48 protein-coding genes and 1 tRNA gene (1 of these 49 cut by a window edge) are annotated in these 57,671 nt (G+C 40.4%); 26 read left to right on the forward strand and 23 right to left on the reverse strand.

What is annotated here, in order from left to right:
- Window positions 1–1,553: the 5' portion of a hypothetical protein gene (locus tag V7K40_RS27220; protein ID WP_334965280.1), read on the reverse strand. 997 nt of this gene lie to the left of the window's left edge; only the first 1,553 of its 2,550 coding nucleotides appear in the window; it begins with the start codon at window positions 1,551–1,553; its stop codon lies beyond the left edge, outside the window.
- 803 nt (window positions 1,554–2,356) lie between these two features.
- Here V7K40_RS27220 and thrC (V7K40_RS27225) point away from each other — a divergent pair.
- Window positions 2,357–3,661, forward strand: coding sequence for a threonine synthase (gene thrC, locus V7K40_RS27225; protein ID WP_334965282.1), 1,305 nt, complete (start codon window positions 2,357–2,359; stop codon window positions 3,659–3,661).
- Window positions 3,662–3,749: 88 nt separating this feature from the next.
- Window positions 3,750–4,025 carry a ubiquitin-like small modifier protein 1 gene (locus V7K40_RS27230; protein ID WP_298916355.1) on the forward strand — a complete coding sequence of 92 codons (276 nt, stop codon included), beginning with the start codon at window positions 3,750–3,752 and terminating at the stop codon, window positions 4,023–4,025.
- Window positions 4,026–4,178: 153 nt separating this feature from the next.
- On the opposite strand, the gene V7K40_RS27235 is transcribed toward V7K40_RS27230, so the two are convergent.
- Both V7K40_RS27235 and V7K40_RS27240 read right to left on the reverse strand, forming a co-directional pair.
- Window positions 4,179–4,322, reverse strand: coding sequence for a hypothetical protein (locus tag V7K40_RS27235; protein WP_334965286.1), 144 nt, complete (start codon window positions 4,320–4,322; stop codon window positions 4,179–4,181).
- A gap of 1,107 nt (window positions 4,323–5,429) precedes the next feature.
- Window positions 5,430–7,085, reverse strand: coding sequence for an iron uptake porin (locus tag V7K40_RS27240; RefSeq protein WP_334965288.1), 1,656 nt, complete (start codon window positions 7,083–7,085; stop codon window positions 5,430–5,432).
- 374 nt (window positions 7,086–7,459) lie between these two features.
- Between V7K40_RS27240 and V7K40_RS27245 the strand changes: the two genes are divergently transcribed.
- A complete protein-coding gene (locus V7K40_RS27245) occupies window positions 7,460–9,817 on the forward strand; it encodes a hypothetical protein (RefSeq protein ID WP_334965290.1) in 2,358 nt (785 codons plus the stop codon).
- A 79-nt stretch (window positions 9,818–9,896) separates the two neighbouring features.
- Here V7K40_RS27245 and V7K40_RS27250 read toward each other — a convergent pair whose 3' ends face one another.
- Complete coding sequence (locus V7K40_RS27250) at window positions 9,897–10,088, reverse strand: hypothetical protein (protein WP_298907794.1); 192 nt, start codon at window positions 10,086–10,088, stop codon at window positions 9,897–9,899.
- A gap of 850 nt (window positions 10,089–10,938) precedes the next feature.
- Between V7K40_RS27250 and thrC (V7K40_RS27255) the strand changes: the two genes are divergently transcribed.
- From thrC (V7K40_RS27255) to V7K40_RS27270, 4 genes are all read left to right on the forward strand, one after another.
- Window positions 10,939–12,030, forward strand: coding sequence for a threonine synthase (gene thrC / locus V7K40_RS27255; protein ID WP_334965292.1), 1,092 nt, complete (start codon window positions 10,939–10,941; stop codon window positions 12,028–12,030).
- Between the two features lie 34 nt (window positions 12,031–12,064).
- Window positions 12,065–12,232 (forward strand): hypothetical protein, encoded by a 168-nt coding sequence (locus V7K40_RS27260; protein ID WP_334965294.1) that lies wholly within the window; start codon window positions 12,065–12,067, stop codon window positions 12,230–12,232.
- 29 nt (window positions 12,233–12,261) lie between these two features.
- On the forward strand, window positions 12,262–12,852 hold the full coding sequence (locus V7K40_RS27265; RefSeq protein ID WP_334965296.1) for a chromophore lyase CpcT/CpeT: 591 nt from the start codon (window positions 12,262–12,264) through the stop codon (window positions 12,850–12,852).
- A gap of 575 nt (window positions 12,853–13,427) precedes the next feature.
- Window positions 13,428–13,499 (forward strand) — tRNA-Cys (locus tag V7K40_RS27270).
- Between the two features lie 632 nt (window positions 13,500–14,131).
- Here V7K40_RS27270 and V7K40_RS27275 read toward each other — a convergent pair.
- Window positions 14,132–14,614 (reverse strand): ASCH domain-containing protein, encoded by a 483-nt coding sequence (locus tag V7K40_RS27275; RefSeq protein WP_334965298.1) that lies wholly within the window; start codon window positions 14,612–14,614, stop codon window positions 14,132–14,134.
- Window positions 14,615–14,619: 5 nt separating this feature from the next.
- Entirely contained in the window at window positions 14,620–16,731 is a 2,112-nt protein-coding gene (locus V7K40_RS27280; protein WP_334965300.1) for a GNAT family N-acetyltransferase, read from the reverse strand.
- A gap of 447 nt (window positions 16,732–17,178) precedes the next feature.
- Here V7K40_RS27280 and V7K40_RS27285 point away from each other — a divergent pair, with 447 nt between their 5' ends.
- The 6 genes from V7K40_RS27285 (at window position 17,179) to V7K40_RS27310 (ending at window position 24,105) form a co-directional block, all read left to right on the forward strand.
- Window positions 17,179–18,048: an inositol monophosphatase family protein gene (locus V7K40_RS27285; RefSeq protein ID WP_334965302.1), complete on the forward strand. Its 870-nt coding sequence runs from the start codon at window positions 17,179–17,181 to the stop codon at window positions 18,046–18,048.
- 44 nt (window positions 18,049–18,092) lie between these two features.
- Complete coding sequence (locus V7K40_RS27290) at window positions 18,093–19,070, forward strand: 2-dehydropantoate 2-reductase (RefSeq protein ID WP_334965304.1); 978 nt, start codon at window positions 18,093–18,095, stop codon at window positions 19,068–19,070.
- A 553-nt stretch (window positions 19,071–19,623) separates the two neighbouring features.
- Complete coding sequence (locus V7K40_RS27295; RefSeq protein ID WP_334965306.1) at window positions 19,624–21,114, forward strand: ABC transporter permease subunit; 1,491 nt, start codon at window positions 19,624–19,626, stop codon at window positions 21,112–21,114.
- The gene (locus V7K40_RS27300; RefSeq protein WP_334965308.1) at window positions 21,107–21,841 is read left to right on the forward strand and encodes an amino acid ABC transporter ATP-binding protein; all 735 of its coding nucleotides are present in this window, start codon (window positions 21,107–21,109) and stop codon (window positions 21,839–21,841) included. The genes V7K40_RS27295 and V7K40_RS27300 overlap by 8 nt, the downstream gene beginning before the upstream one ends.
- Before the next feature lie 252 nt (window positions 21,842–22,093).
- Window positions 22,094–23,233 (forward strand): hypothetical protein, encoded by a 1,140-nt coding sequence (locus V7K40_RS27305; RefSeq protein WP_334965310.1) that lies wholly within the window; start codon window positions 22,094–22,096, stop codon window positions 23,231–23,233.
- 287 nt (window positions 23,234–23,520) lie between these two features.
- Complete coding sequence (locus V7K40_RS27310) at window positions 23,521–24,105, forward strand: NAD(P)H-dependent oxidoreductase (RefSeq protein WP_334965312.1); 585 nt, start codon at window positions 23,521–23,523, stop codon at window positions 24,103–24,105.
- 5 nt (window positions 24,106–24,110) lie between these two features.
- On the opposite strand, the gene V7K40_RS27315 is transcribed toward V7K40_RS27310, so the two are convergent.
- The 3 genes from V7K40_RS27315 to V7K40_RS27325 all read right to left on the reverse strand — a co-directional run bounded on the left by V7K40_RS27315 (window position 24,111) and on the right by V7K40_RS27325 (window position 26,309).
- Window positions 24,111–24,482, reverse strand: a complete 372-nt coding sequence (locus tag V7K40_RS27315; protein WP_334965314.1) for a TSUP family transporter — start codon at window positions 24,480–24,482, stop codon at window positions 24,111–24,113.
- A gap of 24 nt (window positions 24,483–24,506) precedes the next feature.
- Window positions 24,507–25,472, reverse strand: coding sequence for an acetamidase/formamidase family protein (locus tag V7K40_RS27320; RefSeq protein ID WP_334965316.1), 966 nt, complete (start codon window positions 25,470–25,472; stop codon window positions 24,507–24,509).
- 216 nt (window positions 25,473–25,688) lie between these two features.
- Window positions 25,689–26,309 carry a hypothetical protein gene (locus tag V7K40_RS27325; protein WP_334965318.1) on the reverse strand — a complete coding sequence of 207 codons (621 nt, stop codon included), beginning with the start codon at window positions 26,307–26,309 and terminating at the stop codon, window positions 25,689–25,691.
- Between the two features lie 271 nt (window positions 26,310–26,580).
- On the opposite strand from V7K40_RS27325, the gene V7K40_RS27330 reads away from it, so the two are divergent.
- Both V7K40_RS27330 and V7K40_RS27335 read left to right on the forward strand, forming a co-directional pair.
- Window positions 26,581–27,813, forward strand: coding sequence for a DUF4336 domain-containing protein (locus V7K40_RS27330; RefSeq protein WP_334965320.1), 1,233 nt, complete (start codon window positions 26,581–26,583; stop codon window positions 27,811–27,813).
- A gap of 463 nt (window positions 27,814–28,276) precedes the next feature.
- Window positions 28,277–29,353, forward strand: a complete 1,077-nt coding sequence (locus V7K40_RS27335) for an AI-2E family transporter (RefSeq protein ID WP_334965322.1) — start codon at window positions 28,277–28,279, stop codon at window positions 29,351–29,353.
- Window positions 29,354–29,447: 94 nt separating this feature from the next.
- Here the strand turns inward: V7K40_RS27335 and V7K40_RS27340 are convergent, their stop codons facing one another.
- Window positions 29,448–30,782 (reverse strand): GTPase, encoded by a 1,335-nt coding sequence (locus V7K40_RS27340; RefSeq protein WP_334965324.1) that lies wholly within the window; start codon window positions 30,780–30,782, stop codon window positions 29,448–29,450.
- A gap of 253 nt (window positions 30,783–31,035) precedes the next feature.
- Here V7K40_RS27340 and V7K40_RS27345 point away from each other — a divergent pair, with 253 nt between their 5' ends.
- Window positions 31,036–32,001, forward strand: a complete 966-nt coding sequence (locus tag V7K40_RS27345; protein ID WP_334965326.1) for an SDR family NAD(P)-dependent oxidoreductase — start codon at window positions 31,036–31,038, stop codon at window positions 31,999–32,001.
- 147 nt (window positions 32,002–32,148) lie between these two features.
- Here V7K40_RS27345 and V7K40_RS27350 read toward each other — a convergent pair whose 3' ends face one another.
- The 3 genes from V7K40_RS27350 to V7K40_RS27360 all read right to left on the reverse strand — a co-directional run bounded on the left by V7K40_RS27350 (window position 32,149) and on the right by V7K40_RS27360 (window position 36,000).
- Complete coding sequence (locus V7K40_RS27350) at window positions 32,149–32,358, reverse strand: addiction module protein (protein ID WP_334965328.1); 210 nt, start codon at window positions 32,356–32,358, stop codon at window positions 32,149–32,151.
- Between the two features lie 97 nt (window positions 32,359–32,455).
- Window positions 32,456–35,104 (reverse strand): PAS domain S-box protein, encoded by a 2,649-nt coding sequence (locus tag V7K40_RS27355; RefSeq protein ID WP_334965330.1) that lies wholly within the window; start codon window positions 35,102–35,104, stop codon window positions 32,456–32,458.
- A gap of 197 nt (window positions 35,105–35,301) precedes the next feature.
- Window positions 35,302–36,000, reverse strand: a complete 699-nt coding sequence (locus V7K40_RS27360) for a rhomboid family intramembrane serine protease (RefSeq protein WP_334965332.1) — start codon at window positions 35,998–36,000, stop codon at window positions 35,302–35,304.
- 181 nt (window positions 36,001–36,181) lie between these two features.
- Between V7K40_RS27360 and V7K40_RS27365 the strand changes: the two genes are divergently transcribed.
- The 3 genes from V7K40_RS27365 (at window position 36,182) to V7K40_RS27375 (ending at window position 42,551) form a co-directional block, all read left to right on the forward strand.
- Entirely contained in the window at window positions 36,182–38,311 is a 2,130-nt protein-coding gene (locus tag V7K40_RS27365; RefSeq protein WP_334965334.1) for a tetratricopeptide repeat protein, read from the forward strand.
- Between the two features lie 512 nt (window positions 38,312–38,823).
- The gene (locus tag V7K40_RS27370; protein WP_334965336.1) at window positions 38,824–41,259 is read left to right on the forward strand and encodes an ATP-binding protein; all 2,436 of its coding nucleotides are present in this window, start codon (window positions 38,824–38,826) and stop codon (window positions 41,257–41,259) included.
- The gene (locus tag V7K40_RS27375; protein WP_334965338.1) at window positions 41,256–42,551 is read left to right on the forward strand and encodes a response regulator; all 1,296 of its coding nucleotides are present in this window, start codon (window positions 41,256–41,258) and stop codon (window positions 42,549–42,551) included. Before V7K40_RS27370 ends, V7K40_RS27375 begins: the two co-directional genes overlap by 4 nt.
- Window positions 42,552–42,762: 211 nt before the next feature.
- Here V7K40_RS27375 and V7K40_RS27380 read toward each other — a convergent pair whose 3' ends face one another.
- Window positions 42,763–44,529: a serine/threonine-protein kinase gene (locus V7K40_RS27380; RefSeq protein ID WP_334965340.1), complete on the reverse strand. Its 1,767-nt coding sequence runs from the start codon at window positions 44,527–44,529 to the stop codon at window positions 42,763–42,765.
- 546 nt (window positions 44,530–45,075) lie between these two features.
- Between V7K40_RS27380 and V7K40_RS27385 the strand changes: the two genes are divergently transcribed.
- Together V7K40_RS27385 and V7K40_RS27390 are read left to right on the forward strand one after the other, a co-directional pair.
- Window positions 45,076–45,795 (forward strand): PEP-CTERM sorting domain-containing protein, encoded by a 720-nt coding sequence (locus tag V7K40_RS27385; protein ID WP_334965342.1) that lies wholly within the window; start codon window positions 45,076–45,078, stop codon window positions 45,793–45,795.
- Between the two features lie 481 nt (window positions 45,796–46,276).
- Window positions 46,277–47,359 carry a class I fructose-bisphosphate aldolase gene (locus V7K40_RS27390; RefSeq protein WP_334965344.1) on the forward strand — a complete coding sequence of 361 codons (1,083 nt, stop codon included), beginning with the start codon at window positions 46,277–46,279 and terminating at the stop codon, window positions 47,357–47,359.
- A 109-nt stretch (window positions 47,360–47,468) separates the two neighbouring features.
- Here V7K40_RS27390 and V7K40_RS27395 read toward each other — a convergent pair whose 3' ends face one another.
- A complete protein-coding gene (locus tag V7K40_RS27395) occupies window positions 47,469–47,882 on the reverse strand; it encodes a hypothetical protein (RefSeq protein WP_334965346.1) in 414 nt (137 codons plus the stop codon).
- 92 nt (window positions 47,883–47,974) lie between these two features.
- On the opposite strand from V7K40_RS27395, the gene V7K40_RS27400 reads away from it, so the two are divergent.
- Window positions 47,975–48,130 carry a hypothetical protein gene (locus tag V7K40_RS27400; RefSeq protein WP_334965347.1) on the forward strand — a complete coding sequence of 52 codons (156 nt, stop codon included), beginning with the start codon at window positions 47,975–47,977 and terminating at the stop codon, window positions 48,128–48,130.
- 78 nt (window positions 48,131–48,208) lie between these two features.
- On the opposite strand, the gene V7K40_RS27405 is transcribed toward V7K40_RS27400, so the two are convergent.
- The 4 genes from V7K40_RS27405 to V7K40_RS27420 all read right to left on the reverse strand — a co-directional run bounded on the left by V7K40_RS27405 (window position 48,209) and on the right by V7K40_RS27420 (window position 51,390).
- Window positions 48,209–48,874 (reverse strand): metalloregulator ArsR/SmtB family transcription factor, encoded by a 666-nt coding sequence (locus V7K40_RS27405; protein WP_334965349.1) that lies wholly within the window; start codon window positions 48,872–48,874, stop codon window positions 48,209–48,211.
- Between the two features lie 58 nt (window positions 48,875–48,932).
- Entirely contained in the window at window positions 48,933–49,409 is a 477-nt protein-coding gene (locus tag V7K40_RS27410) for a hypothetical protein (RefSeq protein ID WP_334965351.1), read from the reverse strand.
- 475 nt (window positions 49,410–49,884) lie between these two features.
- Window positions 49,885–50,382, reverse strand: coding sequence for a hypothetical protein (locus tag V7K40_RS27415; RefSeq protein ID WP_334965353.1), 498 nt, complete (start codon window positions 50,380–50,382; stop codon window positions 49,885–49,887).
- A gap of 390 nt (window positions 50,383–50,772) precedes the next feature.
- Window positions 50,773–51,390 (reverse strand): superoxide dismutase, encoded by a 618-nt coding sequence (locus V7K40_RS27420; protein ID WP_334965355.1) that lies wholly within the window; start codon window positions 51,388–51,390, stop codon window positions 50,773–50,775.
- A gap of 499 nt (window positions 51,391–51,889) precedes the next feature.
- On the opposite strand from V7K40_RS27420, the gene V7K40_RS27425 reads away from it, so the two are divergent.
- A complete protein-coding gene (locus V7K40_RS27425) occupies window positions 51,890–52,297 on the forward strand; it encodes an ester cyclase (RefSeq protein ID WP_334965357.1) in 408 nt (135 codons plus the stop codon).
- Between the two features lie 298 nt (window positions 52,298–52,595).
- On the opposite strand, the gene V7K40_RS27430 is transcribed toward V7K40_RS27425, so the two are convergent.
- Window positions 52,596–54,149, reverse strand: a complete 1,554-nt coding sequence (locus tag V7K40_RS27430) for a GTP-binding protein (protein WP_334965359.1) — start codon at window positions 54,147–54,149, stop codon at window positions 52,596–52,598.
- A gap of 426 nt (window positions 54,150–54,575) precedes the next feature.
- On the opposite strand from V7K40_RS27430, the gene V7K40_RS27435 reads away from it, so the two are divergent.
- Window positions 54,576–55,100, forward strand: a complete 525-nt coding sequence (locus V7K40_RS27435; RefSeq protein ID WP_334965361.1) for a DUF937 domain-containing protein — start codon at window positions 54,576–54,578, stop codon at window positions 55,098–55,100.
- Window positions 55,101–55,381: 281 nt separating this feature from the next.
- Window positions 55,382–55,936 carry a pyridoxamine 5'-phosphate oxidase family protein gene (locus tag V7K40_RS27440; protein ID WP_334965363.1) on the forward strand — a complete coding sequence of 185 codons (555 nt, stop codon included), beginning with the start codon at window positions 55,382–55,384 and terminating at the stop codon, window positions 55,934–55,936.
- A gap of 143 nt (window positions 55,937–56,079) precedes the next feature.
- On the opposite strand, the gene V7K40_RS27445 is transcribed toward V7K40_RS27440, so the two are convergent.
- The 3 genes from V7K40_RS27445 to V7K40_RS27455 form a co-directional block, all read right to left on the reverse strand.
- Window positions 56,080–56,256 carry a hypothetical protein gene (locus V7K40_RS27445; protein WP_334797095.1) on the reverse strand — a complete coding sequence of 59 codons (177 nt, stop codon included), beginning with the start codon at window positions 56,254–56,256 and terminating at the stop codon, window positions 56,080–56,082.
- Between the two features lie 139 nt (window positions 56,257–56,395).
- Complete coding sequence (gene arfB / locus V7K40_RS27450) at window positions 56,396–56,812, reverse strand: alternative ribosome rescue aminoacyl-tRNA hydrolase ArfB (protein ID WP_334722360.1); 417 nt, start codon at window positions 56,810–56,812, stop codon at window positions 56,396–56,398.
- 47 nt (window positions 56,813–56,859) lie between these two features.
- Window positions 56,860–57,114 (reverse strand): RNA-binding S4 domain-containing protein, encoded by a 255-nt coding sequence (locus V7K40_RS27455; RefSeq protein WP_334965365.1) that lies wholly within the window; start codon window positions 57,112–57,114, stop codon window positions 56,860–56,862.
- A gap of 250 nt (window positions 57,115–57,364) precedes the next feature.
- Here V7K40_RS27455 and V7K40_RS27460 point away from each other — a divergent pair, with 250 nt between their 5' ends.
- Entirely contained in the window at window positions 57,365–57,613 is a 249-nt protein-coding gene (locus V7K40_RS27460) for a hypothetical protein (RefSeq protein ID WP_334965367.1), read from the forward strand.
- The last annotated feature ends 58 nt before the right edge of the window (window positions 57,614–57,671 follow it).

The raw sequence follows: 57,671 nt of genomic DNA on the forward strand, positions 1-57,671 counted from the left end.
TTGGTTAAACCTGATGGGCCAGTAGCATCAGGGGCACCATTCGGCCCATTCAAAACTGAGTTCGCTGTGGCGGTTGAAATGGTATAGACGTTGACATTCCCAGTAGTAGAATTAGCACCTTGGTTGTTATTACCTGTGTCAGTATTGGCGGGAGTAGTGGGATAGTAGCCAGAATCAGGTGTAGTAGGAAAGGCTCCAGTAGTGGGGTTGATGTTATCTGGGTTTTGGTCACCTGAATCGTCGAAGAGTAGGGGGCTAGCTGGATCACCAGCAGTTTTACCAAACACTTGAGCGATGTTGTTAACATTTGTTGCTGTCGTTCCTGTGATTCCAGTGGTCGTTACTTGTACTGTAAAGCCTGTAACGGTTGTCCCAGTGGCAACTGTAGAGATAGAGCTAGGATTGTTAATAAAACCAACCCGTCTAACTACACCGCCTGTTACTTGAGTTTTGTCAGTTTTCCACTGAGCCTGATCAGCAGTTGTAGTTGTAGGATCTTCGCCAGCGTAAACCACTATCCACCCTGGAGGAGCAGTTGGAATCCCATTAAGAGTTGTGGATGCTGGAAGTGCATCAGAAACTAAGATACGAGTAACTGCACTACCATCTACATTGATACTTGTACCAGCTAAAGCTGCGGGTGTTAGCCCCCGATTGGTTACGTCATTGCTCTCAACTCGCAAGCTTAAACCATAAGTCAGCACATCATCATTGAGTACGGAAGCATTACCAGGGTTGTAGGCTGTCCGAGTTTTGAGTATTGTGGCTAGAGCAACGGTTTTAACACTATTGCCCACTTGAATTTGCTGGGTAATACTAGCTTCTCGTGTACCGTTAACTGGTGTGCCAGCAACTTCCCCACCACCTGCGTTATCAGGATTATCTACAGTATAAACGTCACCACCATCGGGACTCCGCAGTTGGTTTTGAGCATCACCAGGAGTGTTACCAAGGGTAACTTTGATTACGTCACCCGATTGAGCGCCAGTTTGTACAGTCACTGGCACACGCACCAACACAGTACCGCTAACCGGGATTGAGGGTGTATCTACACCACCTGCTGTTACGTTTGTCCAAGTTGCACCACCATCAGTACTGTATTGCAGTGTGCCACTAGCTGGTGTTGCCCCATTTTTATCATTAGGAAGTACACCAGAAACTGTACCAGGCCCGGTTGTTGTTGCTTGGTTGGGAATATGGAATTTGGTGGGGTCGTTACCTACGTTCGTTAGGGTGTAGGTGTAGGTTAGTAAATCGGAAACTGCAACAGAGCCACCATTGTTATCTGTAACACCAGACGCAGTAACGGTGATACCAGCAACTTCTGCCACAGTTACAGTTACAGTGTTAGAAGTGGCATTTATAGTTGTCCCTGGCGCGTTAGGATCTTCGTAGGTCGCTGTCGCTGTGTTACTTATAGCTTGACCACCAGCTGTACCGTCAGCTAGTACAGGTGCAATAAATTGGAAAAGGCTACCAGTTAATAATGCTGTTGCTACTAGAGATTGGTAAGGCTGACGCTGCTTGTTGACAGATTTCTTTCGGTTTACCATAGAAGTAGTTTGTTTATTTGCTGAACTTGTATCTTGGGTTTTGAGACAGGATAAAGTTCGGCAATTCCTTAAAGAATTACCGACTAGACCTGCCCAAAACCTTAATATTTCGGGGAGTGCGTATTTGAGGAGTTAACTTATTGACACACCTGAAAAACTAGATTGAGGCAATACGCAGAAAATTTATTGCCTACTTGTTTTACGCTTACCATTGATTATCAAGGCTGGCAACTACAAATAGGAGTAACTTACTGTGAATTGTCTATGCAAGTAGAAATGTAACTTTTACAGCTAAAAAATTCCTCCGTATAAATAAGTAACTTCTCCAGCTGTGAATGAGTGCATCAAAGCTGAAAAATTAACTTTATCTTGGCAAGACACATAGCAATTTTAGTGATTTAATCAGACGCTAAAAACACTACAACTTATATATGTAAATGCTTTTGAGTTTTTGCTGTTATATATGCATACTACCCTGTGGAGTCATTTAGACAAAAAATAAAAATAGAAGCTTAACTAAGTGATTCAGATCACTTAAATGGGATAGTGATTGAAATAAATGCAAATTCATCATAACTAGAATGCAATTTAATCATATTGCTCCTCAGTGTTAAAACTGAGTTTTTATTAGATGGAAAATTAAAATCTAAATACTAAGTAAAGCAAATAATTACTGACATGAAAGTTTACAATAACAATTTACTTCAATACCAAACATACCCGACAATTTTTGTCGGGTATGTTTGACTGGTATTTTTGCTCGTGTTACTATCAGGTGACAGATAAACAGGGAAAGCTAGTTTATGACTCAGGCAATCAAAACCCAAACGCAAACCAGTACTGCCTACTTTCAAGCCTTAAAGTGTAAAGAATGTGGTGCAGAATATGAACTCAAAGCCAGTAATGTTTGTGAGTTATGTTTTGGACCGTTAGAAGTCAAGTATGACTACAGCGCCCTACGTCTAACTGTTACTCGTGAAACAATTCAAGCTGGGCCCAATTCAATTTGGCGCTACCGTCCCTTTTTGCCTGTCGCAACTGACAATGTTATAGATGTGGGAACGGGTATGACTCCCTTGGTTCGTTCCCACCGTCTTGCCCGTCGCCTGGGTCTAAATAAGCTTTATATAAAAAATGATGCCGTAAATATGCCCACCCTTAGTTTTAAGGATCGGGTGGTGTCAGTTGCCCTCTCCAGAGCGCGGGAGTTGGGTTTCACTACTGTTTCTTGCGCTAGCACTGGTAATTTGGCAAATTCTACAGCTGCGATCGCAGCTCACGCCGGTTTAGACTGTTGTGTGTTTATCCCCGCAGATTTAGAAGCCGGGAAAATTCTGGGTAGTCTGATTTATAGTCCTACCTTGATGGCCGTCAAGGGCAACTACGATCAAGTAAATCGTCTCTGTTCGGAAGTTGCTAATACACATGGGTGGGGTTTTGTCAATATTAATCTGCGCCCTTATTACTCTGAAGGTTCCAAGACGCTAGGCTTTGAAGTTGCAGAACAACTGGGTTGGGAACTACCTGACCATGTTGTTGCTCCCCTAGCTTCTGGTTCACTATTTACAAAAATTTATAAAGGGTTCCAAGAATTTGTAAAAGTTGGTTTAGTAGAAGGTAAGAATGTTCGTTTCAGTGGCGCTCAAGCTGAAGGTTGTTCACCCATCGCCCAAGCCTTCAAAGAAGGATGCGACTTTATTAAGCCAGTGAAACCGAACACAATTGCTAAATCGCTGGCGATCGGCAATCCAGCAGATGGCATTTATGCTGTGGAGTTAGCCCAGAAAACTGGTGGTAACATTGAATCAGTCAATGATGCAGAAATTATTGATGGCATCAAGTTGCTGGCAGAAACCGAAGGCATCTTCACAGAAACTGCTGGTGGTACAACCGTGGCTGTGCTGAAAAAACTAGTAGAAGCTGGCAAAATTGATCCAGATGAAACTACCGTGCTTTACATCACTGGTAATGGTCTGAAAACCCAAGAAGCATTACAAGGCTACGTTGGCGAACCCTTGACTATTGATGCCAAACTCGATAGTTTTGAACGGGCCCTAGAGCGATCGCGTACTCTGGATCGCTTGGAATGGCAACAAGTCCTCGTTTAGTTAGGATTTAGGAGTTATAAATTTTTTTATTCATGACTCCTAACTCTTAACTATATTCCTCACTCTTCACTCTTAACTTTGTACTTGTATGGCTGTAACAGTTTTAGTTCCTACTACTCTTCAGAATTTGACTAATAATCAAGCTAGTCTAGAATCCAGCGGTAGCACCATTGCTGAATTGTTGGACTCCTTAGAACAAAGCTTTCCTGGTATTAAATCCCGGTTGTGCGATGAAGAAGGCAAGCTACGTCGGTTTGTAAATTTTTACGTCGATAGCGAAGATATCCGTCATTTAGAAGGGATAAATACACCCCTGAAAGATGGGGATGAAGTAAGTATTGTCCCTGCTGTCGCTGGTGGTTAATACAGAGAACACCAAATAAAGTAGAAGGCTAGACTAGACAAACCTTTGAGAGATTGCCTCGTTCCCAGTCTCAGACTGGGAATGCTGATTAAAATAATTCGTAATTCGTAATGACGCTCAAGGTCTAAAGCTACCAGGGGGACACAATTCTCGCTAATTACTTTCGGATTCGGCTGTTGTAACTTGTTTAATATGAGCTAGTGATATTTGCCAAAGTTTATTCAAGCGAACAGCTAGTAGTTGCTCTTTAAACGTAAATTCTATCTGCAATTTATCATCAACTATACTTAGGTTCATGAGCAACTTTGTCGTCAGTAATTTTTTCTCTAGTATTACCTACAAAAGTTCTATCATAATCAGTATTTGCTGGAGCTTGGCAAGTGGCAAAATGATTCACTAGTATTATAAAAATATTTTTGAAAAACTAAAATATTATTCAATATAGAGAAACCGTAAGTATATCCAATTTATGGTGCGATGTCTACGATGGGCTACGCCTACACAGGCTTTTTTGATGTTCCAAAGTGGCACACCTTATGCAATATTAATTAACGACAATATAAAACTAAATTTTTTTGCTGCAATTGATATCTAAACCTTTTGAGTAACGATTAATTTGTGCTGATAGTAAAATTTATAGCTGATAAAAATATTAAATTACAGATAAATTAATATTCGCGTCTTATTGGTAAGTATTTGGCAATTTGGCAGATTGTGATTAGAGTCTTTTGATATATTGCAGAAATTACCAAGATGTTTTTACTTATTATACAGAGGACGGGCTAACCCCCGTCTTTTTTGCTGCTGATTATTTGGCATTTTGTCATTATATTACAACTAAATTATCATATAATTAATTTTCTATTTTAGGTATTTCGGGATACTGAGATAATATGATATCAGGTTTCAGGATATTTGCACACATCCTATAGGAAGATGCCTTATGAATATAATAATGAGTAAATTAATTTGGGATGTTGTTATGTACCAATACGGTTGGGTTAAAACTTGATCCTCCCTAACCCTCCTTAAAAAAGAGGAAATTAGAACAAGTCTTTTTGAGGGGAGCCACTCGCTCAGAGGGGTCTCCCAAGTAGAGGAGCCAGTTGCGTGGGCGGGTTTCACACGCCACGACTTGAGCGGACTGGCATTAAGCGATGTCGGTTGGGGGGATCTACCGGGGCAAAATATCACTAACCCAAGCGTATTGTGTTATGCATTGGATTTATATAGAGGTTTGGCGGTGAGCCAAACTTTTTTTATATCTTTTGAAAATCAGGCATGGGGGATTGGAAAAGAGATTTTCATTGTTTGTTGCGCTCAATTGGGTATAAGCGCCTGTCAACATAATTAATAATTATTGAGTCAATACTTAAGTTTTATAATATTTATGTGCAAGCAGAATTAAAAACTAAAAGTACTCCGCAGAATGCCGATAGTAACTGAGCCACTATCTGGTGTGTGACCAGGCTCCAAGATATGAATTATTCCTGGTGTAATGCTGATATTTTCTGTTAGCTGGAAACGATAAAATGCCTCAATTTGGGTGGTTGTCCCTGGTTGTCCACCTGCACGTCCTAAACCAGTATTGACAAAATCAGGGACATTATTCCCTACAGGTAAGTCGCTACTGGTGATTTTAGGAGGTTGACCGACATAAACTCCGCCTAAATTTCCTTTAGCAAATAAATCAGGGAAATTTAGAAACACCATATAATTCGTCGTTTCTACATTTCCCGATCGCCCAGGAATGTAAGATTTAGTATAACCACCCCATGCACCTGCGCTAATGTGGGAGGAAATCTGCCAAGTTACAGTCGCACCCACAGCGTTAGTTTGTAGGGGTGCTGATTTTCCGGTAGCGGTATTGACTGTAGTTAAGCATTCATCGCCAACAAAGGTTAGTAAACAACCATCCGAAGAGTAATTATTAACATAATACAAACTTAAATCTAGAGTATCGGTTGGTGTCAGCAGCAATTGCACACCTGTTGTCGTGTTGCCATCAAATAAACCGCTAGCTTTACCGGGATTTCCTGGTTGATAACTAGTATAAATTGCCTGCAAACTAGCGCGTTTAGCAAATTGCCAATCAATAGCTATACCGCCGTGACCGTATCCTATATTTAAAATTGGGTTTCTTTGGGCAAAATAAGACAACGGCCCTGTTGCAGCACTTTCTACTCGATTGGGGCCTCGGAAAGCAGCTGGCATACTTACACCTTCTGTTCCCACCATTACTGCCAATTTATCTGTCACCAGCCAATGAAAATTGAGGTCACTTACAATCAAGCTATCTGTAGGAAATTCGTAGCCAAGTAAAACATCATTCCGAGAAACACTATTAGTAAATCTCGGACTAGAAGTACCTCTACCAGCTAAAAGACCCGTAAACAAGTAACTACGGGGAGTGATTTGACTAGTTAAATATAGTTGCGCCAGGGATATAACATTAATATTTGTCCCTGTATCATTTGTATCTTTTTGTCCATCTCTAGGATTAACATCACCACGATTGTTAGTCCGTCCTTGAATGCCAACTATCAGTAATCCACTGAGTTTAGTTGTTGTTGAGAATTGGTTGGCTTCGATTTCGGCGGTTCTGGCTTCTAAAGTATCGACACGACCCCGCAAAGTTGCTAATTCAGGGGCAAATTCTGACTGCAATTTTTGTAATATTGCTAAATCTTCGCGGGTGACTAAATCGCTGGCGGCTGTAGTGATTAATTCGTTGACTCTATCTAAACAAGCATTCACACCCGCAGCAAATTCATACCGACTTAAAACACGATTACCGCGATAGCTGCTATCTGGATAGCCAGCTATACAACCATAGCGTTCTACCAAAGACTGTAATGCTTGGAATGCCCAATCGTTGGGTTGTACGTCCTTGAGTTGAGAAACCGATGTAACTTGCGCCATCGAATCTTCTGGGGAGAGGAGAGGAGAATTTAAATCTATACTCTCCTGCGCCTGAGTAGTTTCTGTGTCTGTATACTCTTGTGCTAACGCTTTTTGTGCAACTCCATTTACTCCCGCAATTAGTAACCATGCAAGCATCCAAGTTTTGCGATGACTGCGGTTAATAAGTCTACATTTCAACTTTTTACACTCTGCTCACATACTTAAGTGAAGAGTGTATTCGCGATCATCTAGCGTTCACATGGGGAGATTTACGGATTTTGGACAAAATTAGACTTAATCCTTCTGGGCAACTTCTTAAAGGACGAGTATAACAGGGTATTAAGTACTGGGGACTTTTAAGAGGCAGAGGGGGGCAGGGGAGAGAGGGGATAGCGGGAGAAATAACTAATACCCAATACAACTCTTGGAGAGGCTGCGCCCTAAGCGTAGCTATGCCGCAGGCTTTACGGCTTCGCTCACTACAAGTGCCCAATGCCCAAAAATATCCACTGGATTGATTGAAAACTAATATGGCAAACCGCTCACGCAAGCTGACGCCAAAAGCCTCTAAACTAAATAAACCTCATGCAGGTGCGATGAAACGCATCGCCAAAAAACCCCAGAAAAAGCTCAAACGGGGAAGTTGGTTGTCGTCAATGCTAGCGATCGCAATTCTGTTGAGTAGTGCTAGTCTAATTATGGCTTTTGCCTGGATTAGCGTTCTCTTCATCTTCAATCCAGACCAGGTAAGCTGGCTAAATAAAATTTTACCCGCATGGGCACAAATCCCCCTTAGTAAGCACGAACACCCTCAAACTCTCAAACAAATTCAACTCAATTTGAGTAAAGAAAACAAAATATTTGGGGAAACTCTGCCTTTACATCAGGATGCGAAAAACTCATTTTTACTGGCAGTCTTTCAACAGCGTGCTAATTGTCAATCTGATTGTAAACAACTTGTGGAACTCAGGGTTTACGAGCGCTCAGAAGAGTTAGAGTTTAAATCTCAGTCAGAAAATTACTACTATTTAGCAACTCAATTACCTGTAACTGGGCCAGAAGAATCCTTTGTGATTTCTCCCTTACTTGATGGGACATCAGAACACCAAGATATCAGCATTCCCCTACCTTTAACTAAAGTGCAGCGCTTTGACGGTGGGACACCATTATCAGGGGTTTGGTTTAATTTGCGGGGTCAACGCCAACAAGGGACTGATACGTTCGCCTACGGTGACATCGTATACTACAATCCAGAACGCACGAATTTACTACAAATGTTGTCTTGGACTAGTCCTAACGGACAATTCCCCAAATGGCAGCAGGTAACTGGTGATGGTACAAAAGAGTTAGTTGTCGATCAAACTATAAGTTTAGAACCGTACTTACAGGTCTACCAAGTCAAGCCTCTGAAGTTATTTCTTAAACCAATTCAATTGGAGGCAATTACTCTCCAATCACCAGCCCTCAAGGATTCTGCATACCAAAATGCCTTGTCAATTGCCCGTAGTGGACTATGGACACCAGCCTTTGAATGGTTGAAATTCATCAAAAAACAACGCAAAGGAGTTTTGCCAGAAGTGGCGCAAGCGCAAATGGATTTGATTCGCTTGCATTCCCAACTTACTAAAACCCAAGCTGATAAAAATTGGGCAAGTCCTAGTCAAGAAGTGCTAGCAGATTTGATTGATGGTCGTTGGGGGAAAGCTTTACAGGTGTTTGAAGCGTCGCCACATAATGCCCAAGAAATTGCTACCTTACTCAAAGCTGATAAAAAACGGTTGTGGAATCGCACAGCGGTGGCGTTGCGGGTAAACCCGAATAGACTAGAGGTGCAAGCTTGGTTCGCTTTGATTTTAGCAGTTCAGCAGGGAGAGGAACATGCTAATTCCTGGTTAAAGGCGCAACCAAAAATTACAAAAGATAATTTTGCTTATATTCAAGGTCTGTTAGCAAGACTAAATAATGAGGGTACATCGCAAATATCCTCTACTCACCCTAGTCAAATTGTCGGTACAGTGCAACCAATTACTCAAGTTACCAGCACTGAATGGCTGCAACCAAATTCCCCAACGAACCTGAAACTCACAGATAACCAAGTTTGGTATCAGGTGGAGGTGAGTGCTTTTCATGATGGGAAACGCTGGCTAAATTCCCCCTTTGAGAATTTGAACCCACCCAAAACTGACGCCGCCAAATTTTTCTGGAAAACTTTGGGAATCACTTCTGACCCTGAAATCCAGATTGTGGTCTGGTTGCCAAATGGAGAACAACAAATTACTATAGCCGCTATCAAAGCGGTGCAACTACAGGGTAAAGTTTTGCGCCTATTAGCTGCTGGTCCAAAAACTCCAGAGAATCAAAACGGTGTTCTTCAACCCAAACCTTTAGCCTTAACAAATGCAGCACTGGAATGGGTGCAACCATCTCCAATAACTTTACAAGAACTGCATCAACAAAATCCCCAAGGGGTCAAGGTAATGTTGTCAAGTCTGTGGCAATCTTTACAAAAATCTGGTGAAGTTCCGGCTGGTGCTATTCCTAGCTTTGAACAGATGCAGGAAAAGTTGGGTGATTGGCCCGTTCAAGTGATTGATTTAACAAATAACGCTCAACCAGAAATAATACTGACTATCTCAGCAGCGGCAATCGCATCCTTGAATCAGCCTACATCTGGAATTCAGGGGGAAAACATAGAACAACACCGTGACCGGACTATAATTTTGTCTGATCGCAATGAAGTCATTTACACTGATTTTACAGGAAATTACTTCCAAAGGCTCTCTGCGATCGCCAAGCTTTCAAGGGTGCAATCCTTAGCTTTATTAATAGAAAATGCTCATAACTACAGTTTGAGACGCTGGTCAGAGAAAAATCAGCGCTTTGAATAGCACACCTTTTACTCAAATTTACCCTTTCTCAAATTTAAATTAGAGAGGGGAAAAGCGATCGCTTTTCTACTAGACTGATTTATTCTTTTTGGTTATTGTCGGCTAGACGTTGGTGCTTCAGGTTTTCCAACTGCTGCAACAGGGAGTCTACCTCTGCTTGTAAATGCATAAACTTAGCTTGCTGATCGTCTTGATAATAAGACTTGGTTAACTTACTGACCCAGTTAGTCTGAGACTCGCGATCGGAAACACTAGATAAACAAGTAGACATCGCTAATTAAATCCACAACTTAACTCACACCATTAGAAATATTATAATAATCCTCTTTTAAGCTTTATTACAATATTGTATATTTTCAATCAATTACTCTAATGGATTTTAGGTTCAATCATAAGAGACGGTGATCATAATGGCTGTGTTCCAAAGAAAACATTGCCCCAAGTATGCAAAGCTTCCGTCTACTCGACGTTACTTAGCAATACTTAATTCATAACCTGTCAATTCAATTATGGTTGTATGAATTATTATCGCCGTTTTCTAGTAGTTTACGTAAGAAATTACATGTAGACTATATCAAGAATTAGACCAAATTATGAAAAGATGTAAGGTGCAGCACTTGCCATACCACTTCTTTTAAAGGTTGCTTGGCGCAGCATCCCCGTAGAGAAGCTAAAAAGAAGGCTACTGCAAAGGAAAGGTAGCTTGTTATGTATTTTCCCCGACAATTGGAGCGAATAGCATGGGAAAATACACATAGACATGTTCGCGGAGCATCTCGCACAAAGCTGGCTTTTTGCAAGGTAGGAATAAGAATTTCAGAGACTTCTAACGTAAGTCTCATACATTTGCCGATCATTTTTCACCCCGTCAGCATCCACAGGCTAATTCGTTAAACCGAAGGTCGCCGTGGCGGTCTATGATAAACTGACATTCAAAATAAAATAAAAATGGCAAGTCAAATGCCTGCACCACAAAAAATAATATTTTTACATGTTCTTTTGGAATTAGGGGACTCTTAACTGGCAACGAAAAATTCACTTTCTTCCTCTTCCCCATTCTGCCGTTCCCTATGCCATTCTCTCTAAATATCCAATCCTTACATTAAGAAATATTAAATCCTGTGACTTTGAGCCTGTCTGTTGCTAAATCTCATCGCCAACCCTGGCCCGGACTGATAGAAGCCTATCGCGAATACTTGCCTGTCAGCGAAAAAACACCGATTGTGACTCTGTTGGAGGGAAACACACCCCTAATACCAGTGCCAGCGATCGCAGAACGTATTGGCAAACAAGTGCGGGTTTTTGTAAAATATGACGGTCTCAATCCTACTGGCAGCTTTAAAGACCGGGGGATGACTATGGCAATTTCCAAAGCCAAAGAAGCAGGGGCAAAAGCAGTAATTTGTGCCAGCACGGGCAATACCTCAGCCGCCGCCGCCGCTTACGCAAGGCGTGGGGGCATGAATACCTTCGTACTAATTCCCGACGGTTATGTGGCGTTGGGCAAGTTAGCCCAAGCATTAGTGTACGGTGCAGAAGTATTGGCAATTAAAGGTAATTTTGACCAAGCCCTAGAAATTGTCCGCGAGATGGCCGAAAGCTATCCGGTCACTTTGGTAAATTCGGTCAATCCCTACCGTCTAGAAGGGCAGAAAACAGCAGCCTTTGAAATTGTCGATGTGCTAGGTGATGCGCCAGACTGGCTGTGTATCCCCGTGGGCAATGCAGGGAATATAGCAGCATATTGGATGGGATTTTGTCAATATCATCAAGGTGGGAAGTGCGATCGCCTACCCCGGATGATGGGATTCCAAGCCGCAGGTGCAGCCCCCTTAGTACACGGTCAGCCAGTGGCAGATCCTGAAACCATAGCCACAGCAATTCGCATTGGCAACCCTGCTAGTTGGGAGTTAGCTGTTGCAGCGCAAACCGCAAGTCAGGGAAATTTTCACGCCGTTACCGATGCAGAAATTCTCGACGCTTATCGACTTTTGGCAGGATCAGAAGGTATCTTCTGCGAACCTGCTAGCGCCGCTTCTGTAGCTGGGTTGTTGCAGGTGAAAGACCAAATTCCTACAGGGGCGACAGTGGTTTGTGTCCTCACAGGCAATGGTCTAAAAGACCCAGATACAGCTATTAAACACAATCACAGTCAATTTAAACAGGGTATTGCAGCAAAACTGGGCGCAGTAGCGGAGGCAATGGGATTTTAACCACTCTGGAATCTAAGAGTGATCGTAATTCTAATTGAAAAATTGCGTAGGTATTCGCACAGCGTCTCTAAGAGTTGCCCACCGTACCCTTCCCTACGGTACACTAGGGGCGAACGGGATCTTGCTAGGCATAGCAGACGCACCAGAAGGGATTGCAGCCAGGATTTTTCAGTCTGGTAAGTGTCAAAATAATCTTAGATAATTTTTAAGCAACTACTTAATCATCTTGTAATGACTCATTCTACTGATATCGTCACCTTAGCCCGCTTGATGGCAGCTGACTTTAGCAATCAAGAACAAGCTTTTGAAAATCCGCCTTTTTATGCCCACATTCGCGTGTGTATCCGTCCTCTTCCCTTGGAATTGTTCTCAGGGATAAGTTTGTTTCTCGAACAAGCTTACGATTTTATGCTCAATCAACCCTACCGGATGCGGGTAATGAAGTTGATTCCGGCAGAAAACCACATTGTTATTGAACACTACACGGTTAAAGAAGAACAAAAATTTTATGGCGCATCTCGTGACCCCGAACGTTTAAAAGTTTTATCCCTTGACCAATTGGAAAAAATGTCAGGTTGCAACATGGTTGTAGAGTGGACAGGTCATAGCTTCAAAGGCAGGGTTGAACCTGGTAAAGGCTGCATTGTAGTTCGTGACGGGAAAAATACTTATCTGGATAATGAATTTGAGATTGACGCTAAAGAATTCTTTAGCCTCGACCGGGGAAGGGATTTAGACACTGATGAACGTCTGTGGGGTTCTATCGCCGGGCCATTTCACTTTGTTCGCTGGGGTAATTTTGCCGATGAAGTGAAGGTGTAACAAGTGACCTTGAGGAGTGAATTAAAACTTATAACTCATTTGTTGTTGGTATAAGGTAGGAGGAAAGAGGATTTTAGCCTAGTCAATATACACATAGTTTGGTTTTATTTGCTGATAGCTATTTGTGTATATTATGTATCGGCTATGACATATTAATGCTATTAAGGGAAGCTCAGGAAGAACCCGGAAACAACCCAGGATGTTACAAATAACCTTGGTGATTTGTTTTTATGGATCAGGACTTACGCACGGGTCATGGAAGAAGGAACCACAGAGACACAGAGTACACGGAGGAATAAGAGTTTGAGAGGTTTTTTGCGTAAGTCTTATGGATAAATAAATATACATCATCAGAAATCCAGGCAGACTCCAGAGCTTCCATTAATCTGCTAAGGGTTGTTTGTGCTATGGTCAACCTCCTTAGCGATCGCCTAAAGACTACCAGAAACATCCAGTTAACCCACTATCTCTACCTCAGAATCCTATGCTATTATGAGTTAACTAGCGCCCTATGGCTACTGAATGGCTACTAAGATAGCTTAGGAACATTAAAGTAGTTTAGGGAATCCTGCTGTGGCGGCATAGCCAAGTGGTAAGGCAGAGGTCTGCAAAACCTCCATCCCCCGGTTCAAATCCGGGTGCCGCCTTTAAATAAATACAAGCATTACAGGGCTTCTAAGTCCTTTTTTAATGGGAGTTGTCGAGCATGTTTCCAGAGCCTTTCGAGATTTTTGCGGTAATTTTGGGTAGTTTGGGGAAACAACTAGGGTAAAACTGGGGTAACACATGTAAGGCAAAGGTTTTTACCCCATTACACATTTCTGGGGTAAAACTGGGGTAAACATGTAAGGCAAAGGTTTTTACCCCAGTTAATTAACCTTATGAAATCTCAAAAATCTTAAAGTATTGCCCGTCGGGGTTCAGTTCAGATAAGCACTCTTCCACCTCCCTTATGGTCTGGAAAAAGGTAAGGCTTGAATTTAAACCTTTTCCTTTTCCCCTTTAACCAAACTGTATTGAGACTAGTAGTTCAGGCATTTACTGGGAGTTTAGAAGGGTTAAAAGCAAAAAAATGAGTGTTGATTACAACCTCACAATTTTCTAAATAAGCAAGAGAATATGTAATTTTTCTTCAAAAAAATAACTTTAATAGACGGTGAGCAACTTGCTTAGTGGATGATTCAATATGATGTATAAGTCGCTGAGATAAATAGATATATTGTTAAAAAGGAAGATTATGACTATTTTAATGAATACTCATTAATTTAATTATGTGAAATTAATAAACTAAATTTAAAGTAGTCTGGTATGTCCTAGAAAATTTATTGATATCAAATTGAGTTATGCTTTCGACAATATCAACTTCTCTTGGTTTTAAATATCTGTAGCTTTGTGGAGGTCTAAAATTATTCCATTCTTGCCTTAAAATTTCTAGGTTAACTGGTCGAGGAAAATTATAAGTTTTCTCAAAAAAAATACCGCAACCTACTGATAAACCTCTATAATATAAGCAAAATTCACTGTAAGATATAGCAGCTTTTTCACTAACTTCATCCCACAAATCTTCAAGAGGTTTTTGAACTACTTTGTGAACTTCAAAAGCGCCTATAAGAGCTTTTTTAGGCGATGAAGCATATACAATTACTAAATCACCTTCTTGAATTCGAGGACGAATTCTACGCAGTTCAACTTCTTTTAGACCTTCAAATATTTTTTCAGCATACTTAGGTCGTACTGAAAGTAGTAGTACTCTGCTAGACATCAGTCTTAAATCCTCTCATCATACATTCCTTTATTATATATCTTATAAAAGTCTTTTCCAGTTATTTTGTATGGTGACTGAAACGTGAAATTGTTTTCTAAAATTTTTTGAACTTCCTCCAAATAAACAGGTGTTTTAAATATTTCTGTCTCACTAAATTTGATAGCCATTATCTTGTTTTCAAGCTGATTATCGGCAGTATTTAATACATCTTTAAAAGTATACACACCTAACCTTCTAAATTGCTTAAAAAGAGATTTTGGTGTATCTATAATTACTTCATCAAGACATGAACAAGCTCTTATAGATTTAACCTGATAATAACTAGCTTGCCCACCCTGACTTACATACCATAAAATTCGCCCTGGAGCTTTCAAACCTCCTGAATTTTTGACTTTGCGGTAATAGACAATCTCACGTTTAAGAGCCAGTTCTTTTTTGGCACCAAAAATATTTTGTTGAGCTAATTCTTCATCGAACAAATTTTCCGCCCAGCCAGGGCGGATAGGAACGATAAAATTAGGAATTTCAGCATCGATAATTTTCGCTGGATAAAGACTGCGCTCAATCTTTGCAATTAAATCAATATTTTTAACTGTGCCCTCTTCAGCAAGTAAATTAGAAATTTTCTGGCAAAAACTATAATCTTGTTTAAATTCATTTGTCAAACTTGTGAGATAAGCAGATAAATCAGATGCAGTTTTAATAGTTGCTAGATTTACTTTTACCCATCCATCCTCAACAGAAAAGAAGTTATCTTGAGTAATTGCTTTAATTGCAAAATCTTCTAGATGTGGTTCAGTAATTCTAGTAAATAGACGGTTTTCTTGTGCAGATGTTTTGATGGATAAAAGAATTAAATGACGCAGAATAGTAGGAGAAAGTACATGATTTCTTTTTATACGAAGCATAGGAATCTTCAATTCATGTGTCTCATGCCGATCATATGTTATTAAAGCTAATGGCTCTTGTTGTTCATTCCAAATGACAATTAACTCAAAGCGATTAGGGTCTATAATCAAATTCCGTAATTTTATTTGAAATTCAGTTTTTTCTTCACCTGTGGAGTTGGATAGAAAATTTTCTGTAAGTAAATTTTGCTGTCCTGATTGGACTAATTGTTTTTTAATCAATGTTCCTGCTAAACGAACAGGTTGATACTCAGATTCTCTCCGCAGTTCATCAAGTCTGATAATAAAATCACTAGGTCTAAGAATAGATAATTTAAATTCTTCATAAATCGATTCTTCTTTATCTAATATTCCTCTATCACGGGTTATAAAAAATGGAGCATTTGAAGCGATCGCCCTAGCTAAATGTCTTAAGTCAGATGCATCTCTCTCTGTCATCTGCTCAGGGAAATATTTTGTTAATGCTTGAGACACTCTTTCAAACTGTTCTTGTTTACACGTCAATCTTAGAAAATTTAATGCTAACTTCCTAAGCCTTTCTCGACGCGATATATTATCATAACGCTCTATTTCATTATATATCTCATCAGTCAAGCACAGTTCTACTTCGGACTGTAACCAATCAGCTAATAAAGATTTTGAATCTTCTATTTGTCTATTGATATTATCTGCATCTAAATCATAAAAAATGTTAGCATCTATGACAGCACAAAACTTAGAACCTATTTCTTGCTGTGTAAGTAGAGTTAATAAACTGGGATGTCCATGTTCTAATTGCCAAACAGTGAGTAGTTTTCCATCTTTACTCTTTCCAGTTTTATTCTGTCGTGCAACAAAGCCAAACGAAGCCCACATATTATTAAGGTTATAATCACGACGACATGATAGCTCTATTAAATGTAAGTCTCTCGTTATACGAACCAAGTGATTGATAAGCTGTTTAGCTATGTCTTGACCTCTCCACTGTTTATCGACACAAAGATGAACTACAACAGCTTTTTGGAAGACAACTCGATACATCAAGTATGCGATACATTTACCCTGGGCTGATAGGGCTACAAATATATGACCCTGAGCTGCATGATCAACAAATCCTCCTTTTGGCATGAAACCCAGTGTTTTTGCATTTTCGCGTCCTAATGCCATTACTGTTTCTAAATGCAGAGAGTTTTGGTTAATCGCCTCAATTTTGATTTCTGGGTTCATGGGTGCTTAATTTTATTTTTAAGTAGTATTTATATTCAGTGTAACCATACATAAGTCACTTGGTATAAGTCTATTAATTTAAATCTGTTGTCTGAGTCTGTAGACTAGGCTGTTGACTTTGAGTATTTTGAGTCAATTTCCAAGAAAATTATTTATGCTACTTTTATTTGTCGGAAAGCGTTTGGAACAGCCGCTTTCCTATAAAAATAGGCAACACATTTTTTGCATGAAGTCTTATGGGATATAGGGTTCAGAGTAAACACTCTAAATGAGGTGCGTACCCTCTGATAAAAATGGCGATGTCCCTATAGGCTCTTTGAGACACACAGATTAGAATAATATAGCAACGGTGGTATCATTGCATCCAAATGATACCGTAATTTTGTCTAGATATAGAATTCTATCGCCCTGCCAACGGTAGATTATTTCTGAAAGGAGTTTGCTGCAATGTCTACAACACCAACTACGCGACTAATTTTGGAGACTTTACTTCCCCATCTCAAAGTAGCAGCAGCTTATGCCAATTTTCTTCAACCAAAAATTGCTGCACTTCCGGCTAAAGAACAAGGCAAAAACTTTTTTGCTGCTGCCCTTACTGATGCAGATGTGGCTATTCAAAATCTAATAGAAGTAGTATTACTGGCCACTTTCCCAGAGATTCGCTTTTTTGGGGAAGAGTATGAAAGTTCTAACAACACCAAGTATTTTCGTGCTACCGAACTAGGTTCAGAAGGTGATTACTTAGTCACACTCGACCCGATTGATGGCACGAAGTTTTACATGGATGGACATTCTAATTACCAAATTATTCTCAGTATTATAAATTCAGATGACTTTGAAGCAGTACTTGCTATTTCCCCTGCCCAAAATGTTTATTTTTACGCTTTTAGAGGCGAAGGTGCTTTTAAAGGGACGCTGGAGATGAACTTAGAAGCCTGTGCCCCATTACACATAACATCTGCCAAACCTTCTATTTTGTTGGGATGGGGAATGAATTCTGTCGCACCTTTACTAAAAAATCAATATAAAGTAATTGATATAGCGACTGATTACTCTAGTGATATTCAAATTCCCAATCTCAACGGTATTCTCAGTGGCGACTTGAGTGGAGCAGTGATCAAATCGGGCAAATTTATTGATAGTGCTGCACTCGCTTTTATTGCGAAAGAGGCTGGCTGGATTGTAACTACTCTGGACGGTTCGACTTTACCGCCACTGCACACTTGTAAAAACTATAGCCTGCCTGGATTGATAGTAGCTGCCTCAAAATCTGTTCATCAAGACCTGCTGTCGGCGATGCAAAGCCTAGCTGTTTGAGGGTAAATAAGTAGTTAATTATTTGCTAACTATCCCTAAAAAAAATGAAAATCTGTATTGTTGGCGCGGGTGCAATTGGTGGATATTTAGGGGCAAAACTGGCACTGGCAGGTGAAGCAGTAACGCTGATTGCGCGTGGTTATCATTTGGAGGCAATTCAAAAAAATGGGCTGAAGTTACTCATGGCAGACGGTTCCAGCCAAATTGCCACTCCGATGGCAACTAGTGATATTCAGTCAGCGGGGCGACAAGATGTAGTAATTTTAACTGTTAAGGCTCCCAGTGTAACTGCGATCGCACCTTCTCTCCCTACACTCTACGATTCTCAGACGATGGTGGTAACAGCCCAAAATGGCGTTCCTTGGTGGTACTTTCGCAAGTATGGCGGTGAGTATGAAGGTACACGCATTCAATCTGTTGATCCAGATGGGATTATTGAGGCTAGTATCGGTGCTGACCGCGCTATCGGTTGTGTTGTTTACCCGGCAACTGAGATAATTGAACCAGGTGTGATTAAGCATATTGAAGGCGATCGCTTTACTCTGGGTGAAATCGACGGCACTAAAACAGAACGCATCCAATTATTGGCGCAGACTTTAAAACAGGCAGGATTCAAAGCACCAATCCGCAATCAAATTCGCACAGAAATTTGGGTCAAGTTGTGGGGAAATGTCGCGTTTAATCCCATCAGTGCTTTAACTAGTGCTACTCTAGAGGATATTTGTCGCTATCCCCTCACCCGTGAACTAGCGCGGCAAATGATGACCGAAACCCAAGCGATCGCCCAAAAGTTGGGTATAAAGTTTGGCATCACTTTGGAACAACGAATTAATGGGGCAGAAAATGTTGGTGCCCACAAAACCTCAATGCTACAAGATATTGAAGCCGGACGCCCCACAGAGATAGACGCTATTGTTGGCGCGGTGGCAGAATTGGGAAAACTCACTCAAATTCCCACACCTTATATTGATGCTATTTATGCCAGCGTCAAGCTGCTGGAGGCGACCAAAGTGAGAATTTGACAGTCCTGAAGTTTTATATGGGATTAAGCAGAGATGTTACCTGATAAAAATGGATATTAGAATTTTTCCCTGCTACATATCATATGATGTCCGTTTGTATCGAAATTATTCCTCTTTCCTCTCCCTCTGCGCCCTCAGCGTCTCTGCGGTTTTTCAATCATTCAGATACTACCGAATTTAATATAATATGATGTCCTGTAAATTACTTGTGATTCCTGCCTAACCTCTCCCCTAAATCCTCCCCTATTAGGGCTACCGTGGTGTACACAAGTCTTTTAGAGTTGCTGCCTAACGTAGGGTGCGTTAATTTTTACAGGTCGATGCATTGGCATTGTCAGTCGATGCATTGGCATTGCAGAGCAAGATGTGGGGCAGCTTTAAAAGATTTGTGTGTACACTGTAGCCTACTAGGGGAAGCCTGTAGCTTTAGCTATAGGCGGGGTGAGGTTATTTTTTTATGGAAAATTCAGAAAAGATGATATCACAGGTATTATCTGCTCGATTGATATAACAGTTTAAGGTGCGGAATGGAATTTATATAATTATCAAGTCTATGAAGAAAAAGAAAGTATGGCTATTAAGGATACTAGTTGTAACAGTAGTAGGAATCAGCATTATCACAGGGCATAGTAATTCTCTAAAAGCTGTCTCATCTTTAGGTAAAGACACGCTGACGATAATTACTTCCCCAGATTATCCTCCTTATGAGTTTTATGATACTAAAGGAGGCGATCGCCAAATCGTTGGCTTTGATATAGATATAGCCAAAACCCTTGCTGAAAAACTAGGGTTTAAACTTCAAATAATGGAATCCGATTTTAATGGATTAATTCCTGCACTCCAAGCAAATCGCGCTGACTTTGTAATGGCTGGGATGACTCCGACTCCAGAACGTCAGAAAAATGTTGATTTTTCAATTATTTATTACGAAGCCAAAGATACGATTGTCGCTCCTAAAGGTAGCAACCTGAAGCAGCCTCAAAACTTATCAGGAAAAAAGGTTGGGGTACAACTAGGAACGATACAAGAACAAAATGCCCAGAAAATTGCTAAAAAAGTCGCGGGTATTCAGCTAAAGCAACTCAACAAAGTGCCGGAAGTAGTTCAGGAAATCAAATCTGGGCGAATTGATGCAGCAATTGTTGAGGATACCGTCGCTAAGGGATTCGCCCAAGCTAACCCAGATTTAGAATTTAATACAATTCCCTCAGAAGAGGCAAGTGGATCAGCGATCGCTTTTCCTAAAGGTTCTTCTTTTGTAGAACCGTTTAACAAAGTCCTTCAAAAAATGAAGGACGATGGCACATTGAATAAACTTGTAGCCAAGTGGTTTTCACAGAATACTACCGCCAATCCTGCATCCTCAACTCCTGCCAAAGGCGGATTGAATCTCGACTTTACCAGAATTCTTCCAGACATTCCCTTTATTCTTCGGGGAATCCCTTTAACTTTGTTGTTTACGCTATTATCTGTATCTTTGGGGTTAATCTGGGGAACAATCCTGTCTCTCTTAAAAATTATCGGTATCAAGCCGCTTACCTGGGTTGCTAACGCCTACACCTCTGTTTTTCGAGGCACACCTTTGTTATTACAGTTGGCGTTGGTTTACTACGCAACACCCCAGCTTACAGGCTATGACATCTCAGCATTGCAGGCAGGGGTGTTAACTTTTACCCTGAATTCTGGTGCTTATATGTCGGAAACCATCAGAGGTGGGATTCAGGCGGTGGATAAAGGGCAAAGTGAAGCGGCGATGTCTATGGGTGTTCCCTATTGGTTGATGATGTGGGATGTGATTTTGCCCCAAGCATTAAAGAACATTCTCCCCGCATTGGTGAATGAAACTATCGGATTGCTCAAAGATTCTGCACTGGTGTCAACGATTGGAGTGGTGGAAATATTACGCAGCGCCCAAATCGTTGGTGCAAACAAGTATATTTATTTTGAACCGCTACTATTTGCCGGATTAATCTACTATGTTTTGGTAATGGGTATGACCTTGAGTGCATCCGCTTTAGAAAGGAGGTTACGGGAAAGTGAATAATGTAGTAATTCGGACGGAATTCTTGTCTAAATCTTTTGGCAAACTCGACGTACTCAAAGATATTTCCACTGAATTTTATCAGGGGGAAGTGGTTGCTATACTAGGCCCTTCTGGTTCAGGGAAATCTACCTTTTTACGATGCATAAACTTACTAGAACAACCCACCAGAGGAAGAATCTACTTTCACGAGCAAGAAATTACTAATCCCAAGGCAAACATCGCTAAGGTGCGCCAGCAGTTGGTGATGGTATTTCAACATTTTAATTTGTTTCCTCACATGAATGTGCTGCAAAATGTCACCTACGCACCGATAAAGGTGAAAGGAATAAACAAGCAAAAAGCAGAAGAACATGGCTTAGAATTGCTTGCGAAGGTAGGTTTAGAGCCAAAAGCTGATGTGTACCCATCTAAACTATCCGGGGGACAGAAACAGCGAGTAGCGATCGCCCGTGCATTAGCAATGGAACCAGAGATGATTTTGTTTGATGAACCCACCTCTGCCCTAGATCCAGAAATGGTCAAAGATGTGCTGGAAGTGATCAAAGCTTTAGCACTATCTGGAATGACAATGGCGATCGTTACCCATGAAATGGGCTTTGCCAGAGTTGTTGCCAATCGGATTATGTTCCTCGACCAGGGAAGTTTAGCAGAAGATACTACTCCTAACGAATTTTTCCAAAATCCTCAGTGCGATCGCGCCAAGCAGTTCTTAGAAAAAATGCTTTAGAACAATTGAAATTCGCCGCATTTCTTGTATTCCTGAAACTTTTCCAAAACAAAGCGGTCATTTGACATTCTGCCTGTTGTGAATTAAATTCAAAGCAAAGAACAAAAAACTATAAGTAAGTTATAAAAACTTCAAGCTATGAAAGGTAAGATATTACTACTTATTGTGTTTCTGTCCGTATTGGTACTCAGTTACCTAATATGTACCTTTTTTGGATATACAACCCTATGGAGATTGTGGCATATTCCTGTCATGATGCCAAACTTTGCTGATACTCGTGCAATCACAAGTGGTTCAGAGGCTAGTGTTCTAGGATATGATCCTTTATTTAATAATGTGCGAGATCCTTGGCATCGTCCTATGAATCTCTCAAGATTATGGAATGTTCTTTTTTATTTTAAATTGAACCAGAGCCATACTAATCTTCTAGGAACAATTTTTATAAGTTCATTTTTTTTGAGTCCTTTTATTTTTCTTAAAAAGCTTGATAAACTGACAGCTTGCATACTTTCATGTGCTTTTATTTCTCCAGCTATAATGCTGGGTGTAGAAAGAGGAACACCTGACTTATTCTTATTCTTTATTCTGGCAATTGCTATAAGAGTAGGATATTTTTCAGTAATAGCTGCATTATGTTTGATTATATTTGCTAGTTTTCTTAAGCTCTTTCCCATTTTTGGCATTGGTTTAATTTTAAAGGAAAAAATATCTCGGTTTTGGGTTCTTTTAGCCATGAGTTGTATGAGCTTTTTAGCTTATCTTATTTTTACATTATCAGATGTCAAACAAATGATTAATGTGACTCCGAAAGGAACTGATATGTCTTATGGATATGATGTTTTTGTATTAGCTTTAGAAAATCATTTTCAAAAATCAAATTATCTAGATTTTTTAAAATTTATACTCCCTATATTTTTCCAGTCATTATTATTTTTAATATTTGTAATAAATTTATTATTAGTATTTAAAAATTCTAATTTAGACGAAAGTAAAAGAGAAAAAAATAAGGATATAGACTCTTTTAGAGTAGGGGCTGGTATTTATATAGGTACTTTTCTGTTTGGTCACAACTGGGATTATAGACTCATGTTTTTAATTTTTACAATTCCCCAAGTTGTTACATGGATAAAACAGAAAAACAGTCGTTACTTTTTAGCTGCATCATTCACTTTACCGACAATAATTCTATCTTTATGGTACTTAATTGTTTCTCGAATAATAAATTACTATTTAACCTTTAATTTAGGTTTTGTCATAGACGAGTTTTTCAATTGGGTAGTTTTCTGTGGTTTAGTTTATTTATTTTTAGCTTCTTTACCTGATTGGTTATACAAGAAAATGTACAAATTAGTTTCAGTAGTCCGTCAAAGATGGCAAATATTAGTTGGTTGAGCAAAATTTCGTAAAGAATAGAGACGTAACAAGTTTGAACACAAATACTTACAGGTAGTATAAGAATTATATCTGATTTCTAAGCAGTATTTCAGAGAAAACGCTGATAAAACTGGTTACTTTAGACTCAGTTTATTTTCAAAAATAAAATTGGAGTTTTATGGTTTTAACCCATATTCCGCAGGTACAATGTTTATAAAGAAAATCTAAAGGTAACAAATAGCGATCGCCTGAAAACAGGATAATGCAGCTGAATTGGCCAATTTATTCCCATTCAACCTAGAACTATGGCATCTACACCCAAAATCCTCGCCTTTGCTGGCAGCACCCGGATTGATTCTTACAACAAAAAATTGGTAAAAATCGCGGCGGCTGGCGCGAAGGCAGCAGGCGCAGAAGTGACTTATATAGACCTTTGCGATTTGCCACTACCTCTTTTTGATGAAAATTTGGAAGCTCAAGAAGGACTACCTGCCAACGCCCGCACTTTTAAGGAGTTGATGATTTCTCATCAAGGATTGCTGATTGCTTCGCCTGAATATAACAGTTCCCTTACAGCAGTTTTGAAGAATGCTATTGACTGGGCATCCCGTCCATATCCAAATGAAGCACCTTTGGCTTTGACTGCTTTTGCAGGTAAAGTTGCTAGTATTATGAGCGCTTCCCCAGGCGCTCTTGGTGGTTTGCGGGGGTTGGTTCACTTACGGTCTATATTGGGAAACATGAAAGTTTTGGTACTTCCTGATCAGGTAGCCGTACCCAAAGCTTATGAAGCTTTTAATGCTGATGGCACGTTAAAAGATCCTAAACAGCAGCAATCTATTGAAAAGCTAGGCGATGGCTTAACAAAGATATTGCTGAAGCTTAATTAAAGTCTTTAATTTGACAGTAAATAACGAATCGCTATCATTAACACAAAGATACCATACAGCTTTTTCATTAACTCGGTGCTAATAAACGGCTGATTTGCAAACAATGCCCCGAACAAGTTACCCACAATTAAACCAACTGCAATAATTAGGGCATATTTAATATTAAGATTACCGTTGTGGTGGTAAACTAAGGCTGCTAAAATGCCGATTGGCAAAATTTGAGCAGCCACAGAAGTTCCTGTAGCTAACTTCTGATCTAAACCAATTACTAATACCATTGCCGGAATCATAATTGCGCCGCCACCAATACCAAACATCCCGCCAGCAACGCCAGAAACTAAACCGATTAACAACAGTTGAATAAAGATATTAGACATAAAAAATGGTCGCTAAATTACAAATTATAAATTAATATTTTTGGAAAAAATTGATTTTGTTAGCATTCCATGCACACCTTTTTGGGGACTGTTCACAACTTGAGTGATATGAAAATTTACAGCTAAACTACACAATACATAAGCATCTTCTGGCGACAAATTTATGAAGCGTTCCAGAAAATCAATCATGTTTTTTAAAGCCAGTTCTAAGGCTTCATCTAAGGTTTGAGCAAAGCCCATTGTGATGATATGAGTTGGAGTTTCGGCAATTGGTGTTGTCAGTTGTAAATCTTTGCGAAGTTTGAGGGTAATTCTACCGTTCATCGAAGTTTCAATGGCGGTAACATTTACTTCGCCGTCTCCCTGTGCAGAATGTCCATCACCAATAGAAAATAATGCACCTGGTACAAAAATTGGCAAAAATAAACAAGAACCAGCTTGTAATTCTCGGTTATCGATATTACCACCGTAAGAACCTGGTGGGACAGAAGTTCGAGAGGTTTCTGGAGTAGCGACACCAAGAATTCCAAAAAATGGTTTGAGGGGAATTTTTATGCCAGCACCCGCCGGAAATTCAGCGATATTGTTTGCTAAATCTAGAGGGATGAATCTCAAAGCAGGTTGAGGAAACTGATCTGGTAAAGCTCCCCAACCTGTACGAATGGCATTGAAGCCGACAGGTAAACGAGGTGCGATCGCATTTAATTGTACTTCTAAAACATCCCCTGGTTCGGCATCGCGCATGTAAATAGGCCCTGTGAGTAAATGCGGGCCCCCAGCAATTTTGCGTTCTGGTAAAAGATTTTGGCAGATATCGAGAAATTCTGGTGTAACAAACTCAGGTGGTGCTTTGTCGTAAACATAATAACCAGTATAAGTTTCTACGTCAACCGTATCACCAGAATCAATAGTGAGTGCTGGTTTTAGCAGATGGGAGAAACCACCTAGATGCACGGTTTCTTTTGAGGCTTTTAAAATGTAATGAGTCATATCATATCTGCCTAATCACTTATCAAAAAACTCTCCGCGTCAGAGCGTCCCCCAAAACAATAAGTCTTTACGGGGATTTCCAAATAAAAAAATAATCAATCGCTCAGTGAGCAGTGGAAGCAGGGGAAAAAGAATCTGATAGTCGTCTTGGATGGAAAAATTGAAGAATTTAATTTTTGGAGTTCCCTAAGCTGTTTTTCAACTTCCGTCATTCCGTCAACCCTCAGATGAAAGGATGCCTACTAGTACTCGTACCAAATCTTCTAAACCTTCAGGAACACGATAAAGTTTAATATCTTCTGTAATTAGCTTCTGTTGTCTATTGAGTGTACCAAATTTCCAGTCATCTCCATTAGTAACTGCGCCAAATAAAATTGATGATTGATTATCTAGAGACTGATCCAGAGCTATTAATTCTACTGCTAGCTGTGTAAACCCCCTTCTGATATCTGATTGTTTTGCTTCAATCACCAATAGTGAGTTAGATTTATGTAAGTAATAATCCAAAGTGCCTTTGAGCTTTTCATCCACATTAAGTGGATACTCACTATATAGTTGAGCTTTTGTCTGATCGCAGATTTCAGTAAGGATAGGAGCAATCATAAATTCTCTGATTGATATCTCAGCCATCGGGTTAAAAAGCTTTATATTGCGCTGTAAATAACTTTGTAAAAATTCTAAATAGCTAATATCAGCAAAGTATGTCGGTAATTCTAGTTCTGTGCGCTCGTAGCCGTACTCAAACTCAGCTACTACATCTATTGTTGGGTTAGGTAACAAAAAGTATTGACTAAAAGTGTAACTTTGCTCAGGTTTTAAAATTTTATATTTGCTCATAATTTTTTATCGTGTATGAACCACGCCGGATATATTACGAATTACGAATACGTAACTTGCTTCTCGCCATTCGCGTAGCGTCTCGTAGAGAAGGCGAGTCAGACGCTACGCACAGTCGCTAACACAACTCTTGGAGACGCCCAAGGGACGCAATCGAGCGTCATTACGAATTAGGAATTGGTATGATTATCTCAACAATTTGCTAAACTCCAACTTTGTGGAGAGCAAATAAAAACAATTTGAACATCGGGAATTTGGAGGGGGTCGCAGAGTGGCTGATGATCAACGCATAGTCAATGCACAACAGATACATCCAAAAGACTTTTCATGGAGATTATGGCCTATTGTGCCACTCTACCCATTTGGTAGGCGGCAGACAATCCGCAAAGAAGTGGTCAAGGACACAATTTGGAATTTTGACCAGATTCAGGGCATTTTCTACGTTGTTGTACCGATTCGCATGACTGTAGTTAAGCTCGAAGCCGGGGGCCTTCTCGTCTATGCGCCTGTTGCACCAACCCCAGAGTGTATTCGGCTTGTGAATGAGTTGGTGGCGGAACACGGTAACGTTAAATACATTATTCTGCCAACTATCTCCGCTATAGAACACAAAGTCTTCGTCGGCCCCTTCGCTAGATACTTTGGGACTGCACAGGTGTTTGTGGCTCCCCATCAGTGGAGTTTCCCGCTAAATCTCCCCCTTAGCTGGCTTGGCTTACCCCCAAAACGCACTCAAGTACTCCCAGAAGATAGTAGCAAAACACCTTTTGCTGACGAGTTTGATTATGCAATGCTGGGCCCCATCGAGCTTGGGCCTGGTCGGTTTGCGGAAGTTGCTTTTTTCCACAAGCGATCGCATACTCTTTTAGTAACAGATTCTGTGCTTTCTATCCCAGAAGATCCACCTGCGATCATTCTATTAGATCCATATCCCTTGCTATTCCATGCCAAGGATCATGCTTCTGATATTGTTGCAGACATTGAAGTAAATCGCCGTAAGGGTTGGCAGCGCATCTGTCTATTTGCTTTTTACTTTCAACCAAACGCACTAGATATACGCCAATGGAGTCAGGTGTTGCAAGATGCCTTGAAAGCACCAGAACACTCAAAGAAAGCTTATTTTGGATTGTATCCCTTTAAATGGCAGTCAGATTGGCAGCGATCATTTGATGCGCTGCGAGGTGATGGGCGTTTGTTTGTCGCACCAATTTTACAGACGCTGATTCTCAACCGCGCACCCAAAGAAACCATTGACTGGGCTGATAAAGTTGCTAGTTGGGACTTTGAGTGGATTATTCCCTGCCACTTTGATTCACCGATTAAAGCCCAGTCGCATCAGTTTCGCCAAGCTTTCTCTTTTTTGGAAAAGCAGCCTGCTGTCAGTGGGGGTTTCTTCAGCAATAGCAGCTATCCCTTACCAGAGGAGGATTTTAAAGCACTTAAGAACATTGATGCAGGTTTAAATAAGTTTGGCATTGTCCCAGCAGCAAAGGAGAAAGTGTAGGAGAATTTTTTGTAACTTTAAGAAAGTGATTACTGATGATTGAAATTTCTAGACCTATGACAAATGGAATAAGACTCAAGTTAGATGATAAAATATCTGAATCAAGAAAAATCGCTTGCTCAAGAGTAAATATATGATGTTGAGTATATTTTAGGGTATTGTTGCTGCACAGATTGCTTTTTGGGCATCAAGATTGGTATTTCATATTGCTGTAAATTTAATTCATGCAGTATTACTTTTAGCTATTGGCCTTGCAATTTACAATTTTTTCAAGGTACGTAATATGTAAATGAATAACTCATGACAGTCCAAATCTAGTATTCAGAAGTCAAACGGATTTTCTGGCTGGCTTTTAGCTCTAATTTGTGTACTTCAGTAACAGGAATTACGCAAAAATCGGTAAAAAACTTAATTTATCGAATCACAATTTAAATAATGATCAACAGAAGAATAAGTGACAGTAATGGCGAATCCTAGAGATACAGACAGTGGATGGTCGCAGTTAACTCGTGGTGCACCATTGGCAGTAATGGTAGCTTTGGTACTCTACATCCTATACCAACTTTTACCAGTATTAGAACTTTTAACCATTGCAGCATTGATTGCTTTAATTTTGCGAACGCTATTACGGTTTTTGCAAAAGTTAGTCAAATCACAGGATCTTGCTGTTCTGTTACTAATTGGATTAATCGTCGGATTTGTTGTAGTATTAGCTACTATAGTCCTACCTAGTGTAACGTTCGAGTCTCAAAAATTAATAAAAACATTACCAACTTATCTCAATAGATTGACAGGAGATGTTGAGCAACTACGTCAGAGATTCAGTTTTATTCCGGACATTTCCCAAGCACTAATACAACTACGGAACTTGACCGACCAGTTACTGGCTGGAGTACCAGTTTTCTTAGGTGAAGCTTTGAGTTTAACTGTGGAGTTGGTAGCGACGTTAATTCTAGCGCTTTACATGGCTTACGATCCTAATTCCTTAGTGAAAGGGATTTTAAGATTAGTACCAAGGCGACATCATCCGCGGTTTAAACGAATCCTTAAGGCTTGCGAGACAAGATTGCGGGGCTGGATTTTTGGGACAGGGATAGCGATGATATTTCTGGGTGTTGGTGCAGCCTTTGGACTTTTGATTTTGGGGATTCCGTCAGCCCTACCATTTGGGATTATTGCAGGTTTATTTGAAATAATTCCTTACTTTGGTTCAATTATTGGTGCTTTTTTACCAGCATTAATAGCATTGAGTATTTCACCGCTAAAGCTAGTATTTGTGCTGATACTTTTCTTTGTAATGAATCAAGTAGATGCCCATGTTGTTCAGCCTGTGGTGATGGGTCAGCAAGTTAATATTCACCCGGTAATGGTAATTGTGACATTTCTGGTAATGGGTAAGCTATTTGGATTTATTGGTATACTGCTTGCAGTGCCTGCGGCAGCGGTGATAATTACGCTGATTGATGAGTTTACGCTTGAAGAACCGACTTTAGAGCAAGTAGCAATTGAAAGTAGGACAGATGTGAAATTGAACGACTAAATGAGCAATTCTTCAGCTAACTATTAGAAGCCATAGTTGATCAAGGTAAACGCACATGATTTCCGAAAAGCCTGTTGATAAGGATTATTGAGTCTCAACGTTTGATTCCCTTAAACCTTTCTTGCGCCGCCTGGAACGCTTCTTGCATTACCAACTGAATTTTTTGGGGATCAGGTTTCTTACCTCCCATTAAATCACCAAAGTAAACGCAGGCTGCTTCCCCTAGTGCCCAGGTATAGGCGGCTGCCCAAGAGGCTGCGATCGCACTACCAAAACCTGGTATAAATTTAATTAACTCCCGGGCAATTGCCTGTGCTAAAAAACCACCTGCGATCGCACTCACAAGGCCTCCCGCCTGGGATGGTGTAAGTGTCTGGCCATATAATTTACCCAACAAACCCACCATTGAGACTTGCAAGGCAGTTAGCACAGGCATTGTGGTAAATGGCAGAGGTACAGCCGCAAGGGTGGCAGACATAATTGAAAATGGCAAAATATAACGGCGTGCAGCATCTCGGTAAAGAGTACCAAGTTGCTTACCAGTTTCTTCTTGATCCAATAGTTGATAAATCGCCTGGGCTTCGGCTTCTGGGAGTAATTCTGCCAGGGAATCTCTCAGCGCTTCTAAGCCATAAAATACCGGAGTGTAACCATCTTCTTCTAAGGTAAAGTCAATGAGTACAGAGCGGTCAGTTATTCCGGCGAAAGCTTGCTGCATTGCGGCAAATGCGCGATTGACTTCCTGATAATCTGGTGGATAGGCAGGATGATCGACGGTATCGCCAGGATAAACCTCGTGTAAACAAGTAACTACCAGCAAACAGGGAATATTTGGATACTGCTGGCGCAACTGTTGAGCAATTTGTCGTAGCGTGTCAGTTGCAAAATCATTGATTTTAACTGTCAGAAGCAGGATTCTGGCAGAACGAGTTTCCTTTTTTAAATCGCCAACTAACTCCTGAATAATTGCCTGAGTATCTTGTTTAACATCACCCAGTCCCACAGTATCAGTAAAAATCAGTAACGGCAGGTCATTGGAAGGATAGGCATAGCGCTGGGTGTGTTGCGTATGAGGACGAAATCCCTGACCGACAATTTCGGCAGAAACTCCTGTCAATCCCCGCACAATTGAACTTTTTCCGGCTTGGGGTTTACCAATCACCAGAGCTTCTGTGGTTGGCAGTTCGGCTCGGATTTTCTCTAAAATCTCTGCAACCTGAGTCTCGCTTACACTAAACCATTCAACAACCGTTTGTGCCAGTTGTTCTACGGGTAAGAGTTGCGTTAGATGTGTTGTAGCTTTATTCCAGACACCACCAATACGGTTTGTCCAGGAATTATCGACCGACTTGGTTGTTGCGCCATCGGTCGGTTTACTCAATTGCTGAGAATCAGTTGACGGTGAGTCAGCATCACGTTGCTCAGTCATTTCCATCTAAACGTAGAAGACCCTTTTACTCATCTTATAGCGATTTTCAATGGGATAACTAGTACCATTAGTATTGTATCAACTTGGGCGATCGCGTTCTGGAGGTAGCGTGTCTCACAATCCTAAAGGAAGCGTTGCTGTAGAAAAACCTAGCAAGGGACTTCCAACTAAAAAAATAATCAATCGTTTTGGAAGGCAGGGGGAGAAAAAATTGGATAGTAACGTTGGATGTAGGAATTGAGTAATTTAATTCTTGGATGTCCCCAAGGCAAATTTATTGTTTCAGGCTGACAATGCGATTGTGATGGCTAACAATGCGATTGTGATGGCTAACAATGCGATTGTGATGGCTGACAATGCGATTGTGATGGCTGACAATGCGATTGTATCGACTAACAATGCGATTGTTTCGGCTTACAATAAGGATAGCAGGCTGCCCATCCGCCTCATCAAGGAGAACATCATGCCAACCGAACGCGTCGCTCTGGTTACCGGAGCCAATCAAGGAGTCGGTTTTCAGATCGCCAAGGAACTTGTAGCGAATGGAGTTACTGTGTTCGTTGGATCGCGCGATTTCGAGCGTGGCAAGACCGCAGCCGAGGAGATCGGGGCGGGCGCGACGGCTCTCCAAATCGATGTTACTGATCGAGTTTCGATCGACGCTGCGGCGGAACGCATCCGTAAGGAGTTTGGTCGCCTTGACCTTCTCGTTAACAACGCGGCTATCTCCAATATAAATAAGGGGAACTTGTCGTTGGAGGAGTACTTCAAGATATCCCGCGCGAGCAACGCCCCTCTCGATGAGATTCGCGCGGTGTGGGAGACCAACGTGTTTGGGGCGCTCTCGGTATACCAAGCGATGCTTCCGCTTCTTCGCGAATCCTCAGACGCCCGCATCGTGAATGTGTCTAGCGGAGTCGGCTCGCTGACGACGAACGCGGATCCTAATTTTCCCTCTCACGCCTCCTATGGCCCGATCTATCCGGCGTCCAAGGCCGCGCTCAATGCGATGACGCTGGCCATGATGATCGAACTGGAGTCGACCGGAATCAAAGTAAACCTCGTATCACCTGCCTTTACCAAGACGAACCTCAACGGATATGCAGGCACGGAATCCGTCGAAGATGGGTCCCGTGAGGTGGTGCGCGTTGCACTGCTCGGTCCGGATGGCCCGACGGGGACATTCACGCGCTGGGAGAACACAACGATCCCGTGGTGATCGGCAAGGCCGAAAGCACGACGCTCGGTGTACCTACTGGCGTCACCTCTAGCATTGTGCGATTTAAACAAGAAGAAATGAGACGATGCTCTGCGTAAAACTTGACAGCTTCACCGTATTCAATTAATGCTGGATGAAAGACGTATTTCATTGCTCCAAAATTTGTCTTACCCTAGCTAAGGCTTCTTCTCCAGGAATGGGTTCAATTGCACCACTGCGAACTTCATCTCTACGCTTCTTGGCTTCATCCGTCCACAGTGTTTGAAGTGTTTCGTCTACATCAAATACAAGACTTTCAACCAGCTTTTCTGCCAACAATGCTCTCGCTGCACTGGGCAAAGCTAAAGCTTCTTTCATGATTTGTTCTATAGAAGTTTTTTTCTCCAACGAAACACTCCCTATGTACCAAAAAACAATGACAAATGACAAATGACAAATGACCAATGACTAATGACTAATTTATCAAATCAACGATCGCTTTCAGCAATACATCTGGATCTACTGGTTTAGAAATATGTATTTGAAATCCTGCTGCTAAGGCTTGCTGTTGATTCATTTCGCCAGCATAAGCCGTCAAAGCGATCGCTGGTACGTGTCCTCCAAGTTTGGGCGATCGCGCTCTCACTTCCCTCATTAGCATATAACCGTCTCTCTTTGGCATTCCAATATCGCTAATTAAAACATCTGGTATCGACTCAGACAGCGCTTGTAATGCTTCCTCTGCTGAGGATACAGCGGTTACTTGCATACCGTAGTCTTGCAAAATAAAGGTAATTAAGTCGCGGATATCGGGTTCATCGTCCACCACCAAAACTTGAGTGTTTGAGAGGAGCGAGGATTCTGGCTCAGAATCTAAAGACTCATTTTCTTCACACCTAACATCTTCACTTCTGACTAAAAGCGGTAGTTTAACAGTGAAAGTGGCACCCGCTCCTTCTCCAGGACTTTCGGCTTGAACTTTTCCCCCATGCATTTCTACAACCTTACGCACGATCGCTAATCCTAAACCTAATCCCCCAAATGTCCGGGTAGTTGTGCCATCAGCTTGGCGAAAGTAATCGAACACATAAGGCAAAAAGTCTGGCGAAATTCCCTTACCTGTATCGCTGACCTGAATTTGAGCTTGGTTAGCAACTTCCATGAGTCGAATTTCTACCCGTCCTTCTGTTGGTGTAAATTTTACTGCATTGGAGAGCAAGTTCCACACAACTTGCTGAAGCCGATTTGGGTCGCCGATCACTTGTCCTAAAGTGGGATCAAATATGGTCTGAATTTGAATTGACCTAGCTTGTGCCGCTAGTTGTACTGTCTCTAATGCTGCTTCAACCACCATTACCAAGCTTACCGGACAGATATTCAAGTTTAATTTTCCTTGGAGAATGCAAGACACATCCAACAAATCTTCAATTAGCTGGGTTTGTAACTTGGCGTTGCGTTCAATGGTTTCCAAGGCGTGGTTAGTGGTTTTTTCATCAAACTTGCGAGTCCGCAGCATTTTTGACCACCCCATAACGGAGTTGAGTGGGGTTCGCAGTTCATGGGAGAGAACCCCCAGAAATTCATCTTTGATTTTGTTGGCGATTTCTGCTTGTTGACGTGCTGTTTTTTCTCGTTCGAGGAGGCGAGCGCATTCTTTCTCGGCTGATTTGCGATCAGTAATATCCAGTACAAAAGCAACACCATTATCCTTGGAGTCATTCAGCAAGGCTATCCCCAAAACAATTGGGACTCGCTTTCCGTTGGGGTGGAGGTACTCTTTCTCATAAATTCTGGAAACTCCAGTGGCTTGCACTTCCAAGAGGGCGCGATCGTCTAAATCCTTATACTCGACAGGAGTAAGTTCTCTCCAATTAATTCTCCCTAAGGTGGCAAACTGATCACGAGTGTAGCCAGCTAGTTGAAGAAAGGCATCATTGGCATCAATAATAAAGCCATCCACATTCCAAAAAGCGACCCCAATCAGATTAGATTCAAATAAACGCCGAAATCGCGCTTCACTTTCACGTAATGATTTTTCTGCCCGTTTGTGTTCGGTAATATCGCGATAAACACTAATTACGCCTTCAATAGTTTGATTAGAATTCCGTAATGCTGTGAGGATGTATTCATAATAATGTACTCCATTAGCGGTAAGATATTCACACTCATCCTTGATTGGCTGCCCAGTTTTCATCACAGCTTGTCGTTGATTATCTACCTGCTCTACAAGGTCTGTAGGTAAATCCAGTTCTGGCAAAGTTTTTCCCATTAAATCCTGGGGCTTTAAACCTAATAAAGTAGCTCCATCACGACTGACATACTGATAGCAACCTCTGCGATTAAAGATATAAATGTGATCGACTGATGCAGTGAGGATAGCATTTAAAATATTTGCCTGTTGTTGGACTTGGGTTGTTAGTTCACGAGTACTTTCTTCTGCCTGCTTGCACACAGTAGTTTCCATACAAACTCCGATCATTCGCACCGCTTGTCCCTGATCGTCATAAATAAATTTTCCCTTGGCAGAAATCCAATGTACACTTTGGTCTAATCGAACTATGCGATATTCATTGTTGTAGTCAGTCTTTTGTCTTAAAGCCTGGGCAATAACTTGCATTACAGATTGCCTGTCTTCACGATAAACGCACTTCAGAAACGCCTCATAAGTGCCCTCAAAACTCCCTGGTAGCAGACCAAAAAGCACTTCATGATTTTCAGACCAGATGACTTGATTGGTAACAATATTCCAATCCCACAAGCCCATCTGGGAAGCATCTAGAGCTAGCCTAAGCCGTTCTTCACTCTCCCTGAGGGAGACTTCTACCTGCTGTCGCTGGATAATTTCTTGTTGGAGTTGTTGTAAACTCACCGCCACATCTGTTTGTAGATTAAAGGCTGTGGATATTCCCTGTTGAAGATGCGATTGAATGCCATACTCGACGACTTGAATCTGGGGATTCTGTATTGCTGTTGCCAGTTCTGTTTCTAGTTTTGTTAGTTGTTCCTCAAGCGCTGCTTGCCTTTGTTGATAAGATATTTCTGATTGCTCTAACTCAGCCACACGCTGCCGCAGAACTGCTAATTCATCAGTGACTTGAAAGTTAGTTTTATCAACATTTGACATCTTATTACACTGCTCATAACTCAACAATACCGATTTGAAGAGTAGGTATCCCCTAGCTTTAGCAGTATGAATTTTTTAGCTTAAAAATACAATCCATCAAAAGGTACATAGAAGTTTTAGCCAAAAGACATTCTCTGATATTCAGAGCGATGTCTAACGAGAAGACGCTTTGCATCCAGCAGTGATTTAGTAATCACTCATCTTTTCAATCGCATGTAAGCTGCACCAATCAGTAATCCCACAACCTGCCCCCAGAAGACAACACCCGATTGATTTACACCAACAGGGGGAATATTTAAACTGCCTATACCATAAAATAATTGTTGTACAAACCACCAAAATATATAGAAAAAGGCTGGGAGTTCAATCGGGATATACAAAATTATTAGCGGCAAAATCGTGTCAATTTTAGTTTTAGGAAACTTCATCACATATGCTCCTAAAATAGCTGCGATCGCGCCATTTGCCCCAATCAATGGTACTGTCAAACTCGGTTCAGCCAGAATTTGGACTATCCCTGTGATCACTCCAGCAGCCAGATAAAATCCTAGATAGCGTCTATGTCCCAGAATATTTTCTACAGTCTTCCCAAAAACCCACAAAAATAACAAATTTCCCAATATTTGACTAAAACTGCCATGTATAAATATTCCCAAAATTATTGATAATGTTTGCCAAATTACAATTATCCAAGCAGCATTGTTGAAGAAGAGTGCATTTGTAATTGCGCTACTAATTTGGGCTGGAATCACACCCCAACTAGAGACAAAATACCCCAATTCATCACTAAATTCTAGTTTAAGTTCCCATAAAAATATGGCAATATTAATGCCAATCAGCCAGTAATTAATAATCGGTTTACTCCGACAACGAATATTATCACTAATAGGAATCATACTAATTCGTAATAACGCTCAAAGACTCGCTAACGTAATTTGTAATTAAGAAACACCAAACAAGTCATGATCCAAGCGGTTCCCTATCTTCTCCCTACTCCCTCGTCCCCACTCCCTCACTTCTGCTTAACCTGTGGCAAGATTGAAATCAGATCGCATCGCACTTAACTAGGCAAACGAGATGCTAGGAAACACACTTGTTGGAAGATACCAAATTATTAGTAACTTGGGAGGAGGGGGTTTTGGTGAAACATTTGTGGCTTATGATACTCAATTACCCGGATCACCTCAATGTGTTGTCAAGAAACTTAAGCTTCAGGCAACTGATCCAGTAACTTTGGAGACAGCTAGGCGTTTATTTGATACAGAAGCACAAGTTCTATATAAATTAGGAACTCACGATCACATTCCCCAACTTTTAGCTTACTTTGAGGAGAATGCCGAATTCTATCTTGTACAGGAATTAATCAAAGGCCACGACTTGAGTCAAGAATTAATACCAGGTAAAACTTTAACTCAAGACCAAGTAATTTCACTTTTGCAAGAAATTTTGACAATCTTAGAGTTTGTCCATCAACAGAATGTAATTCACCGTGATGTTAATCCCGGAAATATCCTCAGACGCCACCAGGATGGCAAATTAATCTTAATTGATTTTGGTGCAGTTAAACAAATTACTACCCAGGTGATTACTCCTGAAGGTTCAAATAGAGGTACCGTTGCTATAGGTACGCCTGGATATATTCCTAGTGAACAAGCTCATGGTACACCAAAATTAAGCAGTGATATTTATGCTGTGGGAATAATTGCTATTCAAGCTTTGACTGGATTATCATCAGAGGAAATAGTAAAAGATGCTGATACTAATGAAATCATCTGGCACAATCAAGCCACGGTAACGCCAGAATTCGCTCAATTCTTAGATAAAATGGTGTGCTACGACTTTCGGCAACGCTATCCTTCGGCAACAGTAGCATTACAAGCGTTGAAAGAGTTAACCCAACCACCTGCTCAGACAATAGCGTTAACTCCTATTTCTGCACCAAAGAATATAACCAAACCCCAACCGAAAAAAGGAATACTAGTTAAAATTTTACTAGCAATATTTTTAATTGCGGTTAGTGGAGTAGCATCAATATTTATTTTTAATTACATTAATTCAAATAATGCCATAGAATTATCTAAGCAAGGAAATACATTTTTTGATTTGCAACGCTATCAAGACGCATTAGAAGTATATGAAAAAGCCATTAATATTAGACCAGATTATGCTCAAGGATGGAATGGTCAAGGCAAAACGCTGTATAAATTAAAAAAATATAAAGAAGCATTAGCTGCATATGATAAAGCAATTCAAATTCAGCCAGATTATTTTGAAGCTTGGAGCGGACGAGGCTTTGTATTGGTAAGTTTACAGCGATATCAAGAAGCGATCGCCTCTTTTGACAAAGCTTTACAATTAAATGATAAAAACTCGGAAGTCTGGAATGCTAAGGGTGAAGCTTTAAGTAATTTAAACCAATATGATCAAGCAATTAAATCTTATGAAAAAGCGATTGAATTAAAGCCAGATAATTACGAAGCTTGGTATAAGAAAGGATTAGCTTTACAGAATTCTCAACAATATGAGCAAGCGATCGCAGCCTATGAAAAAGTCGTTGATTTCAAACCAGACTACGAGCAAGCTTGGTATAATTGGGGAAACTCCCTAGTCAAGTTGCGACGCTACAGAGATGCGTTCACAGCTTATGATAAAGCAGTGCAATACCAGCCAAATTATTATCAAGCTTGGTTGGCGAGAAGTAATATCCTCATGAATTTACAACGTTATCCAGAAGCGATTGAATCTTTCAATCAAGTAATTAAATACAATCCTGGTAACTATCAAGCATGGTATAATCTGGGCTGGTCGCTGCATCAAACCCAGCGCTATGAAGAAGCAATAAAATCTTATAATAAAGCAGCAACACTTAAGAGAAACGACTATCAACTATGGTATAATTTGGGGAATTCACAATACAGTTTGCAGAAATACGCAGATGCGATCGCATCTTATAATAAGGCAGTTCGTTATAAACCAGACCATTCTGAAAGCTGGTATAGCAGAGGTAATGCTCTATTAAATTTGAAACGGTATCAAGATGCGATCGCATCTTACAATCAAGCAATAAAATACAAGCCTAATTACCAACAAGCAATAGACGCCCGCAATCAAGCTCAGATTCAACTGCAAGGCGAGAAACCAAAGCCTATAATTGTGCCAATTATCCCAGTTCCTAATCCTACTAATCCACCGCAGAGGACACCTTAGTAGACTGTGGCGTCAGTTTGCCTATTTTTAACAAGGGGATACCCCTTGTTTAGTCCCTTGTTTCGAGAAGTGCTATATAAAAGCGGCAGTGTGGAAATCTTGTAAAGTACGAGCTTGCTGAGACTGCAAAATTACAAAAACAGACCTTTGACACTCATGATATTTACTTTTTCTGCCGATTTTGTTTCTAATTTAGCCTGATTGTTTAAATATTAGGCGATCGCGATTTTATCTCCAAGGCTTGCCTGATTGCACATATCCCATTGATTGGTTTGTTGGTGTGCGATTGCTTAGTATCTAAAACTTATATATTAACAACACTTCTTAGAAGCAAGAATTAGAATTCTATTTGATTTTCAAGAATATTTTTAAATAAAAATTTATAATCCACAGCATTACTATAAATTTATTGACTATTTTAGCAAAAGCTGTGAGCATCGGTAATTTCTTGGGCAATCTAAAGATAACCTAGAATTTTTTCTTACCGAACTATGTGATTAAGGAGCTAACCCTTGATACAACAAAACTCCAGCCTATCATCATCTGACAAAGGAAATCATCCCTCACGAAATTTACTGATTCGATTTATTCTTGGCGGCACTACCCTTGTAGTCAGTATTTCTGCTTATTTCAGCTATCAAGCTGCTAGAAATATGATGCTCAAAGATTTGAGACAGAGCGCTTTTGTAGAGGTACAGAGAGGGGTTATTAAAATTGATCAGTGGTTATACCTTCGCCAAGTGGAGGTAGAAACCCTAGCTAATACTTCAACTGTCCGCTCCTTAAATTGGTCTGCGGCAGACCCCTATTTAAAGGCAGAAGTTAAGCGGATCAATGAATTTTTCCTTTTCCAAATAGCTAATCCAGATGGTTCATATTCCAATACAAAAGTTGGTCGATCAAATAAAAATATTCAGGATCGAGACTACTTTCAAAAAGCAATTTCAGGAAAGAGCAACATTTCTGACCCCTTCATTAGCCGTTCTACAGGAATTCCTTTAATTGCGATCTCCACCCCGATCTGGTCAAATTCTGCTAGCAGTAATTCACCGATTGGGGCTTTCCAAGGCAATGTGAAAGTCGATCACATTGCAGAGGTTGTCAACTCCCTGCACTATGACACCAACAGCTATGCTTTTGCCCTCAATTCCCAAGGACAAGCGATCGTCCATCCTAACTCGGCGTTAATGTCAACCGTAGAAAAACCTGCACCCAGCCTGCTGAAAATGGGCGATCGCAATTTAAATGCGATCGCCCAACGGATGGTAAACAAACAACAGGGAATTGAGTTGATGGAAATTGACGGCACTAAAAAGTATGTAGCTTATCTGCCGTTGCAAGCCGCTAATTGGTCTGTGGCTTTGGTGATTCCCCGCCAAAATATCGAATCTCGATTGCAATTCCTCGATTTGATTGCCTTAATTGTCGGTGGACTGACACTCACCATGATTACTGTCTTGTGGCAGGTGCAAGCATTTGAACAAGCTGAACTGAAAAAGTCTAAAGCTGCATCTGATACAGCCAACCATGCTAAAAGCGAATTTTTAGCCAACATGAGTCATGAACTGCGAACGCCCTTGAATGGCATTCTTGGTTGTGCCCAAATTTTGCTGCGTTCCCCAGCTTTACCTAATCAAGAGCAATATCACGTCAATATTATTGAACAATGCGGCTCTCATCTGCTGACTTTAATTAATGACATTTTGGATCTCTCCAAAATTGAAGCGAAAAAGCTAGAACTGTATCCCCATGATCTGCATTTCCCATCTTTTCTCCAAGGAATTGTCGAAATATGCCACATTCGGGCAAAAGAAAAGGGCATTTTGTTTGTCTATAAACCCGCGATCAACTTGCCTACAGAGGTTCATGTTGATGTCAAAAGATTACGTCAGATACTATTAAATCTGCTGGGAAATGCGATCAAATTTACGGATGAAGGTCAGGTTACTTTCAATATTGAAGTAATCGATCAATCTCCCAGTGATCAGCAGACAGTGAAACATCGCCTTCGCTGTACTGTAGAAGACACGGGAATTGGCATAAGTCCCGCAGAATTGAGCAAAATTTTCTTGCCATTTGAACAAGTAGGTGAGAAAAACCGCCAAGCTGAAGGCACAGGGCTAGGTTTAGCTATTACTCAGCAGTTAGTGCAGATGATGGGTAGCGATATTCATGTTAAGAGTCAGATCGGTCAGGGGAGTAGCTTTTGGTTTGAATTGGAGATTCCCGAAGCAACTGAATATTTTCAGCCTGCGATCGCTGTATCAGAGAAACAAATCATTGGCTTTGAGGGTAGCCCCTACACGATCCTGATGGTTGATGATCGCTGGGAGAATCGCATAGTGATTACAAACTTACTGCAACCACTGGGTTTTAATGTAGTTGAAGCCAGCAACGGTAAAGATGGTTTAGAAAAAGCGATCGCCCTCAAGCCAGACTTAATCATCACAGATTTGCTGATGCCAGAAATGGATGGGTTTGAATTAATTGAACACCTGCGTCACACTCCAGAAATTCAGGATGTCTTGATTATCGTCTCTTCCGCTAGTGTTTTTGAAGCCGACCAACATCGCAGCCTGCAAGCTGGAGGTAACGCCTTCCTCAGCAAACCTATACAGGTAAATGAATTATTGCATCAATTAGAACGCTACTTAAATTTGGTATGGATTTACAAGCAATCTCAGCCTGATGGAGAAAAAGCCAAAGAAGCAACAACAGCAAATAGCCAATCTGCTAAATTAACCCCTCCTTCCCCCAAAGTGTTGCAGGAACTAGTCACCTTAGCCAGTAAAGGTAACTTCAATGCCATTCTCAAGTGGACTGATCAACTTGAGGAAACAGACACAACCTTCGCGCCATTTGCTAACGAACTACGACAGCTAGCAAGGCAATTTGATGAAGATTTAATCCTCAGTTTTTTGAGTCAATATGCGGTGGAAACAGTATGAAAACGACCATTGGAGACCAAAATAATTCTATCAATTACGCTCCTTCCAGGGGAGTTGTTTTAGTCGTTGACGATAACCCTACCAATTTACAAGTTTTATCCAGCTTTCTGGATCAGTCTAGCTTTGAAGTTTGGGCAGCACGCAGCGGTGAAAAAGCCCTTGGGCGATTAGAAAATGATGATTTACCTGATTTAATCTTGCTGGATGTGATGATGCCCGGTATAGATGGTTTTGAAACCTGTAAACAGCTAAAAAGCAATCCTCGTGTCCAAGATATTCCGGTCATTTTTATGACAGCCCTCTCAGAAACTGCTGATAAAGTCAAAGGTTTACAATTGGGAGCCGTAGACTACATTACCAAACCTTTTCAGCATGAAGAAGTCTTGGTGCGGATCGAAAATCACCTAAAGCTGAGAAATTTAACAAAAACCTTGATCGCTAAAAACGTCGAATTACAACAGACTCAAACTCAACTGATTCAAGCAGAAAAGGTAGCAGCTTTAGGTCAACTGACAGCAGGAATTGCTCATGAAGTTAATAATCCTATCAATTTTATAGCTGGCAACTTAAATTTTGTTGAACAGTATGTACATGAGATAGTTAATTTACTGTATCTCTATCAAAAATATCTACCCGAACCCCCAGATGAAATTAAAAATGCAATTCAAAAAAGCGATCTTAACTTTTTGTTAAATGATTTCTCTAAAATTATTCAATCCATGCAAGTTGGTACAAATCGCGTTACAGAAATTGTGTCATATTTGAACAACTTCTCGCGACACAGAGAAGATGGTAAGAAACTAGCTAACTTGCATGAAGGGTTGGAAAGTACATTACTCATTCTCGGACATCGGTTTAAACAAAATCCTAACCACCCAGCTATCAAACTAATCAAAGAATATGGAAATTTGCCACTTGTTGAGTGTTTTGCTGGCGAAATTAATCAGGTTTTTATGAATTTAATTTGTAATGCGATCGATGCAATTGAAGAAATATATAAAAATAAATACCTGGGTACAAATTCTCAATATCATGGTATGATTAAAATTAAAACTGAAGCAATTGGAGAGCAAGTTATTTTAAGAGTTGCCGACAATGGCTCAGGTATAAACAAAGCAGACCAAACAAAAATATTCGATGCCTTTTACACAACCAAACCCGTCGGTAAAGGAACAGGGCTTGGTCTATCTATTGCTTACCAAATTGTGGTTAATAATCATCACGGCAAGCTCACATACCATTCCCAACCAGGTGAGGGCATAGAGTTTATCCTTGAACTACCCATCCGATAAATTAGAATTTGCAAATTAAATAAAAAAATATCACTTTTTTATGTACTAGAACACCAATTCAGTAATCTTGAAAGAACCTCTCCCCCAACCCTGGTGGGGAATGGGGCTGGGGGCTTTCTCTCCAAAAGAAGTCTCTGACTGGGAATGCCTAATGGGAGGCTCTGCCTCAAGACTATATGTAACAAGTCCATTCATCTAAAAATTGCTCTAACTATCGAATATTCACCTCTTGCAGGTAATTTACTCCCTGAAGATATTCAATCTTAGTAGCTAAGTTTTTAGAGGCAAATGAATTTGTTCTTTTTGCAAAAGCTACCTTTTGAGAGTCAGCCAGCAGGCGTTGCTTTTGAGTATACTCATTCAGTTTGACTTGAGCTTGAGCATAAACTAGAGTATCGTTGGGAATATTTTGGAGAAATTTCAGAGCCAAATCAAAATCACCAATAGATGCTTTTTTGTAAGCGTTCTGCAAAAAGTACGCTGCTCTGATCTGCCGCTTTTTATTGTACTCAGCCAGCTTTTCTTGAACTAAAGCACCTGTATGACTTTCTTGAGGAATTTGACGCAGATATTGTAATGCAGTTGAAAAATCTTTTATCTGGGCACTTTCGTAAGCTTTTGCTAATAAATCTTGCGTCTGTACTTCAATGTTGATGGATGCTTGCTGAACTAGTTTATCTGTTTTAGATTGCCAATATAAAATATTTGGAATTTTAGCAACAGCATGAAGAACATCTGACCATCTGCTCTCATGAAAAGCTGTTTGAGCTATTTGGTATTGCTGTGCAGCTACTTGCCATTGTTGTTGCCATTCTTCAACTGTTGCTTGGGCTTCTGGATAAACATTGCTGTGGGAAGGAATTGATTTAACAAGTGCGATCGCCTCTTGCAAATCTCCTGCTTGATATTCTTTTGTGGCTTGAGATAGAGTTTCTGTTTCTGAGTATGCAGGTGCATTATTAATTAAAGAATATACACCAAATCCCATCACTAAAGAATTAGCCGCCAGTCCGACTTTCATTCCTGTTAATAACGGGGATAATTTCCCAGATGTAGGATTTTGAGATTTATCATCTTCAATCGCCGCCTCTAGGGGAAATTGCTCATCTACTTCTAATATTTCTGGTGGCTGATCCCATGTTATTTGTTTGAGTACCCGCAGTACCTCACCCGCAGACTGGAAGCGGTTTTGAGAATCGTAGCGGATCATTTGACTGAGAACAGCGGCTAGATAATCGTTAACTGGCGTGTTTTGAGAACGCCAAAAAATTTCATTAGTATAAGGATCAGCCTTTAATTGTAGTGGTTCTAGCCCTGTTAAAGCCTGAATGGCAATCATACCCAAAGCATAAATATCACTGTTGGGCTGTGTTTGACCAATAAATTGCTCCGGTGGTATGTATCCCAATGAGGTGACGGGAATCCGATAAATGGGCAATTCTGCACCTATACCAAAATCAACAGACTGGATTGAGCCAAAGTCAATCAGAACTAACTTGCAATCGCTAGTACGTCTAATCAAATTTTCCGGTTTGATGTCACAATGGATCACGCCTTGGGAGTGAACAAATTCCAGAATACCTAAGACATCTATCAGGAATTCTACAACTTCCCTTTCACTCCACAGACAACCCCACTGTTGCTTGATGGGCAATTCCGCAGTCAGCGCATGTCCTTCAATCCACTCTTGCACTAAATAAAATCGCTCGTTTTCTTCAAAGCAGGCGATGAATTCAGGAATTTGGTGATGGCTTCCCAGAAGCTTGAGGGTTTGGGTTTCAGTTAGAAACAGTAACCTTAGCATCTCCAAGTAGCCAGATTCGGAACTGCTAACTTTAATCTGTTTAACAACGCATTTGGGATTCTGTGGATAATCTACATCTACAGCTATGTATGTTTGTCCAAACACCCCTGCACTTAGGCTTTGGACAATTTGGTAACGCCGTTGTAGTAATTTACCGATTATGTGGTTGGTCATGACCTGGTTACTCAGTAAGTCCCTTTATTTAGTTTTTCTGACATTCCCACCTGTTTCCGGAATACTTTAGAAATAAATAACCAGAGTTTTGATACTTTAAATGCAAATTGAATTTTTTCAGTGTTTTTACTTAAAAAAATAGTATTTTAAATTACTAAATTTTAGAAAACTTATTAATTCTTAATATGACGATATATGTTTATATGATTAATAAAAAATTTCAAAGCTATTTTTTGTCTCTTTGTAACGGATTAGACGTAATTTAAAACCAAAAAAGAAAGAAGCCATAAAAATTGTGTAAATTTTGTATAAAATTTATGTATTTTTACTAGTATTGTAATTTTTTATCTTAGTTATGCTAAAAACACTATTGTTTGATTTAATACATAATCTTTAGTGCCAATAGAACCCTAGTTCAATACTGAATTTTTCACTACGCTTAGTTACTCTTATTGTGGAGCAACCGTGTCCTTTGAAAAACAGTGATTGTATAGGAAAAAGTTTTGTAGATTTTACCTAAACAGTTCAAATTTATAAGGGTGTCCAATGAAAAAGTGTTACAAATTGGCAATTACGGCTGCTATTGTTGGATTCGGATTAGGAACGCTGAACGTAGCACAAGCAGCAACTTTTACTGTAAATGCATCAGATCAAGGTTGGTGGGCTGTTGTACGCGAATATGGGCAGAATGATGGGAGTAATGATAACGATAATACCAACTATATAACTGGATATCTCCGCGGACTAGATTATCGTAACTTTTTTACATTCGATCTTGGTGCTATAGCAGGAGTCTCCTCAGCAACCCTGCAAATTCAAAGATTTGAGGGTGGAGTAAATCCACCAACAGAGACTCTAGGTTTTTTTGACGTTTCAACACCTGCTAATGTAGTTACTCATAAAAATAGTAGCCCCAACAACAGTATTTATAATGATTTGGGAAGTGGTAAAAATTATGGAACTTTTGATGTCACTACTTCTGGTGATCCAAACGAAATCCTAAGTTTTGTTCTCAACTCCGACGCCATTGCAGATATTAACGCCAGAAGCGGGAAATTTTTCTCAATTGGAGGTGCGCTTCAGGGTGATTTTGAATATGAAAATTATCTCTTCGCCGGTAGTGGTAATGGTTCGTTGGCTAAACTTGTTATTGATAATACCGATTTAACCCCTGTTCCGGAACCTAACACCCTTGGTGGGATAGCGGTTGTCGGTGTTGCAGGATGGTGGCTAAAGCGCAAACAAAAAGCCTCCCTAACTGTATAGGCTAATTTAGTTTGAAGGAACTCCAACAACTAAATTATCCAACTCATGTATAGACAAAGACAAAGAAGCAAGTAAATTCCTTCTTGTCTTTAGACATAGGAGTGAAAAAGAATGTAGAGACGTAGCAGTGCTAAGTCTCTACAAGGGTTCTGGATAACGCATATTTCATTTTTGGAGATGTCTATCAGTTTGAAGTTTGGTTGAGGACATTGGTGTGTCCAAGCGGTAGTCTCCTGGAAAAAGCATTGTTCATTTATTGAAAAAATATATCAATAAAAGTAAATACATATAAAATGATTATTGACAGCTAAATCAACAGCTATCTGATCCATCCAGCCTTACAAGACTTTGGCATAATCAGAAAAAATGCGGGAGAATGAATCTCTCACAAGCAATGCTGACATAGTAGGTTATAGTATTTATACAAAAATAATTTAACAAAATACTTAATTATTGCAAAAAAATTGCAATAATAATTACAATGGATCTAGCGATCGCCAAAACCAACCAAGGGATGATTAACATGAGTACATACGCGCAGGAATTGAGAAACACCGCCAAGGCAATGGTTGCTCCTGGTAAAGGTATCCTGGCAATGGATGAAAGCAACGCTACATGCAACAAGCGATTTGAAAAGTTAGGTATCCCCACGACAGAAGAACGACGACGTGCTTATCGGGAGTTAATTCTGACAACTCCTGGTTTATCTGAATACATCAGTGGAGCTATTCTCTACGATGAAACTATTAGCCAGTTTTCTCAGGCTAAGGTTGCTTTTACGAAGGTGATGCAAGACGCGGGTATGATCATTGGTATCAAAGTTGATGCCGGAGCTAAAGACTTAGCAGGTTGTCCAGGTGAGAAAGTCACCGAAGGATTAGATGGTCTAAGGGAGCGCATTGCTGAATATTACAAAATGGGCGCACGTTTTGCCAAATGGCGGGCTGTGATTACCATTGGTAATGGCATTCCTAGCGGTACTTGCATTGAAGCTAATGCTCATGCGCTAGCTCGTTATGCTGCTTTGTGTCAGGAAGGAGGACTTGTACCAATTGTGGAGCCGGAGGTCTTAATTGATGGCGACCATACAATAGAAGATTCTTACAAAGTAACAAATAAAACATTAGAAGCAGTATTTAATCAACTGCGTCTGCATAAAGTTGAGTTTGACCAGATGATACTTAAACCTAGTATGGTGATTTCTGGCTTGACTTGTCCCAATCAGGCGAGTGTAGAACAGGTAGCAGAAATGACTATTCAATGCCTACTCAATAATGTACCTGTTACTGTTCCCGGAATTGCTTTCCTTTCCGGTGGACAGAGTAACGAACGCTCAACGGAACATCTGAATGTGATGAATGCTAAATTTGCTTCCCAGTGTCCTTGGTCTGTTAGCTTTTCCTATGCCCGCGCTATTCAGCAACCAGCTTTAGATTACTGGCGGGGTAATGATCATAAGACATCTGAGGCACAAAAATTACTCTATCATCGAGCGAAGTTAAACGGAGCAGCCAGCCTTGGTCAGTACAATGCAGAGATGGAAAAAGCACCGACTTTGGTCTGATAGTTTAATTCATGAGTTTTTAGCGACTTTCCTCGACATCAACACAGGATTGTAGCGGTATTTGGAAAATAGTCTTTATCTATCCAGTACCGCTATTTTATTTACACTATTAGTTGCTTGGTAGAGTTGCTTCGACTTGCCCAAGAAACTTAAATGCTTGTTCTTTGGATTGCATGATGATTTCAGACAGCACATCTTCCCGACCAAGAGCTTCATAAAACTTGACTAAATCTTGAAATGTCGCATAGAACGCACAATATGCTTGCGTCCGAAATTCCATTAGTAACTTACTAGCCCCCATTATATCTGATGCACTGCTTTGAGCTTTGAGCAAGTAAGTTTCCGCTTCGATTAACTGTTCCACCGCCAAATGACAATTAGCAAGATTTTGACATGAAAGGACATAGATATGAATTGCCTCAGAATTACTTAAGTGGGAAGTTGCTTCTTGCAATACCTCCTCTGCAACAGTCAATGCTTTTTGATAGCAAGCGATCGCATCGTAGTATAACTTCACTTGCATCTTACTGTTTCCTTCCTGGATGTGGTTTTTCCAAACCGGATGGACTGCGTTCAGGTTTATTGGAGTGCTGTACATGATAAGTAAGGATAAGAATGAGTTGGGGAGAGCCTAAAAATCTTGATTCTCTCAAGAACCGCGATCCTCAATATTTCTTTAAGGGCATCAATACTTACAATTTACAACAATTGCGAATTTATATCAATAAAAAGCTGCAAGATCCACAACTGCGCCGCCTTACTGACTCTTAAGAGCCTCTCACGGACGCGTTTTTCGCTTTCGCAACATATCAAACAAACACCTTCTTCCCCGTTACACCCTTGTGTTTCTTAGGAGTCAATAGCTTGATCATAGACTGAAACACGATAAGCACAGCGGCGATCGCCACTTAAAATATGTTCGACTCGTTCAATGCTAACTGTAGAACCGAGTAACCTTGTGAAAACTTGTAATTCTGAACTGCACAATTGAGGGCACTTTTGGGCAGCAGTACAAATTGAACAGTGATTTTCCACTAGCAGAAATTCATTCGGTGACTCCTCAATCACCTCTGCCATATACCCTTCCTGAGTACGGAAGCAAGCAAGCACAGCTACTCGTTCCCGCCATAAAAGACTATCTGACATTTTGGCTGAATAATTTTGAATTTGAGTTTGAGTGCGCTGTGCAATTAACGCCTCTAACCCATCCATCCCAAATACTTGAGTTACCCCCTCAATTAGATTCACCACCAAGTCAGTATGATGATTAGGGAAAAAGTTCATGGCTTTATCTGTCAAATACCACAGCTTTAGCGGACGACCTACAGCTTGACGTTCTTCTGTATAAGTCACCAATTGCTCATCTTGTAGAGTTTGTAAATGTTGACGAATTGCCATTGATGATACTTGCAAGTGTTGAGCTAAATCAGCTGCCGACTGTTGTCCTTTGATTTTAAGTAAATAAAGGATTTGATTTTTAACTTTTACCCGCTCAACTGTAGCAGATTCATCCATGCTAACTGGATAGACCTTTATTGACTGTCTACCTAGATTAACGCAATTTTAAAATATTTTAAGTGTTTGGCAAGTAATATTGTGCTGTCCACCCCAACAATAGACCTAGCCATGCCAACGCCGTTGAGAAAATAATAAACTTTAACCTGCTCCAATGTCTCACTGTTAATACCATCATGACAGTAGAATTGATTGCAGTTATTAACCCAATGGCAATTGGTTGAGAAACTGGCAAGTTGGATTTTACTTCATGGATGAGTATAGTTATGGCACTGCTCATTAACCCTGAAGTCAAGGCTATTAGCATTTGTTGAAAATAATTTTCATTAGTGTAATGGATGTTTGAGTTATCAAAATTTGCTAAATGCCAATGGTAAAAGAGAATTCCTAAACCCCATAATCCAAAATTAATTCTCAAGTTCCCCAAGGCAAATCCTACAATTGCATAGATTAAAACTGTAATGCAGCTAATAAAAATAACTCTATCAATTTTGGCAACTCGATAATTTTGATAAGTGTAATGAAATTTACGCATATAGCGATTGTATTTAATTTATGAGAATTTGAAGTTATAGATCCCCGAAGGGATATTGTTTCTCAATAAAGATGTGAATTATATCATGTCCGGCTAATCACTTATGATTACTGTATCTGTGTAAAAATCCCAAAAGCCTCTTTCCCCCTGCTCCCTGCTCCCCTGCCCTCTAAATGATAAGTCTTTAACAGGACATGATATTATTGCATCCTTATAGCGTTTATTTGTAAATATGTAATATATTTATCCCTCCAGTTACTGTAGAGTGACAAATTAAATGCTATTGCAACAAATTAGTGTTATCAAGTTAAGCTTTATTTACTTTAGACTTGCAACAATTTGTTTTGATGTAGCCTGTAATTTTCCAATACTGATTTTAGGCTGAACGCAATCTTATTCCAAACTTCACACCCTCGATGACACAAAGCAAGGCATAGCGACAAATAAACAGTAACTGTGCAAAATTTCTGTAAAACTACAAAATACTCGGCCAGGAAAGAGTCAATAGGATGATTAAATTGCTTGACCAAAACAATAGCAAGAGCCACAAAACACTATTAATCAACCTGGGGTTTGCTTGAGAGAAATGAGTGGCTTTGATAAATTGCTGCTCATGCCAAAGTTGCCAAACTCGAAATGCAGTGTAGAGTGTACCAATGAGCACTACTAAACTTGGAAACAAAACCCTACTGACTACTCTTTCGGTCACAATTTGGATTACAAGAACCAGCAAATACAAGTCAAAGATTTTACGAAGTTGAGGATATTTAAACCAAACAACAAATGCAATCGTAGGAAGAATAAGTCCAATTGCGATCGCCAACCAGATCCAGACTCGAATAAATCTCACCCCAGCGTCGCTGTAGTTAATCACTTGACTAATTGGTAATACTTCAATTGAGGTAAGCCAACCCACAAGTACCACTACTAAAGTTGCTAGCAGCACAAATATGAATGCTGTTCTCCAAATCATTGTGTTCTCCAAGTCATTATCTGAATTACTGCGAATCCAGAAGATGATTAATTCGTTATTTTAAGTTAAGTAAGTCGGCGTAAGTATTTGTAGTTAAGGAAAACAGGAGGCAGGAGCGAAGAAGGTTTTAGCCTACTTTACATAGTTTGGTTTTATTGTGCCGACTTACCTAAAAGTTTGGTTTATCCCCCTTACCTACTTAGTACCAGGTTGAACCCTCGTAAATTTGCGAGGGTATTGTTATAGAGAATTAGTATTATATCATGTCCGGCAACGTGAGTAAAAAATGTTCGTAGTCAGGACTGAGTATTCTCAAAGTTTGCTACGCAAACATTACAAACCAAAGTTTTTATTATGGGTATTTTACCGGACATGATATTACTTGATTAATTAGAGACTAGTTGATGTGGCTAAACGGTTGTTCACCTCGTTCCAGTTAACTGTATTCCACCACTGTTTGAGATACTCTGGACGACGATTTTGATAGGTAAGGTAATAAGCGTGTTCCCAAACATCGTTGCACATAATAGGATAATTACCTTCAGACCAAGGACAATCTTGATTAGGTCTACTCGTCACCTCCAATTTCCCATCAACTGTCCGAACCAACCAGACAAAACCACTGCCAAATTGCTTGGCACCAGCATCATTAAACTGGGTTTTGAAGTTTTCAAAGTTACCAAAAGTTTCATTGATGGCTTCTGCAATGGCTCCTGTGGGTTCACCACCAGCATTGGGAGCCATCAGAGTCCAAAATATTGAGTGATTAAAATGACCTCCGCCATTATTGCGAACTGCATTACGAACCGCTTCTGGCAAAGTGTTCAATTCACGAATCAATTCCTCTATGCTTTTACTTTGTAAATCTGGATACGATTCCAGCGCAGCATTCAGGTTTTTAACATAGCCACCATGATGAAAATCATGATGAATCTCCATTGTTCGTGCATCAATGTAGGGTTCTAAGGCATCTGTAGAATACGGCAGAGGTTCCAAATTGTATGGCATAAACTCTTTTTCCTCTTAATGATATTTGATAGATTATTCTATCAAATATTTTGATAGAATAATCTATCAAAAGTTAAGAAAGCTTATAAAGTAAGCTTTCTGGGGATTTTATAGATGTGTACTTTTGCAAAGAAGCAAGCCAAGCTTTGCGTTGCAGGAGGCTAGTACAGCACGGCGTAAATAAGCAGACCACTTTTGACTTTTGAATGAGTAATTTTTGACTTCCGCCTTGCGGTACTAGTGGTGTACAGTAACAAATTAAATGGCGTTGAGACAAATTCGTGTCATCGAGTTAAGCCGGACTTACTTTAGTAGGGCAACCATTTGTGTTGATATAACTTGTAGGTTCCCTGTGCTACTTCTAAGCTGAAGGCTAGAAAGTACAAGCTTTACACCCTCAATGACATTAATTTGGTACAGCGACAAATAAAAAGTCACTGTACACGTGCTTATTTAGCTATATGCTAGGAAAGATGTGTTTCTTAAGGAAAAACTTCCGATGTCATCCGAACAGAATAAAGCAACTGTTCTCCAATTCTACAAAGCTTTTGCGGAAGGAGACTTTGAAAAACTAAATGAGACAACACATCCTAACATTGCTGTTTATATAAAAGGATCTACCGTACGCGGTATTGATAGTTTTTTTGAATTCACACAGATGTTTCGTTCTAGCTTTGAAAATTGCTACTTTACATTTGAAGATGTCATTGCTGGAGATGATAGAGTTGTTACTCGTGGAACAGTCACAGGTATACATCGTAAGGAATGGGTTGGTGTTCCACCAACAGGTAAGCAAATAACGTACTCACTTATACAAATTGCCCGACTAGAAGATGGCTTGCTCATTGAACATTGGGAGCAAGACAATGTACTAGCTGTAATGCAACAGTTGGACAAAAAAGAATAGTATATCAGCTATAGCAAACAGTTCGTGAGCAAAGCAATGTTGTACAGTGACAAATTAAATGGCGTTGAAACAAATTCGTGTCATCGAGTTAAGCCGGACTTACTTTAGTAGGGCAACCATTTGTGTTGATATAACTTGTAGGTTCCCTGTGCTACTTCTAAGCTGAAGGCTAGAAAGTGCAAGCTTTTCACCCTCAATGACATTAATTTGGCACAGCGACAAATAAAAAGTCACTCTACAAGTTTTTTATCTAGTTTGCGGGGTTTTAGTGGATATGAACGGTCTTCAATCGCATATTCTAACCCTTAGCTTCCGTATCTTCCTCAACCACCTCAGATTTTTCAGTTAAGGGCTTAACTACTCGCGCGATCGCTTCTTGAATAAAAGCCTTGATAAATTCATCTCTGCGATTAATCTGAAACTGTCGCTGCACAACTTCCGTCATTCCACCATCACCCCAATCTTGATCATGACGAAAATATTCAATAAAACTTTTACCAGCAATTCGCGTTAAATAAGCTGCTGTCACGCCTTGAATCGCTCTACCAACAATAAAGGTGGCAACATTAAGCTGCAAAGCTGTAGATAATAATTGAATTGCTCCCTTGACAATGCCCAAACTGGCGATGGTTTTCGCTAAAGAAAGGGCTAACTCTCGTCCCCGTTCCATATTCAATTCACAGCCATAGACTCTGCCAATTTCCACAACCATTTGAGCATTAACAGCAGCTGTCGCTAGCAAATCTACCACTGGTATCGGCGTGACTGATACTACACCAGCACCAATCCACTGAAAACGTTCCACGATTTTGTCAGCTTGACGGCGACGCTGGCCATCAATGAGTTTTCGCGCCTCGTCTCCCAATCGCAGAGATTGCAAAAGAATGTTATCTGCTACCAAATCTTCACCCTCAGCCCGTAAAACAGCAGCCGTGCGCCGCAACAAGGGGACAATATCTGGTTCCGGTTGGAAGGTTTCGCCAGTTTCTAGTTGTGCAGGTTGGGGATTAGCAGCGATCGCCACCACATCATTAGTTGCAATAAATCCCAGTACCCGTTGACGCAACCTAGCGAGGATAGCTTCTTTATCTTCATCTGTATAGAGATCAGTTTTGTTAAGTACCAGGAGCGATCGCTTACCAATCTCTGCCAACCCCCGCAGCGGCTCATATTCTGAGCGCCGTAAGTCATTATCTACCACAAACAACAGTAAATCTGCTTCTGTTGCCAGTTCTCGCGCCATTTGTTCCCGTTCCGTTCCCGCCACCCCTGCTTCTAAAATCCCTGGTGTATCTGTAATTAAAATCTTGCGTTCTAATCCCTTCAACCGTAGACAATAGGTTTCTCCAACCTGGGTTGTACCCATCGGTGCATTCACCTGACCAACCATCCGTCCCATAATCGCATTAACTAGAGAAGTTTTACCGGCACTTCCGGTACCAAATACCACTACTTGAATTTCACCCCGTGCTAAGTTGGCTTCAATTTCTCGTGATCGACTTAATAAAGCTTGGCGTGCTACCTCATCTTGAATTTGTGCTACCTGTTGTCGCACAGCTTGGAGAGTTGTAGAAGCAGCATCAGATTTAGCAGCGGGAATTTGCGCCGCAGTCACTCGCTTTACTTTGCGGCGCGATCGCTTTTCCCCAGATCGAATCACCAATACATAATAAACAAAAGCAGCAACCAACGCTCCTATAAGGAGAATCAGCAGCAACAGCAGCAAATTGCCTAGCAACGGCGAATAGGACAATTGCCAATAGAGGCGCGATAGGGAATCAATTAGCCATAGGGCTAGCCCCAAAATGACGATCAGACCAACAATCAGCGTTACTATGCGTGACAGAGGCATGGTTGGGAAATATTAGTGGGTATTCAGTAGGCAGATGCTTCTAATCTTAATAGTTTCAGTATTTTTTACCAGAGTGTTAGGAAGGAGCTTTTGATCAACGAGGCTGAAGTTTGAACTTTTGAGGTTGAACCTTAAGCCTTTGAGTCGATCATAATTATAAAACTGAGTAGGAGCGATCACTTCCAGCGATAACCAAAAAAGCGATCGCATTGTCATACCAATGAATCTGAATCAAATATTCAGTGACCGCCGCAGGTTTCGCTATGCCGATTTCTCAGCCTTGAGCTAGTAGCTTTTGAAATTTTATTCATTCATTATGAAGTTCGCGTGTTCTAATCTTTTAGTAGACTTACGAAAGTGCGCCTACACAAAAGACTTCAAGTCAGTTTTGGCAAACTTTTTGAGAACAAAGGGAAAAACAAACTTATGGGACTTTTCGATCAAATTCTTGGTGCCGTCACTAATCCCAATCAACAGGGCAGCTTAGGTCAACTGGGAGGTATTATTAACACTGTACAACAGTTGAGCGATCGCACTGGTACAGACCCGTCTACCATCCAATCAGTTTTGTCTATTGTGGGTGGTCAAGTACGTTCTGCTTTACAAGATAAGCAAGCCACAGATGGTAATGAAGCTACACAAACTCTAGTGAATCAATATGCTGGTACTTCACCTAACCCCGAAGCCGTCGATTCGCTGTTTTCTCCTCAGATACAACAACAAGTAGCTGAAGTTGCTGCCCAGCGCACTGGATTGGATGCTGGTATAGTTCAACAATTGCTACCTTTAGCAGTACCTTTGGTGCTAAAATTTTTGCAATCAGGTGCCAATGCTCAGAATCCCCAAGCTGGCGGCAATCCTGTACTGAATTCTTTCTTGGATGCTGACGGTGATGGTGATGTGGATATCGCTGATGCCATCCAAATGGCTAGTCGGTACATGAGACAGTAAAACTTTGTAACTCCCCATTTGCTTAGACATCGGCAATTAGGGCTTGCTAGATATTTAGCTAAGATATAGTTTGAGAAGATGGGAAATTTGCAAATATAAATCAGATTGCAAGTAAGTGAGGTACAAAATCCAGGACTGATTTATCAGATATAAAGAATTTCTACCTCTTCCCTCCTGCCTTCTGCTGACGCTTGCGGACTCGCTACCGCTGCGCTATCCTACCTCAAAACCCGTAACTTTGTACTTCATGCAAATGAAAACTGCTGTAAATCAGACAGTCTATGTCTAAATTTTTTGACTGTATTACTGACAAACTGCAAGACTTTATTGCTGCTCAACACCTTTTCTTTGTTGGCTCTGCACCTTTGAGTCCTACGGGTCATGTTAACCTATCTCCTAAAGGTTTAGAATGCTTTCGCGTCCTCTCTCCCAACCGAGTAGGTTATGTAGACCTGACAGGCAGTGGTAACGAAACATCAGCCCATTTGCAAGAAAATGGGCGGATAACCTTCATGTTTTGCGCCTTTGAAGAACCTGCGTGTATTCTGCGTCTTTACGGTCAAGGAAAGACGATTTTACCGAGTTCTCCAGACTGGGACTCCCTCTATTCTCTGTTTTTGCCGATACCTGGAGCTCGTCAAATTATCGTCGCTGATATTGAACAAGTACAGACTTCCTGTGGTTTTGGCGTACCACTTTATGAATATCAAGGTCAGCGCCAGACTTTAGTAAATTGGGCCGATAAAAAAGGTGAAGAGGGAGTTCGAGAATTTCAACAGCAGAGAAATCTCGTCAGCATTGATGGTTTAGCGACACCACTAAGTGAATTACCGTAAATTTGACAAAAGCGGACTTTGGGACATGAGTCATGGATTATTCAATTTGTCCACTCACACAGGAAGATGAGCCTTTTCTCTGGCAAATGCTTTATGAAGCAGCGCCTATGGAAAAGAAAGATAATTTGACAGTGCAGGATGTGTTAAGACCCTTTTGGATTGGTATCACCACCAATTATTGCTTGGAACAAGTTTCCTAGTAAAGAGAAAAACGCCGAAACTAGCACTACCAGCATCAAACTAGCAAGGGCAGCAAAGGGAGAGATGATGAATAAGAGTAAGAGCGCAAGCATCAAAATCGTTAGTAATGTCTTATTCATCTTTTTTCACCTTTAATAGTTGCTATTCTCAAGCTAACCAACTAAGTCATGAACTTGACCACAGTCAATAGAAGGAATTAGTCTTAGTTCTCTGGTTAGATTTTGTAACCAAATGGAGTGCCAAAGTTTAATTTATAAATCAAGAATCTGTCACCTGCCCTCTGTTAGACTTAACCTGTCCGCGCTTAGTTTTATAGTCAAGGCGCTTTCTTTGAGAACTGCGAGTTGGTTTCGTGGGTTTGCGTTTTATCGTCACTACAACTGCGCTTTGAATAAGTTCTTGAAGTCGTCTCAACGCTGACTCCCGATTGTTCTCTTGGCTTCGGTGTTCCTGCGCTTTGATTACGACAACTCCTTCCTGGGTGATGCGTCGATCATTCAGCTTTAAAAGCTGTTGTTTATAATAATCCGGTAATGATGAAGCTGCAATATCGAAGCGCAAGTGAATTGCAGTAGAAACCTTATTCACATTTTGGCCTCCCGCTCCTTGCGAACGAATCGCACTAATTTCAATCTCACTCTGTGGGATAATAACTTTGTTGGAAATTTGTAGCATTACTCACAAGACAAAAGAGGAACTTGTAAATTTGAGATAAAAATCCTTTACTCTGTTTGTTCAGAAAAATCTATTACTACGTCTTGGTCTTCATTGTTGTTCAAATTCACCTCTAAAGTCTGTCCTTGTATTGTAACTTTATCACCCGGTACTAGTCGCCGTCCTCGTCGGGTTTCCAGCATACCGTTTACTTGGACATCACCACCTTGAATCATCAGCTTGGCTTGCCCTCCAGTTGGCACTATACCCATCAACTTTAAAAATTGATTTAACTTAATTGTGTTGTCTCTGATTTTCTTCATAGTAAATAAAACTACATCACCTTAATTGTATCGTGGCGTTATCAAGCCAAAGCGTAAATCTGTTGCAGCACATAATCAGCTATAGCAATCCTATTTGATTTGCTCTCCATTCACAGGCTTAGACCCCCGACTTATTGAAGAAGTCGGGGTCTTTTTGTTCTTAACTCATTTAGGATTGCTATAATAACAATTCTCTAAGAGACTACACAAAATCAAGCTTGGTTAGACTTGGGGAAAATCCCCTTGTTCTATGCAATCTCACAGTAATCGGTATAAGTACAGCATTTCATTAATTTGTAGCGAATTAAATTTGGCAATACTCTGCAATGCCAATGCGTCGCCTGACAATGCCAATGCATCGCCTGACAATGCCAATGCGTCACTTGACAATGTTAATGCATCGCCTAACAATGTTAATGCATCGCCTGACAATCTCAATGCGTCGCCTGACAATGCCAATGCATCGGTTTACAATCCCAATGCGTCGCCCTGCATTTAAAACGCTACGCTTTTACGCAAAACTTTATTAAAGAATGTGGATTTACAGCAGTTTTCAT

The organism is Nostoc sp., from assembly GCF_036917195.1.
GTDB lineage: Bacteria > Cyanobacteriota > Cyanobacteriia > Cyanobacteriales > Nostocaceae > Nostoc.

Excerpts from the sequence above, each read along its gene's own strand:
- V7K40_RS27240 (WP_334965288.1), bottom strand. The coding sequence starts at position 7,085 with ATGCTTGCATGGTTACTAATTGCGGGAGTAAATGGAGTTGCACAAAAA.
- V7K40_RS27275 (WP_334965298.1), bottom strand. The coding sequence starts at position 14,614 with ATGTCTAGCAGAGTACTACTACTTTCAGTACGACCTAAGTATGCTGAA.
- V7K40_RS27335 (WP_334965322.1), top strand. The coding sequence starts at position 28,277 with ATGGCGAATCCTAGAGATACAGACAGTGGATGGTCGCAGTTAACTCGT.
- V7K40_RS27245 (WP_334965290.1), top strand. The coding sequence starts at position 7,460 with ATGGCAAACCGCTCACGCAAGCTGACGCCAAAAGCCTCTAAACTAAAT.
- V7K40_RS27400 (WP_334965347.1), top strand. The coding sequence starts at position 47,975 with ATGAGTTGGGGAGAGCCTAAAAATCTTGATTCTCTCAAGAACCGCGAT.
- V7K40_RS27285 (WP_334965302.1), top strand. The coding sequence starts at position 17,179 with ATGTCTACAACACCAACTACGCGACTAATTTTGGAGACTTTACTTCCC.
- V7K40_RS27375 (WP_334965338.1), top strand. The coding sequence starts at position 41,256 with ATGAAAACGACCATTGGAGACCAAAATAATTCTATCAATTACGCTCCT.
- V7K40_RS27230 (WP_298916355.1), top strand. The coding sequence starts at position 3,750 with ATGGCTGTAACAGTTTTAGTTCCTACTACTCTTCAGAATTTGACTAAT.
- V7K40_RS27280 (WP_334965300.1), bottom strand. The coding sequence starts at position 16,731 with ATGAACCCAGAAATCAAAATTGAGGCGATTAACCAAAACTCTCTGCAT.
- V7K40_RS27360 (WP_334965332.1), bottom strand. The coding sequence starts at position 36,000 with ATGATTCCTATTAGTGATAATATTCGTTGTCGGAGTAAACCGATTATT.
- V7K40_RS27315 (WP_334965314.1), bottom strand. The coding sequence starts at position 24,482 with ATGTCTAATATCTTTATTCAACTGTTGTTAATCGGTTTAGTTTCTGGC.
- V7K40_RS27455 (WP_334965365.1), bottom strand. The coding sequence starts at position 57,114 with ATGAAGAAAATCAGAGACAACACAATTAAGTTAAATCAATTTTTAAAG.
- V7K40_RS27425 (WP_334965357.1), top strand. The coding sequence starts at position 51,890 with ATGTCATCCGAACAGAATAAAGCAACTGTTCTCCAATTCTACAAAGCT.
- V7K40_RS27350 (WP_334965328.1), bottom strand. The coding sequence starts at position 32,358 with ATGAAAGAAGCTTTAGCTTTGCCCAGTGCAGCGAGAGCATTGTTGGCA.
- V7K40_RS27445 (WP_334797095.1), bottom strand. The coding sequence starts at position 56,256 with ATGAATAAGACATTACTAACGATTTTGATGCTTGCGCTCTTACTCTTA.
- V7K40_RS27320 (WP_334965316.1), bottom strand. The coding sequence starts at position 25,472 with ATGACTCATTACATTTTAAAAGCCTCAAAAGAAACCGTGCATCTAGGT.
- V7K40_RS27265 (WP_334965296.1), top strand. The coding sequence starts at position 12,262 with ATGACTCATTCTACTGATATCGTCACCTTAGCCCGCTTGATGGCAGCT.
- arfB (WP_334722360.1), bottom strand. The coding sequence starts at position 56,812 with ATGCTACAAATTTCCAACAAAGTTATTATCCCACAGAGTGAGATTGAA.
- thrC (WP_334965282.1), top strand. The coding sequence starts at position 2,357 with ATGACTCAGGCAATCAAAACCCAAACGCAAACCAGTACTGCCTACTTT.
- V7K40_RS27430 (WP_334965359.1), bottom strand. The coding sequence starts at position 54,149 with ATGCCTCTGTCACGCATAGTAACGCTGATTGTTGGTCTGATCGTCATT.
- V7K40_RS27340 (WP_334965324.1), bottom strand. The coding sequence starts at position 30,782 with ATGACTGAGCAACGTGATGCTGACTCACCGTCAACTGATTCTCAGCAA.
- V7K40_RS27305 (WP_334965310.1), top strand. The coding sequence starts at position 22,094 with ATGATGCCAAACTTTGCTGATACTCGTGCAATCACAAGTGGTTCAGAG.
- V7K40_RS27405 (WP_334965349.1), bottom strand. The coding sequence starts at position 48,874 with ATGGATGAATCTGCTACAGTTGAGCGGGTAAAAGTTAAAAATCAAATC.
- V7K40_RS27415 (WP_334965353.1), bottom strand. The coding sequence starts at position 50,382 with ATGATTTGGAGAACAGCATTCATATTTGTGCTGCTAGCAACTTTAGTA.
- V7K40_RS27310 (WP_334965312.1), top strand. The coding sequence starts at position 23,521 with ATGGCATCTACACCCAAAATCCTCGCCTTTGCTGGCAGCACCCGGATT.
- V7K40_RS27435 (WP_334965361.1), top strand. The coding sequence starts at position 54,576 with ATGGGACTTTTCGATCAAATTCTTGGTGCCGTCACTAATCCCAATCAA.
- V7K40_RS27295 (WP_334965306.1), top strand. The coding sequence starts at position 19,624 with ATGAAGAAAAAGAAAGTATGGCTATTAAGGATACTAGTTGTAACAGTA.
- V7K40_RS27410 (WP_334965351.1), bottom strand. The coding sequence starts at position 49,409 with ATGCGTAAATTTCATTACACTTATCAAAATTATCGAGTTGCCAAAATT.
- V7K40_RS27390 (WP_334965344.1), top strand. The coding sequence starts at position 46,277 with ATGGATCTAGCGATCGCCAAAACCAACCAAGGGATGATTAACATGAGT.
- V7K40_RS27440 (WP_334965363.1), top strand. The coding sequence starts at position 55,382 with ATGTCTAAATTTTTTGACTGTATTACTGACAAACTGCAAGACTTTATT.
- V7K40_RS27420 (WP_334965355.1), bottom strand. The coding sequence starts at position 51,390 with ATGCCATACAATTTGGAACCTCTGCCGTATTCTACAGATGCCTTAGAA.
- V7K40_RS27235 (WP_334965286.1), bottom strand. The coding sequence starts at position 4,322 with ATGAACCTAAGTATAGTTGATGATAAATTGCAGATAGAATTTACGTTT.
- V7K40_RS27290 (WP_334965304.1), top strand. The coding sequence starts at position 18,093 with ATGAAAATCTGTATTGTTGGCGCGGGTGCAATTGGTGGATATTTAGGG.
- V7K40_RS27385 (WP_334965342.1), top strand. The coding sequence starts at position 45,076 with ATGAAAAAGTGTTACAAATTGGCAATTACGGCTGCTATTGTTGGATTC.
- V7K40_RS27355 (WP_334965330.1), bottom strand. The coding sequence starts at position 35,104 with ATGTCAAATGTTGATAAAACTAACTTTCAAGTCACTGATGAATTAGCA.
- V7K40_RS27365 (WP_334965334.1), top strand. The coding sequence starts at position 36,182 with ATGCTAGGAAACACACTTGTTGGAAGATACCAAATTATTAGTAACTTG.
- V7K40_RS27380 (WP_334965340.1), bottom strand. The coding sequence starts at position 44,529 with ATGACCAACCACATAATCGGTAAATTACTACAACGGCGTTACCAAATT.
- V7K40_RS27395 (WP_334965346.1), bottom strand. The coding sequence starts at position 47,882 with ATGCAAGTGAAGTTATACTACGATGCGATCGCTTGCTATCAAAAAGCA.
- V7K40_RS27250 (WP_298907794.1), bottom strand. The coding sequence starts at position 10,088 with ATGTCTACTTGTTTATCTAGTGTTTCCGATCGCGAGTCTCAGACTAAC.
- V7K40_RS27460 (WP_334965367.1), top strand. The coding sequence starts at position 57,365 with ATGCAATCTCACAGTAATCGGTATAAGTACAGCATTTCATTAATTTGT.
- V7K40_RS27325 (WP_334965318.1), bottom strand. The coding sequence starts at position 26,309 with ATGAGCAAATATAAAATTTTAAAACCTGAGCAAAGTTACACTTTTAGT.